Annotated in this window: 47 protein-coding genes and 1 tRNA gene (1 of these 48 running past the window's edge); 22 read left to right on the top strand and 26 right to left on the bottom strand. The window is 40.6% G+C overall.

Translation table 11 applies throughout. The annotated features are described in order from the left end of the window. The 4 genes from leuC to leuB form a co-directional block, all read left to right on the top strand. Nucleotides 1–657 carry the 3' end of a 3-isopropylmalate dehydratase large subunit gene (leuC, locus tag ABXZ32_RS06510; RefSeq protein ID WP_354617863.1) on the top strand. It extends 756 nt beyond the left edge of the window, so 657 of the gene's 1,413 nt are visible here — the last part of the coding sequence; the start codon falls outside the window, past its left edge; it ends in the stop codon at nt 655–657. Nucleotides 658–704: 47 nt separating this feature from the next. Further along, complete coding sequence (leuD, locus tag ABXZ32_RS06505) at nt 705–1,301, top strand: 3-isopropylmalate dehydratase small subunit (protein ID WP_354617862.1); 597 nt, start codon at nt 705–707, stop codon at nt 1,299–1,301. Between the two features lie 93 nt (nt 1,302–1,394). Further along, nucleotides 1,395–2,912, top strand: a complete 1,518-nt coding sequence (locus tag ABXZ32_RS06500) for an alpha-isopropylmalate synthase regulatory domain-containing protein (protein WP_354617861.1) — start codon at nt 1,395–1,397, stop codon at nt 2,910–2,912. A 47-nt stretch (nt 2,913–2,959) separates the two neighbouring features. Further along, nucleotides 2,960–4,015 (top strand): 3-isopropylmalate dehydrogenase, encoded by a 1,056-nt coding sequence (gene leuB / locus ABXZ32_RS06495; protein WP_354617860.1) that lies wholly within the window; start codon nt 2,960–2,962, stop codon nt 4,013–4,015. A 123-nt stretch (nt 4,016–4,138) separates the two neighbouring features. Here the strand turns inward: leuB and ABXZ32_RS06490 are convergent, their stop codons facing one another. The 8 genes from ABXZ32_RS06490 to ilvD all read right to left on the bottom strand — a co-directional run bounded on the left by ABXZ32_RS06490 (nt 4,139) and on the right by ilvD (nt 16,926). Then, on the bottom strand, nt 4,139–5,344 hold the full coding sequence (locus ABXZ32_RS06490; protein ID WP_354617859.1) for an MFS transporter: 1,206 nt from the start codon (nt 5,342–5,344) through the stop codon (nt 4,139–4,141). A 342-nt stretch (nt 5,345–5,686) separates the two neighbouring features. Beyond that, the gene (locus ABXZ32_RS06485; RefSeq protein WP_354617858.1) at nt 5,687–8,059 is read right to left on the bottom strand and encodes an alpha-L-rhamnosidase-related protein; all 2,373 of its coding nucleotides are present in this window, start codon (nt 8,057–8,059) and stop codon (nt 5,687–5,689) included. A gap of 69 nt (nt 8,060–8,128) precedes the next feature. Then, nucleotides 8,129–9,718, bottom strand: a complete 1,590-nt coding sequence (locus tag ABXZ32_RS06480) for an NADP-dependent glyceraldehyde-3-phosphate dehydrogenase (protein ID WP_354617857.1) — start codon at nt 9,716–9,718, stop codon at nt 8,129–8,131. Between the two features lie 165 nt (nt 9,719–9,883). Further along, on the bottom strand, nt 9,884–11,149 hold the full coding sequence (gene ilvA / locus ABXZ32_RS06475) for a threonine ammonia-lyase IlvA (protein ID WP_354617856.1): 1,266 nt from the start codon (nt 11,147–11,149) through the stop codon (nt 9,884–9,886). A 115-nt stretch (nt 11,150–11,264) separates the two neighbouring features. Then, nucleotides 11,265–12,740, bottom strand: a complete 1,476-nt coding sequence (ilvC, locus tag ABXZ32_RS06470; RefSeq protein ID WP_354617855.1) for a ketol-acid reductoisomerase — start codon at nt 12,738–12,740, stop codon at nt 11,265–11,267. Between the two features lie 49 nt (nt 12,741–12,789). Next, on the bottom strand, nt 12,790–13,323 hold the full coding sequence (gene ilvN / locus ABXZ32_RS06465) for an acetolactate synthase small subunit (RefSeq protein ID WP_354617854.1): 534 nt from the start codon (nt 13,321–13,323) through the stop codon (nt 12,790–12,792). Between the two features lie 58 nt (nt 13,324–13,381). Further along, entirely contained in the window at nt 13,382–15,115 is a 1,734-nt protein-coding gene (gene ilvB / locus ABXZ32_RS06460) for a biosynthetic-type acetolactate synthase large subunit (RefSeq protein WP_354617853.1), read from the bottom strand. A gap of 134 nt (nt 15,116–15,249) precedes the next feature. Next, nucleotides 15,250–16,926: a dihydroxy-acid dehydratase gene (gene ilvD, locus ABXZ32_RS06455; protein WP_354617852.1), complete on the bottom strand. Its 1,677-nt coding sequence runs from the start codon at nt 16,924–16,926 to the stop codon at nt 15,250–15,252. A 355-nt stretch (nt 16,927–17,281) separates the two neighbouring features. On the opposite strand from ilvD, the gene ABXZ32_RS06450 reads away from it, so the two are divergent. Further along, nucleotides 17,282–18,661 carry an aldehyde dehydrogenase gene (locus tag ABXZ32_RS06450; RefSeq protein WP_354617851.1) on the top strand — a complete coding sequence of 460 codons (1,380 nt, stop codon included), beginning with the start codon at nt 17,282–17,284 and terminating at the stop codon, nt 18,659–18,661. 110 nt (nt 18,662–18,771) lie between these two features. Here ABXZ32_RS06450 and ABXZ32_RS06445 read toward each other — a convergent pair whose 3' ends face one another. The 5 genes from ABXZ32_RS06445 to ABXZ32_RS06425 are packed head-to-tail and all read right to left on the bottom strand — an operon-like array spanning nt 18,772 to nt 23,350. Then, nucleotides 18,772–19,611, bottom strand: coding sequence for a 5-oxoprolinase subunit C family protein (locus ABXZ32_RS06445; protein WP_354617850.1), 840 nt, complete (start codon nt 19,609–19,611; stop codon nt 18,772–18,774). After that, on the bottom strand, nt 19,604–20,341 hold the full coding sequence (gene pxpB, locus ABXZ32_RS06440) for a 5-oxoprolinase subunit PxpB (RefSeq protein WP_354617849.1): 738 nt from the start codon (nt 20,339–20,341) through the stop codon (nt 19,604–19,606). The genes ABXZ32_RS06445 and pxpB overlap by 8 nt, the downstream gene beginning before the upstream one ends. Further along, nucleotides 20,338–21,075 (bottom strand): 5-oxoprolinase subunit PxpA, encoded by a 738-nt coding sequence (pxpA, locus tag ABXZ32_RS06435; RefSeq protein ID WP_354617848.1) that lies wholly within the window; start codon nt 21,073–21,075, stop codon nt 20,338–20,340. Before pxpA ends, pxpB begins: the two co-directional genes overlap by 4 nt. A gap of 6 nt (nt 21,076–21,081) precedes the next feature. Continuing rightward, nucleotides 21,082–22,275, bottom strand: a complete 1,194-nt coding sequence (locus ABXZ32_RS06430) for an Nramp family divalent metal transporter (protein ID WP_354617847.1) — start codon at nt 22,273–22,275, stop codon at nt 21,082–21,084. A gap of 1 nt (nt 22,276) precedes the next feature. Then, the gene (locus ABXZ32_RS06425) at nt 22,277–23,350 is read right to left on the bottom strand and encodes a DUF2891 domain-containing protein (protein WP_354617846.1); all 1,074 of its coding nucleotides are present in this window, start codon (nt 23,348–23,350) and stop codon (nt 22,277–22,279) included. A 311-nt stretch (nt 23,351–23,661) separates the two neighbouring features. On the opposite strand from ABXZ32_RS06425, the gene ABXZ32_RS06420 reads away from it, so the two are divergent. Together ABXZ32_RS06420 and ABXZ32_RS06415 are read left to right on the top strand one after the other, a co-directional pair. Continuing rightward, nucleotides 23,662–24,105, top strand: coding sequence for a hypothetical protein (locus ABXZ32_RS06420; RefSeq protein ID WP_354617845.1), 444 nt, complete (start codon nt 23,662–23,664; stop codon nt 24,103–24,105). A gap of 23 nt (nt 24,106–24,128) precedes the next feature. Beyond that, on the top strand, nt 24,129–24,668 hold the full coding sequence (locus tag ABXZ32_RS06415; protein ID WP_354617844.1) for a hypothetical protein: 540 nt from the start codon (nt 24,129–24,131) through the stop codon (nt 24,666–24,668). Between the two features lie 518 nt (nt 24,669–25,186). On the opposite strand, the gene ABXZ32_RS06410 is transcribed toward ABXZ32_RS06415, so the two are convergent. The 9 genes from ABXZ32_RS06410 to ABXZ32_RS06370 form a co-directional block, all read right to left on the bottom strand. Then, nucleotides 25,187–28,003, bottom strand: coding sequence for a M16 family metallopeptidase (locus ABXZ32_RS06410; RefSeq protein WP_408016944.1), 2,817 nt, complete (start codon nt 28,001–28,003; stop codon nt 25,187–25,189). A gap of 150 nt (nt 28,004–28,153) precedes the next feature. Beyond that, nucleotides 28,154–29,689, bottom strand: a complete 1,536-nt coding sequence (locus ABXZ32_RS06405; RefSeq protein ID WP_354617842.1) for a YifB family Mg chelatase-like AAA ATPase — start codon at nt 29,687–29,689, stop codon at nt 28,154–28,156. A 106-nt stretch (nt 29,690–29,795) separates the two neighbouring features. Next, a complete protein-coding gene (locus ABXZ32_RS06400) occupies nt 29,796–32,210 on the bottom strand; it encodes a penicillin acylase family protein (protein WP_354617841.1) in 2,415 nt (804 codons plus the stop codon). Between the two features lie 100 nt (nt 32,211–32,310). After that, nucleotides 32,311–34,200 (bottom strand): CocE/NonD family hydrolase, encoded by a 1,890-nt coding sequence (locus ABXZ32_RS06395; protein WP_408016812.1) that lies wholly within the window; start codon nt 34,198–34,200, stop codon nt 32,311–32,313. After that, complete coding sequence (locus tag ABXZ32_RS06390; protein WP_354617840.1) at nt 34,200–36,206, bottom strand: protein-disulfide reductase DsbD family protein; 2,007 nt, start codon at nt 36,204–36,206, stop codon at nt 34,200–34,202. Before ABXZ32_RS06390 ends, ABXZ32_RS06395 begins: the two co-directional genes overlap by 1 nt. Next, nucleotides 36,203–37,597 (bottom strand): tRNA lysidine(34) synthetase TilS, encoded by a 1,395-nt coding sequence (gene tilS, locus ABXZ32_RS06385; protein WP_354617839.1) that lies wholly within the window; start codon nt 37,595–37,597, stop codon nt 36,203–36,205. The genes ABXZ32_RS06390 and tilS overlap by 4 nt, the downstream gene beginning before the upstream one ends. Then, nucleotides 37,524–38,345, bottom strand: a complete 822-nt coding sequence (locus ABXZ32_RS06380) for an alpha/beta hydrolase (RefSeq protein WP_354617838.1) — start codon at nt 38,343–38,345, stop codon at nt 37,524–37,526. Before ABXZ32_RS06380 ends, tilS begins: the two co-directional genes overlap by 74 nt. 62 nt (nt 38,346–38,407) lie before the next feature. Further along, nucleotides 38,408–39,706 (bottom strand): anthranilate synthase component I family protein, encoded by a 1,299-nt coding sequence (locus ABXZ32_RS06375; protein WP_354617837.1) that lies wholly within the window; start codon nt 39,704–39,706, stop codon nt 38,408–38,410. 7 nt (nt 39,707–39,713) lie between these two features. Next, on the bottom strand, nt 39,714–40,247 hold the full coding sequence (locus ABXZ32_RS06370) for an NADPH-dependent FMN reductase (protein ID WP_354617836.1): 534 nt from the start codon (nt 40,245–40,247) through the stop codon (nt 39,714–39,716). A gap of 129 nt (nt 40,248–40,376) precedes the next feature. Between ABXZ32_RS06370 and ABXZ32_RS06365 the strand changes: the two genes are divergently transcribed. Both ABXZ32_RS06365 and ABXZ32_RS06360 read left to right on the top strand, forming a co-directional pair. Continuing rightward, on the top strand, nt 40,377–41,573 hold the full coding sequence (locus tag ABXZ32_RS06365; protein WP_354617835.1) for a heparan-alpha-glucosaminide N-acetyltransferase domain-containing protein: 1,197 nt from the start codon (nt 40,377–40,379) through the stop codon (nt 41,571–41,573). Nucleotides 41,574–41,630: 57 nt separating this feature from the next. After that, on the top strand, nt 41,631–41,864 hold the full coding sequence (locus ABXZ32_RS06360; RefSeq protein ID WP_354617834.1) for a CDGSH iron-sulfur domain-containing protein: 234 nt from the start codon (nt 41,631–41,633) through the stop codon (nt 41,862–41,864). A 54-nt stretch (nt 41,865–41,918) separates the two neighbouring features. On the opposite strand, the gene lpdA is transcribed toward ABXZ32_RS06360, so the two are convergent. Beyond that, entirely contained in the window at nt 41,919–43,325 is a 1,407-nt protein-coding gene (lpdA, locus tag ABXZ32_RS06355; RefSeq protein ID WP_354617833.1) for a dihydrolipoyl dehydrogenase, read from the bottom strand. A 93-nt stretch (nt 43,326–43,418) separates the two neighbouring features. Then, nucleotides 43,419–43,877 (bottom strand): Lrp/AsnC family transcriptional regulator, encoded by a 459-nt coding sequence (locus tag ABXZ32_RS06350; protein WP_354617832.1) that lies wholly within the window; start codon nt 43,875–43,877, stop codon nt 43,419–43,421. A 157-nt stretch (nt 43,878–44,034) separates the two neighbouring features. On the opposite strand from ABXZ32_RS06350, the gene ABXZ32_RS06345 reads away from it, so the two are divergent. The 11 genes from ABXZ32_RS06345 (at nt 44,035) to ribB (ending at nt 55,100) form a co-directional block, all read left to right on the top strand. After that, entirely contained in the window at nt 44,035–45,255 is a 1,221-nt protein-coding gene (locus tag ABXZ32_RS06345) for an aminotransferase class I/II-fold pyridoxal phosphate-dependent enzyme (protein WP_354617831.1), read from the top strand. A gap of 69 nt (nt 45,256–45,324) precedes the next feature. Then, nucleotides 45,325–46,818, top strand: a complete 1,494-nt coding sequence (gene nhaC, locus ABXZ32_RS06340; RefSeq protein WP_354617830.1) for a Na+/H+ antiporter NhaC — start codon at nt 45,325–45,327, stop codon at nt 46,816–46,818. 298 nt (nt 46,819–47,116) lie between these two features. Further along, on the top strand, nt 47,117–47,761 hold the full coding sequence (locus ABXZ32_RS06335) for a peroxiredoxin (protein WP_354617829.1): 645 nt from the start codon (nt 47,117–47,119) through the stop codon (nt 47,759–47,761). Between the two features lie 73 nt (nt 47,762–47,834). Continuing rightward, nucleotides 47,835–48,149: a thioredoxin family protein gene (locus ABXZ32_RS06330; protein ID WP_354617828.1), complete on the top strand. Its 315-nt coding sequence runs from the start codon at nt 47,835–47,837 to the stop codon at nt 48,147–48,149. Then, nucleotides 48,130–48,387, top strand: a complete 258-nt coding sequence (locus ABXZ32_RS06325; protein ID WP_354617827.1) for a DUF6952 family protein — start codon at nt 48,130–48,132, stop codon at nt 48,385–48,387. Before ABXZ32_RS06330 ends, ABXZ32_RS06325 begins: the two co-directional genes overlap by 20 nt. Nucleotides 48,388–48,504: 117 nt before the next feature. Further along, the gene (gene tpx, locus ABXZ32_RS06320) at nt 48,505–49,011 is read left to right on the top strand and encodes a thiol peroxidase (protein ID WP_354617826.1); all 507 of its coding nucleotides are present in this window, start codon (nt 48,505–48,507) and stop codon (nt 49,009–49,011) included. Then, on the top strand, nt 49,004–49,369 hold the full coding sequence (locus ABXZ32_RS06315) for a diacylglycerol kinase (protein WP_354617825.1): 366 nt from the start codon (nt 49,004–49,006) through the stop codon (nt 49,367–49,369). The genes tpx and ABXZ32_RS06315 overlap by 8 nt, the downstream gene beginning before the upstream one ends. A gap of 63 nt (nt 49,370–49,432) precedes the next feature. Then, nucleotides 49,433–51,811, top strand: coding sequence for an FtsK/SpoIIIE family DNA translocase (locus ABXZ32_RS06310; RefSeq protein ID WP_354617824.1), 2,379 nt, complete (start codon nt 49,433–49,435; stop codon nt 51,809–51,811). 7 nt (nt 51,812–51,818) lie between these two features. Beyond that, complete coding sequence (locus ABXZ32_RS06305) at nt 51,819–52,460, top strand: LolA family protein (protein WP_354617823.1); 642 nt, start codon at nt 51,819–51,821, stop codon at nt 52,458–52,460. A gap of 4 nt (nt 52,461–52,464) precedes the next feature. Then, nucleotides 52,465–53,958, top strand: a complete 1,494-nt coding sequence (locus ABXZ32_RS06300) for an LptF/LptG family permease (protein ID WP_354617822.1) — start codon at nt 52,465–52,467, stop codon at nt 53,956–53,958. Between the two features lie 11 nt (nt 53,959–53,969). Then, nucleotides 53,970–55,100, top strand: a complete 1,131-nt coding sequence (ribB, locus tag ABXZ32_RS06295; RefSeq protein ID WP_354617821.1) for a 3,4-dihydroxy-2-butanone-4-phosphate synthase — start codon at nt 53,970–53,972, stop codon at nt 55,098–55,100. Between the two features lie 22 nt (nt 55,101–55,122). Here the strand turns inward: ribB and ABXZ32_RS06290 are convergent, their stop codons facing one another. Then, nucleotides 55,123–56,316 carry a DegT/DnrJ/EryC1/StrS family aminotransferase gene (locus ABXZ32_RS06290; protein WP_354617820.1) on the bottom strand — a complete coding sequence of 398 codons (1,194 nt, stop codon included), beginning with the start codon at nt 56,314–56,316 and terminating at the stop codon, nt 55,123–55,125. Between the two features lie 69 nt (nt 56,317–56,385). Beyond that, nucleotides 56,386–57,021 carry an NAD(P)H-dependent oxidoreductase gene (locus ABXZ32_RS06285; protein WP_354617819.1) on the bottom strand — a complete coding sequence of 212 codons (636 nt, stop codon included), beginning with the start codon at nt 57,019–57,021 and terminating at the stop codon, nt 56,386–56,388. A 325-nt stretch (nt 57,022–57,346) separates the two neighbouring features. Here ABXZ32_RS06285 and ABXZ32_RS06280 point away from each other — a divergent pair. Together ABXZ32_RS06280 and ABXZ32_RS06275 are read left to right on the top strand one after the other, a co-directional pair. Next, nucleotides 57,347–57,431, top strand: a tRNA-Ser gene (locus ABXZ32_RS06280). Between the two features lie 25 nt (nt 57,432–57,456). Further along, on the top strand, nt 57,457–57,671 hold a 215-nt coding region (locus ABXZ32_RS06275; protein ID WP_354617818.1), incomplete at its 3' end, for a hypothetical protein.

Here is a 57,671-nt window from a genome sequence, read left to right as displayed (position 1 = left end):
AAGGCATGGGAGAAAGCCATGGCGTACTGGAAAACATTGAAAACCGATGAAGGTGCCACTTTTGATAAAGAAGTGACTTTTAATGGATCCGATATAGAGCCCATGATCACCTATGGTACCAATCCAGGAATGGGTATCGGTATTTCCCATGATATTCCAAATGCCGAAGCTGTGGAAGGTGGAGTTGCCACCTACAAAAAATCCTTGCAATATATGGCCTTTGGAGAGGGTGATTCCATGATTGGAAAACCTATAGATTTTGTTTTCTTGGGAAGTTGTACCAATGGAAGGATCGAAGATTTCAGGGCGTTTGCCTCTATTGTTAAAGGAAGAAAAAAAGCCCCTAACGTGACCGCTTGGTTGGTGCCTGGGTCCCATAAGGTAGAGTCAGCCATTAAAGAAGAAGGTATTTTGGATATCCTGAACGAGGCCGGATTTGAACTTCGTGAACCAGGCTGTTCCGCTTGCTTGGCCATGAACGACGATAAAGTACCTGCCGGTAAATACGCGGTGAGTACTTCCAATAGAAACTTTGAAGGGAGACAAGGTCCAGGTTCCAGAACATTATTGGCGAGTCCATTAGTCGCTGCAGCTGCTGCAGTAACGGGAAAGGTAACAGATCCAAGAGTGTTAATGGAGAAAGTAGAAACCGTCTAACCTGAACAAAAATTAGGACCACATCGGTCAACAAAAAATAACAAAAAATGGCATACGATAAATTCGAAATACTAAAAAGTAGTGCGGTTCCACTTCCTATTGAAAATGTGGATACCGATCAAATCATACCTGCCCGATTTTTAAAGGCTACGGAACGAGTTGGCTTTGGGGACAATCTATTTAGGGATTGGCGATATAATGTAGATGGCACCCCTAAGGAGGATTTTGTGCTAAATCAGTCCAAATACAGTGGTAAAATTTTAGTAGGTGGTAAAAACTTTGGCTCTGGTTCTTCCAGGGAACATGCAGCATGGTCCGTTTATGATTATGGATTCCGCTGTGTTGTATCCAGTTTCTTTGCGGATATTTTTAGAAATAACTGTTTGAACGTTGGAGTGCTTCCCGTTCAGGTAAGTGCAGAATTTTTGGAGAAAATATATGCTTCCATAGAGGCAGATCCTAAATCCGAACTGGAAATCAACCTAAAGGAGCAGACTATTACCATCCTATCGACAGGTGATCAAGAATCTTTTGATATCAATGTTTACAAGAAAGATAATATGCTGCACGGCTTTGATGACATTGATTATCTCCTGAATATGAAGGAAGATATTACCGCATTTTCACAGGACCTGCCATTATAATTCCAAATTAACAGCTATAAAGTACAGGCCCAATCAGGAAGAACACTAGTTTTTTTGATTGGGTCTTTAAAAAAATATTTGAGCTCACCTTAGATGAAAAAGAGAAAGATTGAAATAATGGATACCACCTTAAGGGATGGTGAACAGACTTCCGGAGTATCTTTTTCGGTCTCTGAAAAGCTTACGTTGGCAAAACTCTTACTGGAAGAGCTCCAGGTAGATCGTATTGAGGTGGCTTCTGCCAGGGTATCTGAAGGGGAACTTCAATCGGTTCAGCAAATCACCAAATGGGCCCTTGAAAAAGGCTATTTGGACAGAGTTGAAGTGTTGACGTTTGTTGATAATGGGGTCTCATTGAAATGGATGGAATCTGCAGGGGCTAAGGTTCAGAACCTACTGACCAAAGGATCTTTAAACCATTTGACCCATCAACTTAAAAAGACACCAGAACAGCACTTTGCAGAGATATCCGAAACCATAGCCAAGGGAAAGGAATTGGGTGTTGAAACCAATGTATATCTTGAGGATTGGAGCAATGGAATGCGAAATTCACCTGAATATGTTTTCCAATATTTGGAATTTATTTCCAAACAACCAGTAAAAAGGATCATGCTGCCCGATACCTTGGGGGTATTGACCCATTATGAAACTTATAGTTTTATATCACAGATCGTTCAAAAATATCCCGAATTACATTTTGACTTTCATGGTCATAATGATTATGACCTTAGCGTTGCCAATGTCATGGAAGCTATTAAAGCAGGCTGTCATGGATTGCACCTTACCGTCAATGGCATGGGCGAACGGGCAGGAAATGCACCAATGGCAAGTGTTGTGGCCGTCGTGAATGACTTTTTGCCTGAAATAGAAATATCCATTAAAGAACCATCGCTCTTTAAAGTAAGTAAATTGGTTTCGGCCTTCACAGGTTTCGGAATACCTGCCAATAAACCTATCGTAGGAGACAATGTTTTTACTCAAACTGCGGGAATACATGCCGATGGGGATAGTAAAAAGAACCTATATTTCAATGACCTACTCCCGGAACGTTTTGGCAGAAAACGTAAATACGCTTTGGGAAAAACTTCTGGAAAAGCCAATATCCAAAAGAATTTACAGGAATTAGGGCTGACCTTAAATGATGAGGAACTTAAAAAAGTAACCCAGCGGATCATAGAACTGGGGGACAAAAAAGAAAGAGTCACCAAAGAGGATTTGCCATACATTATTTCCGATGTTTTGGATAGTGGATCCCTACAACAGAAAGTGTTTGTAAAATCGTATGTCCTCACACATTCCAAGGGATTGCAGCCTTCCACATCTTTGGCCGTGGAGATTGAAGGAGAATCCTATGAGGAGCACGCCCAGGGAGACGGACAGTTCGATGCCTTTATGAATGCCCTGAGAAAGGTGTACCGTTCAAAAAAGATTAAACTTCCCAATTTGATAGATTATGCGGTAAGGATTCCTCCAGGAAGTAATTCCGATGCCCTTTGTGAAACCCTTATCACTTGGGAACAAGACAACAAAGAGTTTACGACACGAGGCTTGGATTCTGACCAGACCGTATCGGCCATAAAAGCCACAGAAAAAATGTTGAATATTATATAATGCCCTATGGCTTCCATAAGCGCATTAAAAACCATAAATACAATCAAATGAAATTAAATATCGCCCTTTTAGCAGGAGATGGAATTGGACCAGAGGTAATAGACCAGGCCGTAAAAGTATGTAATGCAGTTGCTGAGAAGTATAACCACGAAATTAATTGGACGCCAGCCCTTACAGGAGCCGCCGCCATTGACGCCGTAGGTGAACCATATCCAGATGATACCCATGAGATCTGTTTGGCTGCCGATGCGGTACTTTTTGGAGCTATAGGACACCCAAGGTTCGATAACGATCCTTCCGCCAAGGTACGTCCTGAACAAGGATTGCTTAAAATGCGCCAAAAATTGGGATTGTTTGCCAATGTAAGGCCCACCTTTACCTTTCCTTCCCTTATTGATAAGTCGCCCTTAAAAAGGGAACGTATAGAAGGCACGGATTTGATATTCTTAAGGGAATTGACCAGTGGGATCTATTTTGGGGAAAGAGGTAGATTGGACAATGGTGATACTGCCTTCGATACTTGTACCTATAAAAGACATGAGGTTCAACGCCTTGCAAAAAAGGGATTTGAATTGGCCATGACGCGTTCCAAAAAACTATGCTGCGTAGATAAGGCCAATGTATTGGAAACATCACGTCTATGGAGGGAAACCGTTCAAGCCATGGAAAAGGATTACCCAGAAGTGACCGTATCCTATGAATTTGTGGATGCCGTGGCTATGCGCCTGGTACAATGGCCCAACTCCTATGATGTTTTGATCACCGAAAACCTTTTTGGTGACATTCTTACCGATGAAGCCTCTGTAATATCAGGTTCTATGGGCTTAATGCCTTCAGCATCTGTGGGCACCAAGGCAAAATTATACGAACCAATACATGGATCCTACCCACAGGCGGCCGGGAAAGATATTGCCAATCCTTTGGCCACTGTATTATCTGCGGCTATGATGTTCGAAGATTTCAAGCTTACCGATGAGGCTCAGGCCATACGTGATGCTGTTAATAAATCTTTGGAACAAGGCTACGTGACAGAAGATCTTGCAGATGGGGGTAAATCTTTTAAAACCAGTGAAGTTGGGAATTGGCTAGCCAAAAACATCTAATAAATTAAGAATATACCAGTAAAGCAAAATCCAAGCTTTACCATAACTTAATCCAATAAAAAAATCCTCGTCACCATTGTATTGGTAACGAGGATTTTTAATTTCCATCTATAAATTGCTGTATTAGTTATTAAATGCAATTTTACGTTTCTCTTCTTTGATTCTCTTTTCTCTTTTGCTCCAAACAATGGCCACTGCAACCAAAATCCCGGAACCGGCCATTGCTGCACCTACAAAACTAGCAGAAGTATACCCGTAACCCATAGCTATGGGCAGTCCTGCCAAATAAGCTCCAGAGGCGTTGCCCATATTAAAAGCACTTTGGTTCATGGAGGAGCCCAACATTTCAGAACCTTTAGATGCCTTTATAATTGCCATTTGCAAAGGCGTGGCCACACTAAATGCAATGATCCCAATAAAGAATGTCAATGCCAAAATGGCGATAGGATTTTGTGCAACAAACGTATTCACGATCAATACGGTGACCATTAATGATAAACTGACAATAATGGCCTTCATGGGAGCCAATTTTTCGGTCAGTTTAGCCCCGAGGAAATTCCCCACAACCATCCCCAAGCCGGCAATGATCATGGCATAACCCACCATGCTTTCCGGGTAACCGGATACTTTGGTGATCAAGGGTGCAATATAACTGTACCAGGCAAAAAATCCTCCTGTTCCAATGGTAGTCAGTAGTATAAGGACCCAAAGTTCCGTACGTTTAAAAACTTTTACGTCCTTTTTAAATCCTCTTGTGGAGGACTTTGACAGCGTTGGCATCCAGAAATATACACTCAACATAGCCAAAACCCCAACCAATCCCACCAACAAAAAGGAAACACTCCAGTCAAAATGGTGTCCAAAATAGGTTCCAATAGGTACTCCTATCACATTGGCGATGGTAAGTCCGGCAAACATTGTAGCAATTGCAGAAGCAGTTTTTCCTGGTTTGGCCAGTTTCCCCGCTACTACGGCCCCTATCCCGAAAAAGGCGCCATGTGGTAATCCTGACAAAAATCTAGAAACCAACAACATAGCATAACTGTCTGAAAATGCGGATAATGTATTAAACACTGTAAACCAAAGCATTAAGACCAACAATACCTTATGTGCAGGCCATTTACCACCAATACTTGTAAATAGTGGGGCTCCTACCACAACGCCCAAGGCATAAGCTGCAATAAAATGGCCCGCTTGCGGAATTGTGATATTAAGGGCGTTTGCCACATCGGGTAAAATACCCATGATAACAAATTCTGTCATCCCTATACCGAAACCTCCAATTGCCAATGCGATCAAGGCTTTTTTATTAGATGTCTTTATATTCATAAATGTTATTTCTAAGGTTAAACATAAAGAGTATTAATTTTCTTCACTTTTAAAAAGAAAACCCCCAATTCTGTATTACAAAATTACAATGGTCCTTTTCGTTCCTCCTATGCATTCTTACCCGATTTATGTCACTAAATACCCATTGATCCCACCCTAAAACGCTAGGAAAAGATGTCATGCACCAGTAAAAATGGGAAATTGAAGTCGTGCGCTACCATTGGCCTATTGCTCTAAAGGCCATAATAAACACATTGGTAATCAAATAAATAGAATGGGAATTAAAAGAACTTGAAACACCTTGGACGAAGGAAACCTGCTTCCCTTACTTTTAATGTTTAGTTATTCATAGGAAATCAAAAGCTCAGTTGAAGCCTGCTTGGAACTAACTACAAACTGGTCGTCAACAGATTTGACGGGGGTGGGACTTTCCAGGATCATATACTGCTTATTACCCTTTCTAACAGGAAAAATAATATCTACCGTCCAATTCTTATTCTGCTGTAGGACTTTAAGTGACATCTGACCATTGGATTTTTTATAGAAGATAGAAATCTTATTGTCGGCTATTATCACATCTTCCAATGAGGCTTCCTCCCACGCTTCGGGCATTTGCAGTTCTATGGTTATCTTTTTTTGTGCCGCGTAGGGTTGAATTCCAAAAAATTGTTGGACAATGGGGATCGCGAAACCATATATATTCCATGCTTGGGCTATCATCCCATAATCTGGAGAAACCTCGTACATGCTACCGGGAAGGGCATAGCTAAAGGATCTCGACATTCTTTTTAGATAATTTAAGGCCTTATCCGGACGGCCATAATTATTTTCCGCTATGGCCTGTACACCAGTCGGTAATGTCATAACAGCGCCAGTATATGTAAAAACTTTACTTCCCTTGAAGGAACCTTCATCCGATCCGGCAGATTCATCACGATCGATGCCAGTGACAAATACTCCAAAGGGATTAACGTATTTTTCGGCTGTTTGCAGTGCCTCATTGGCCTTTTGCTCATCTGCAATTTTCATTTCCATTGGGGTGTTCACCACCCAGTTGTGGTGTAGGACAAATGGTCTAGGTGTTTTCGAAGGATATTTTAAAATGGATTCCCTAGTTTTCTTAAGTTCTTGAACTGCCCAAGGCTTGTTCAATGTATCTGCCCTTACAATAGCATCGTCAATCAACCGCAAGGCCTGTTGGTCCGTCCCTATAAAATCAGCATAGGAGTTAAAGGTCTCTGACCAAAATTCCTTATTTATTTTATCCTTTAAGGTGGATGCCATTTTTCCATAGGACTGCGCTAATGATTCATCCCCAAGCTCCAATGCTATTTTGGATGCATCTGCAAAAGCTCTTTGGGTATAGACTGCAACATCTATCATTTCACTGTCCATCCCATGTATTTCCATCATCCCAAAGCCATCGGGAAACAAATTTTTGTTGGTATCATTCTCTTCCATCAACCATTTCAATCCTTTTTTAATGGTAGGGAAGTATTTTTTTAAAAATTCAATATTCCCATTCCATAAATAGGTTTCCCAAATCAAGGAAGTGAACTGTGGTGTTTCATTGATATTACCCTTGTTGAAAACCGCACCATTGGTAGACATTTCATGGATGATCCTACCGTTACCATTAACCACATTGGACATGCTATCCAGGAGGCTGATTGTCTTTTCCACAACATCCGACTGTCCAATGGCCATATAGCCTTTCAGGGCATACTCACTGTCCACCCCAAACCACCAAGGATAATCTGGAATACCTGCGGTTATACCAGTACCAATTTCAGGTACTGTTCTTACTAGCCAATCCGAATTGTACTTCAGCCATTCGAAGGTTTGTTGTACATTTTTATCAGGAATTGTCAGTTTTGAATTACTGGCCAATTGTAGGTAACGATCTCTTTTCTTCGCCAAATCTTTATGGAGACTCCCCTTGATATCCCTATAATTTTCAATTGCGGCCTCTTTTGATTTGTAGGATCCGGCCACTGTGAACGTTATTATCCATTCCCCATGGCCAGAAATTCTGGCAGGATAGGTCAACGAGGCAGCTTTGCCTTTTCCAGCGTAAGTGTAATTTTCAGCCTTATGTTCTACAGAATTTTTATCAGCTCCAAAAACGACATTCCATGGATTATTTTCATCCTGAGCTATCCAAACGTCCAAATTGGAATCATAGTTTGCCTTATCCAAACCATCGACCATTTGAGTGCGCTCCCCTAGCCATGTAGGACTAAGATCCGTGTTACCCGTAAATTTAAGTTTTAGGTCCTGAGGTTGGTCAGAAGTATTTTTTACCACAAATTGAATACTGATCCCTTCCTTATCATCTGGCACAAACTGCCATCTATCTACTTCTATCCCCTTATTTGGAACCGAATACATATGTTTATTGGCAAAAGGGTAGTTTATGAAAGTATGGGCACTATCCAGAGCGTGGGCGTCATTACCCGAATAAAGTTCCACTTGAAAACCATCCATCAATTTTATGGGATGATTCCAAATACCGCCCATTTCCCCTTTGATGTGCCATCCAATTTCAGGAAAAGTACCATCTTGGTGGCCTACCATATAAACTCTGTTCCCAGCAGTTACAAAAGGTGAGTTTAGGTATGCTTTCTTGCCTTCTATATTTGTAGTATTGGTAAGTATCCCAGCAAAACTAGAATCTTTATTCTCCTTTTTACAGCCAACAAAAAACAGAAACATTAGAAAACAAACTGTTAAAGACCAAACATTTGTGCATTGCAATACCGATTTGTTTTCCATGATAGTTTATTAAAGTATATAGTCTGTACTTATAAAATTGGAAAGCTTGGAATCCAATAGTTTTTCGAGGATTTCATTATTCAGAGCATTGTCCTTACTCGCCACAAAAGTCCGTATGGAGAAGGAACGCAGTGCATCATGAACACTCAGAGTAGCCTGTGCAGAATCTTTACGCCCTGTAAATGGGTACACATCCGGTCCGCGCTGACAGGAGCTGTTCAAATTAACCCTGCATACCAAATTCACCAAGGTATCGATCAAGGGAGCCAAAGCATATACATCCTTCCCGAACAAACTTACCTGCTGTCCATAATTGGAGGCAGCCATATCATCCAATGGCTCTTCAATATCCTTAAATGAAAGTATGGGGATCACAGGTCCAAACTGTTCTTCCTGATACACCCTCATATCCTTGGTTACTGGATACAATACCGCTGGCCAAATATAGTTATCGTAATGCTTACCTCCTTTTTTGTTTAATATTTTTGCGCCTTTAGAAAGGGCATCGTCTATCAATTCTTGAATATAGGCTGGTTTTCCAGGTTCCGGTAAAGGAGTTAACTTAACACCATTCTCCCAAGGGTTACCAAACTTCAGGGCATCTACCCTTTCGGCAAATCGTTTATTGAACTCTTCCTGGATATCTTCATGCACATAGACCACTTTTAAGGCTGTACAACGTTGTCCATTGAACGATAAGGTTCCTGCTATACATTCATCTATTGTAAGGTCCAATTCGGCATCAGGGAGGATAATAGCCGGGTTTTTGGCCTCTAGGCCCAATACCAATCGCAATCTATTGCTTTTAGGATGTTGTTCTTGCAGTGCATTGGCAGATTTACTGTTCCCGATCAAGGCAAGTACATCTACTTTTCCTGTTTTCATAATCGGGCTTGCCACTGTTCTACCCCTACCAAAGATAATATTGACAACCCCTTTAGGAAAACTGGATCTAAACGCTTCCAATAAAGGAGTAATGAGCAAGACCCCGTGTTTGGCCGGTTTAAAAATAGTGGTGTTCCCCATGATGATGGCAGGAATTAACAGGGCGAAAGTTTCGTTCAGCGGATAATTATAGGGTCCCAGACAAAGAACCACTCCCAGTGGCCCCCTTCGGATATGGGCATATACCCCATCGTGCTTCTTAAACTTCGCGGCATCCCTGTCTAACTGCTTATAATCCTCAATGGTATCGTAAATGTAATCTACGGTACGATCGAACTCCTTTTCAGAATCTGGGAGCGATTTACCTATTTCCCACATCAGCAATTTCACTACCTCATTCCTTTTCGCCTCCATTTTCTTGACGAACTTCTCCATACACTCAATTCGATCACTGATCCTCATGGTAGGCCACGCACCTTGTCCTTGGTTATAGGCTTTCAGGGCACCCCCCAAGGCATCTAGGGCCGATTTTTCGTCCATATCCGGGATACTTCCCAATAAGGTAGGTTTATAGGCCTCGGTCGATGATATAGTGGAGAATACTTCAGTGGAATTCCCTTCCCATTTCCTTAGCTCCCCATCAACCAAATAGGTGTTGTGATGGATAACATTGGTGATTTCAAATTCAGCTGGTATGTTTGATTTTTTGCTCATAATTGCTAAAATTTTATATAAAAAAACAGGGAATAGTAACGCCTCTGCCTAACGAAGTTAATAAATTACATTTTTAAATTTCAGGATACAATCCAATACTTTCGACCGAAACACACCGAAAACGATTGAGGTTGTCCCATTTCACAAAAGGGCCTTGAATAGTATTTAAATTAAGTATTGAAAAAGGTCCGGTTTGTCATTGAGATACTCCCCAAAAAAGTTTTTATCCTTCATTCGTGAAATAAGGGGCTCCAAATCGTCTGGACTTTTCAATTCAATGCCTACAATTGCGGGGGCATTTTCTTTGCTGGATTTTTTGGAATACTCAAAATGGGTGATATCATCATCTGGACCCAATATTTCTGCTACAAATTGCTTTAAGGCCCCTGGTCTTTGAGGAAACCTCACAATAAAATAGTGCTTTAACTTTCCATATAATAGGGCCCTCTCCTTTATCTCGGCCGTACGGGTTATATCGTTATTGCTGCCACTGACGATACATATCACATTTTTGTCTTTTATCTCATCCTTAAAATAATCCAAGGCTGCAATTGTCAATGCCCCCGCAGGCTCCACTACAATGGCATCCCTATTGTAGAGGTCCAAAATGGTCTGGCATACTTTTCCCTCCGGGATGGTGATCATATCATGGAGATGGTCTTTGCATATTGCAAAAGTGTAGTCGCCTACGCGTTGTACGGCTGCTCCGTCCACAAATTTATCAATCTGTATCAACTCTGTATTGACTCCTTTTTCCATGGAAGTTTTCATGGAGGGTGCCCCTTCGGGCTCTACTCCAATGATCTTGGTATTTGGGGAAAGCGCATTGAAAACCCCAATCAATCCTGATGCCAAACCTCCCCCTCCGATAGCTACAAAAACATAATCGATAGGTAGATCGGTCTGGTCCAAAATCTCCAAGCCAACAGTCCCCTGCCCTTCTATCGTCTTAGGATCATCAAAAGGGTGTACAAAGGTCCTTCCTTTTTCTTGGCAGGCTTTCATTGCCGCTTTTGAGGAATCATCAAACGTATCCCCCACCAAGATGACGGTTACCCATTCTCCCCCAAACATTTTGGTTTGTTCCACTTTCTGTTTTGGGGTTACCGAAGGCATATAAACCGTGCCATGGATCCCCAAATAATTACAGGCAAAGGCCACGCCCTGAGCATGGTTACCGGCACTGGCACAAACTACTCCTTTGGCCAATTCTTCTTTTGAGAGTGAGCTTATTTTATTGAAGGCCCCTCTGATTTTGTAGGACCTTACCCTATGAAGATCCTCGCGCTTGAGCAAAATATTTGCTTCAAACTGCTTGGAATACCTGATACTTTGTGTCAAAGGGGTAACATCGGCCACTTGCCTAATCACTTTGGCAGCCCTTTTTATATCCTCAATTTTAGGAAAATATGTAGCTACGGTTTTTGCCATAATTTTTTGCTTTCCATAACCCTTGGATATGGATGAAATGAATCGCAGTCGGGTTATCTTAATATACGTATTAAGTTCCCGACTGCGAATTGGTGTACAACTAATTTAATCTAACTTAAACGATACGCTTCATCGCTGTCATGGAGGCACGCAAACGGTTACCTACCACTTCAACAGGATGGTTTCTCAAAGCCTTGTTCACTGCAATCAATTTTGCATTATCCACTCCATTGCCCTTACCTTCTCCATAATTCTTACCAATTACATCGGTATCAATCTTTGCCATAAAATCTTTCAACAATGGCTTACAAGCATGGTCGAACAAATAGCAGCCATATTCTGCAGTATCAGAAATTACGCGGTTCATTTCAAACAATTTCTTCCTGGCTATGGTATTGGCTATCAGGGGAGTTTCATGTAACGACTCATAATACGCAGACTCAGCTATAATACCTGAGGCCGTCATTGCCTCAAATGCCAATTCTACACCTGCCCTAACCATCGCAACCATCAATACGCCATGGTCATAAAAATCCTGCTCGGTAATTTTATCAGATCCAGCCGGAGTCTTTTCAAAAGCTGTTTCACCTGTTGCAGCCCTCCAAGTATGCAAATTTTTATCGTCGTTGGCCCAATCTTCCATCATGGTTTTGGAAAAATGTCCACTCATAATATCGTCCATATGCTTATTGAACAACGGACGCATAATTTCCTTTAGTTCTTCTGAAAGCTCAAAAGCCTTTATTTTTGCCGGGTTGGACAAGCGGTCCATCATATTGGTAATTCCACCATATTTTAAGCCCTCGGTAACAGTTTCCCAACCGTATTGTATCAATTTTGAGGCATACCCTTTATCTATGCCCTTTTCAACCATTTTATCGAAACATAAAATGGATCCTGTTTGCAACAACCCACATAAAATGGTTTGTTCCCCCATTAAATCCGATTTTACCTCGGCAACAAAAGAAGACTCCAAAACTCCTGCCTTATGTCCTCCTGTTGCTACAGCATAAGCTTTAGCTTGAGCCAAGCCTTTGCCTTCTGGATCATTGTTTGGATGTACCGCTATCAAGGTTGGCACTCCAAACCCTCTTTTGTACTCTTCACGAACTTCCGATCCCGGACACTTTGGCGCAACCATAATAACTGTAAGGTCCTCTCGAATCTGCATCCCTTCCTCCACGATATTAAAACCATGTGAATAAGATAATGTCGCTCCTTTTTTCATAAGGGGCATTACAGCAGAAACCACGCTGGTATGTTGCTTATCTGGGGTAAGGTTTATCACTACATCGGCAGTAGGCACCAATTCTTCATAAGTACCAACATTAAAGCCATTTTCTTTGGCATTTTTATACGATTGACGTTGTTCCTTGATGGCTGCTGCTCTAAGGGTATAGGAAATATCCATACCTGAGTCCCTCATATTCAAACCTTGGTTGAGACCTTGGGCCCCGCAACCTACAATTACAATCTTTTTACCTTTTAGGGCGGATACACCATCTGAAAATTCTGCAGCTTGCATAAACCTACATTTACCCAATTGGGTCAGCTGATCTCTTAAGGACAGTGTATTGAAATAATTTGCCATTTTCTGAATTCGTTTTAATCCCGATAACAATCGGGGTGCTATTTATTGATTATTTATTTGTTGTTTGAAATTCCTGTAATAAGGCAGAGATCTGCATTTCCGCTTTGGATACCGCAATTCTTCCCGAACGTACGAACTGCATAATGCCATAAGGTTTTAACTGGCTGTACATCTCGTTTACTTCTGAGCGCCTACCTGATTTTGCCACTACAAAAAAGTCCCTGGACACGGTTACGATCTGCGCATTGTTGTCTTTTATGATATTTTGTATCTGTCGCTCATCGAACAGTAAATTGGAGGCAATTTTGAATAAGGCTGACTCTTGATAGATGGTTTCCTCATCGGTGTGGTAAAATGCCCTAATGACTTCGATCTGCTTTTCGATCTGTCCCACAATTTTACGCACCCATTCTTCAGTAGTAAATACCACTATGGTGAATTTTGAAATGCCCTCAATTTCTGATTTTGAGACGTTTAACCCCTCAATATTGATGTGTCTCTTTAAAAAAATTCCAGATATCCTATTCAACAATCCAACATTGTTTTCTGAATATACCGATATGGTAAACCACTCTTTTTCCATGCTCTATTTCTTAATCCTTCAAATGAAATTCCTACATTATTTAGCTCGACCCCCTGCCCTATTTCAGTCTGATATCTGAAACCGAGGCACCTGTTGGAATCATAGGAAATACGTTATCCTCTTGTTCAACTTTAACTTCCAAGAAAAAGGCGTCTTTTGATGCCATCATTTCTGCAACCACAGCGGCCAGATCCTTGCGTTCTGTTACTCTTTTTGCTTGGATATCATATCCTTCAGCAATCTTTACAAAATCTGGATTGGTCATTACCGTTGATGCATATCTCTTTTCAAAAAAGAGTTCTTGCCATTGACGTACCATCCCCAAATGCTCGTTGTTCAGAACCACGATTTTAACAGGGGTTTTGTTTTGGAAAATAGTTCCCAATTCCTGAATTGTCATTTGATACCCTCCATCACCAATAATGGCAACCACTTCCCTATCCATTGCCCCCATTTTGGCGCCAATAGCCGCAGGTAGGGCAAAGCCCATAGTCCCTAGGCCTCCGGAGGTAATATTACTCTTCGATTGTTTGAATTTTGCGTATCTACAAGCTATCATTTGGTGCTGCCCTACATCTGTTACAATAACCGCCTTATGATTGGAGGCTATATTAATCTGTTCGATGACCTCACCCATGGTCAATCCTTCTTTTGTAGGATGGATATCCTTATTGATGACCGTATCAAATTCTATTTGATATTTATTCTTGAATTCCTGATGCCAAGATTCATGTGAGTTCTTCTTGATCAACGGTAATAATAGCTCTAAGCTTTCTTTTGCATTGCCCAAAACTCCTATATCGGCTCTTACGTTTTTATTTATTTCCGCTGGATCAATTTCGAAGTGAATAACTTTGGCCTGCTTGGCATAGGTTTGTAAATTACCCGTAACCCTATCATCGAAACGCATTCCTATTGCTATCAAAAGATCACATTCATTTGTTAGAACATTTGGGCCATAATTTCCATGCATGCCAACCATTCCCACATTCAGAGGGTGAGCTGTATCCATTGCGGAAAGTCCCAAAATAGTCCATGCTGCAGGAATTCCTGCCTTTTCTACCAATTCCTTCAATTGCTCCTCCGCTTCCCCTAAAATGATCCCTTGACCAAAAATGATATATGGTTTTTTTGCCTCGTTGATCATTTTGGCTGCAGCCTCTATGTCCTTCATTTTAGGCTTTGGAAACGGATTATAGCTCCTAACCGCTTTACAGGGTTCATAGCTAAAATCCAATTCATCAAACTGGGCATTTTTTGTAATATCGATTAGCACAGGTCCAGGGCGACCTGATTTAGCTATATAAAAAGCTTTCGCCAGTATTTCCGGGATTTCAGAAGCCTCGGTCACCTGATAATTCCATTTGGTCACCGGGGTCGAAATTCCAATGATATCGGTCTCTTGAAAAGCATCGGAACCCAATAAATGTCGTGCCACCTGTCCGGTGATACAGACCATAGGAGTAGAATCTATCTGAGCATCTGCCAAACCTGTCACCAAATTTGTGGCTCCTGGACCTGAGGTCGCCATGGCTACCCCAACTTTCCCAGAAACCCTCGCATATCCTTGCGCAGCATGGGTTGCCCCCTGCTCGTGACGGGTGAGTATATGGGTCAATTTATCCTGAAATTTATATAGTTCATCATAAACAGGCATAATGGCACCTCCTGGGTATCCGTAAATCAAATCCACTCCTTCTGCCAACAAACAATGAATTATGGCTTCAGCTCCGCTAATTTTAATGGTAGCCTTCTTTTGCATTGGCGTCTTTTTCTCTTTTACTGTTTCCATAGGCCTTATCCCATCCCTCTATTCAGTTGAGGGGTCAAGGGCATTTTTAATTAAACACTATTTTCTCAAATCCATTTTTCAGAACCCAACATCCCTTTCGATGCCCTACACTGCCTAATATAGGATTGATATTTTTAAAATTCGTCGGTAACACAACCTTGAGAGGCAGATGAAACCGTTTTTGCATATTTGTATAAACTTCCTTTACTCACTTTTAAAGGTGGTTGTTGCCATTTTGCCTTTCTGGCTTGGATCTCATCATCCGATAGGTCTACACTAATGCTGTTCTTTTCGGCATCAATGGTCACAATATCCCCATCTTCCAAAAGACCAATGGTTCCTCCGTCCTGAGCTTCAGGTGCCACATGACCCACGACAAAACCATGGGTGCCACCTGAAAATCTACCGTCCGTGATCAGAGCGACATCCTTTCCAAGACCAACGCCCATAATGGCCGCTGTAGGCTTCAACATCTCTGGCATTCCAGGTCCGCCTTTTGGTCCCTCGTAACGAATGACCACAACATTTCCTTTTTTGACCTCTCCCTTGCGTATGCCATCATTGGCCAAAAATTCCCCATCATATACTTTGGCCGGGCCGGAAAAATACAATCCTTCTTTCCCAGTTATTTTTGCTACGGATCCTTCTTCGGCAAGGTTACCGTACAATATTCTAATATGACCTGTTGCCTTTATGGGTTTATCCAAAGGCCTTACCACATCTTGACCTTCTGAAAGGCTTGGTACTTCTGCGAGATTCTCAGCTACTGTTTTCCCGGTGACGGTTAAACAATCGCCATGCAGCATGCCATTTTCCAACATAAACTTCATTACTGCCGGGGTACCACCTACCCTGTGTACATCTTCCATCAAATACTTTCCGCTAGGCTTCAGATCAGCCAAAAATGGTGTGGTATCACTGATTTTTTGGAAATCGTCCAACGTAAATTCAATATCTGCGGCCTTGGCTATTGCCAAAAAGTGGAGTACCGCATTTGTGGATCCCCCAAGAACAGTGACCAAACGGATCGCATTCTCGAAAGACTTCCTTGTAATAATATCACTGGGCTTAATATCCTTTTCCAATAAATTCTGTAGGGCCTTCCCTGAGTTGATACAATCATCCTTCTTCTCCTTTCCGGTTGCCGGGTTGGAAGAATTATAGGGCATGGCCATTCCCAATGCCTCTATGGCAGAGGCCATGGTATTTGCAGTATACATTCCACCACAGGCTCCAGCACCTGGACAGGCATTGTGGATGACACTTTTATAGTCTTCTTCATTCATGGTGCCTGCAACCTTTTCTCCCCAAGCTTCAAAAGCAGAAACCACATCTAGTTTTTTTCCATTTAAGCAGCCCGATGCGATAGTACCACCATAGACCAATACAGAAGGCCTATCGAGCCTTATCATGGCCATTAGTGCTCCTGGCATATTTTTATCACAGCCGACTACGGTTACCAAACCATCATAGTTCATAGCCTGTACTACAGTTTCCATGGAATCTGCAATTATATCTCTTGAAGGCAATGAATAACGCATTCCATAGGTTCCCATGGAAATACCATCACTTACGCCAATAGTATTGAATATTAAGCCAACAGCACCCCCTGCATTTACACCTTCTTTTACATGTTTAGACAAATCATTTAAATGCATGTTACAAGGATTCCCCTCATAACCTGTACTTCCAATTCCGATAAGTGGTTTTGCCAGGTCGGCATCGGTAAGACCGATGGCGTGTAACATGGCTTGGGCAGCAGGTTGGGTAGGATCTTGTGTTACGTTCTTACTATATTTGTTGAGCTCCATTAAACTTTATATTGCTATTCTTAAATTCTTTTGTAAATCTTCTATCATTCAAAGATAAATGTTTCATATACCCCAAACTTTTAACAAAGTTCCTCGGTTCAAATCCAACTCCCCTATTAAGAGGTTAATATTCTCATTATCAGAACATTAATATAGTAATTCGTATCATATCCAACAATTTCATTATACACATACTATTGTTGATTCCACAAAATAAGGCCATTACATTATATATAATGAATACATTGGAACACTACAGCCCTCTCTTTTCTGTTTGGAATTGATTTTTTTGATTAGCTTGTAATGCTATATTTACCCGTACAAGATAAGGCCCTAAGTTTTATTATATTTTGATATGAAGACTACAATTTCCAAAATCGTTCAAGCACAACGTAATTTTTTCCTAACTCAGGAATCCAAAGACCTTACGTTTAGAAAAGAAGCGCTGGAAAGACTACAAAAAGAGATTATAGAACGTGAAGATGCTATTTGCGATGCTATTTATGCTGATTTTAAAAAACCCCATTTTGAAACTCTGGCCACCGAAACGCAGTTTGTTTTGGCAGAATTAAAATTGGTCTTAAAAAATCTGAATTCTTGGGCACGACCGAAAAGTGTTTCCTCTTCGTGGCTGAACTTTCCCTCCACTGATAAAATATATAAAGAACCCTATGGCACCATCCTCATCATTGCTCCTTGGAACTACCCGTTTCAGTTAGCTCTTTTGCCATTGGTAGGAGCCGTAGCGGCAGGGAATACTGTGGTGATAAAGCCTTCCGAAGTAACCCCCAACACCTCAAAAATCATTCAGAATATCATAACCTCTGTTTTTGCAAAAGAACATGTAACGGTCATTGAAGGTGGCGTTGAGGCATCCCAAGAACTTTTAAAAGAAAGGTGGGATTACATATTTTTTACGGGAAGCACCCGGGTCGGACAAATTGTATATGAGAGTGCCGCCAAACATCTTACTCCCGTCACTTTGGAACTAGGGGGAAAAAATCCTTGTATTGTAGATGAGACCATTTCGTTGGACATTGCGGCGAAAAGAATATGTTGGGGAAAGTTTTTAAATGCCGGGCAAACTTGCATAGCCCCGGATTATATTTTGGTCCATAAAACCAAGAAAGAGGCCTTTATACAATCCTTAATCAAAATGATCAAGGCTGCATACGGTGAAAATTTAAAAAACTCTTCAGATTATGCCCGAACGGTAAGCGCTGCCCATTTCGATAATCTAAAGGATATGCTTGTTGGGGAATCTATTCTCTTTGGTGGTGAAACAGATTCAAAAGATAATTACATCTCCATTACTTTAGTGGATGAGCCTCACTTGGACAGCAAATTAATGTATGGAGAAATATTTGGACCTATCCTACCCATTCTCTCCTATGAAACTGAAGATGATATCCATAGGGTGGTAAATAAATACGGCAAGCCATTGGCTACCTATGTTTTTTCGAACAACAAGACCTTTCAGAATAAAATTATCCAAAAATATAGTTTTGGAGGAGGCGCAATAAATGATACGGTAATACAAGTGGCCAATAAGAAATTGCCGTTTGGTGGGGTTGGTGGCAGTGGTATTGGTGCCTACCATGGAAAAACCACTTTTGAACTCTTTTCACATCACAAACCCATTGTGCATAGGGCAACTTGGTTGGATGTTCCCTTTAGATATCCTCCTTATTCTTTGCCTATTAAATTTGCCAAAAAATTAAAAAATCTGCTGTAGAAGTACTTTTTAAAGACTTTATGATATTGATCATGTTCCTTTGGAGACAGGGAGATATAAATAAATTTATGCTGAAATCTGTTTTGGGTCTTCCACTACTGTTTTTTGAATTATATCAATTTAAAGGACAACTCATCCCCATACCGCTTTTGTGCAAGAATTGAAATTGCTTTTTCTGAAAGCTGTAAAATACGGGGGTACCCTCCAGTAGTCTGTCCATCTTTCATTAAAATGATCAATTTACCAGAAGGAGTCAGCTGTATTGTCCCTGGAAGGGTTGCTGAGGTCAGCATGGAAATAGCATGCCCTTCAATGGTTTCGTTTAGCTGATAGGCCATTCGGTTATTTTCTTTGGCTACGGTAAAATCGTCCCCAAACAAGGCGTTCTTTTGTTGCTCTGTCAACAACCTGTATTCTGGTCCTTCAAAAACCTCCAAAACCGTTTCTTTGAGTAAAGAATGTGGTTTAAATTCTTGTAATTTAGGGGTAAAGCTTTTGCATTCATCGTATGGTAACTGTTCATACTCCTTTATACGTGACGATATGGTCAGGGGTTTAAAGTAGGAACGGCTGCCCAAAACAATAGGTGTTTTAAAGCCGTCTTTTATTGCCAAATAGGACCTAAGACCGTGGTCCAGTTTCCCAAAGGAAACAATATCCCCAGCCTGAATCTTATGAACCTTGAAGTTTTTTATGGTTTGGCCATTTAGGCTCATGGTAAGCTCTGCACCCCCAGCTACGATGTAGGTGTCCAACTCAAATTCTACTGTTGGACCGGTCATGGTAATTTCCAATACTGCCGCCTTTTTATCATTCTCCAACAGCATATTGACTATGGCATAGGAAAACGAATCCATCACCCCACTAACGGGTACTCCTTTGTTCCTATAGTTGAACCTGCCCGTATCTTGTACGGTTGTAAAAAAACCAGACTTTATAACCTTAAGCATCCACCTTAGTTTTTTTCAATTTATAAATTCCCACTTCTCCTTGTAATTTTAGTAGGTCATGCTCTCCCTTGGTGATGGAATAAAATTTAATTTTATCTCCAACATTTACAAAACAAGGGTTTTCATTATCCTTATTGAATAAGGGAACTGGACAATTGCCAATGATATTCCAGCCTCCTGGTGATTCTTGTGGATAAATTCCTGTTTGTTTTCCGGCAAGTCCAACAGATCCCTGTTCAACTTTTAACCTAGGAGTTTCTCTTCTGACAATTTCCAGGGATTGGGGCAATCCTCCCAAATACATAAAACCTGGAAGAAAACCAATTCCATATACTGTGTATACATGTTTTGTATGTAAGGAAATGACTTCTTTTGGAGACATACCCAATTTTTCGGATACCTCCATTAAATCAACCGCGAAATCCCCTTCATAGCAAACTGGTAGTTCCCAAAGGTATTTTTCTATTACATAGTCACCAGATTTTTGGGAATACCACTCTTTTACTTCTTTGCTGAAGATCTTGTATTCTATTTTTCCAGTCCGATGAATAAGAGCCAGAGAATTATAGGCAGGGACCATTTCCCATTCTTTTTCATTAAGATGATTGGTTTTTAAATGGTGAATGAAACTGAGGATATCGTTCAAGATTTGCTCTTCAACAATATTGGGCCATTCAACGAGAACGGCAAAATCCCCAAAAGGGCGTATAGAAATTATAAAAGGGCTCACTTTTTTAAATAGATCTGTTGTTCGGGCAATTCCTCTGAAAGATACGCTAATATTTGTAATGCTGATGGGGTATCTCCATGAATACAATAGGTTTCTGCATTAATATTTTGCTCTGTCCCTTGAGAGGTTTTAACCTTTTGATTTTTAACCATTTTTGTAATGTGGTCCAAGACTTCTTTAGGATCATGGATAACGGCGTTTGGGGAATTTCTGGAAACCAAAGTGAGGTCTGGATTATAATTTCGGTCCCCAAATGCCTCCACCATTGTCTTAAAGTCACGCTTTAATGCTTCCTCATCCAAAACAGATCCATAGGGCACATATAGGTAGACCTTTTCCTTAAACTGTTCTACGGCTTCCAGGAAAACAGAGGCCAAAGCCCGGTCCTTGGCGATATCATTATATAATGCCCCATGTGCTTTTATATGATGCAAGTCCAACCCTTGTGTTTCCAAAATAGAAACTAAGGCAGTTACCTGGTCCTTAATAGAACTTTTTAATGTTTCATTAGGCATGGACAGGGATACTCGTCCAAAATTATCTTTGTCGGGATACGAGGGGTGGGCCCCAATTTTCACCTGGTGCTTTTTTGCCAAAACAACTATTTCTTTCATGATTTGCTCATCTCCAGCATGACCACCACACGCTATATTACATGAGGAAATAAAAGGAAATAGGTCTTCTTCGTTTCCTATTCCTTCCCCGACGTCACAATTGATATCTATAAATCTCATTTCCATTTAAAAAAGTCCAGCTACCTTCAAAATACTCTTCATTCCTAAAAGTATAACCAATAAAATTATAAAAATAGCAAGTACGTTTTGTGCAGTCGAATTTTTATAGGATCCCATGATGGCAACCTTATTGGCCACCCACAATAAAAAGATGGCAATTACAGGCAATAAAAGTCCATTGGTTACCTGTGCGAATTGTATAATTTCTATCGGGGTAATCCCAAAGGTCAATGAAAGGACGCCCAAAATTATTATGGCCATCCACACTAATTTAAATTTTAGGTCTTTTAAGCCGGCTTTCCAACCAAAACAGCTATTCACCACATAGGCTGCGGCCAAAGGTGCGGTAATTGCCGAAGTGATACCGGCAGCAAATAAGCCTATTCCCATAAAATACCTGGCCCCGTTGCCGTACAATGGCTCCAGACCTTTTGCCAAATCCAAAACGGAAGAAATATCGCCTTTGGGAATAGTGGTAGCTGCTATAATAATGGCCATGGATACCATTCCGCCCAAAGTAATGGATATAAAGGTATCCTTTCTGGCTGTTTTCAAATCTTCCTTGGTTTTCCATTTTTCACTGACCAGGGAAGCATGCAAAAATAGATTATAAGGAACTACGGTGGTCCCTACCAAGGCTATTACGGTAAAAATACTATTCTCCGGCATGGTGGGTACAAGCAAGCCCTTTAAGACCTCCAGAATATTGGGTTTGGTAATGATTGCTGTCAATAAAAAGGAAAGGCTCATCACGATCACCAAGGTGACCAATACCTTTTCCAACATTTTATAATTTCCCAAATACAGAAGCGAAAATGCAATTGCCCCTATGATAAAGGGATAGAAGGTAACGTATTCCCTCCCAAAAATAGCTTCTAGCCCCAAGGTGGCCCCACCTATGTTCCCGCCTTCGTAAGCGGTGTTTCCAATGACAATGGCACCCAATATTATCCCAATGACCAAATTACGGAACAATGGGATTTGTATTTGTTCTTTAATGACGTCCGCAAGGCCTTTTTGGGTAATAATGCCCAATCTGGCCGACATTTCCTGAAGTACAATGGTGGCTACCAAGGAAAGTAACATGGCCCATAACAAGGTAAAACCAAATTGTACTCCGGCCAACGTACAAGCTGTAACCGTACCCGGACCAATAAATGCTGCGGCCACCAAAACACCTGGACCTATTTTTTTAAACATATTACTTGGTTTTATTTAATGAGTACAGGGCAAATGTTCCCAACCAATGGGTACCCTCATAATTATCGTCTACTATGTTGGGAAGGGAATAGTTGATATGGGTATTTGCTATATTTTTTAAATGTTCATATTCAGGCAAGGTTTCAGCAATTCCATATAAACACCACGCCCTGCTAAAATTAAGTCCATCCAAATGCACCAGTTTCCCGTCGGTCCTATCTGCTACTTTCCCCGGTTCCAACATAAAATCAGGGTCTTTTAACTGAGGCATAAAAGTATCCAACCATTTCTTAAAGGCCTCCTTGGCATACACTTTACGCACCAAATTAATTTCCTCCAGGCAAGGGGAAAGGAAATCGAATCCACTTGGTTCCCACTCCATGGGACAACCCTTATCATTAGTGTAATAGCGATCTACAGCATCCTTGACCGACTTCATTAACAATACATCATTGACGGCAACTGCATAATCCCAGGCTAAGGAGAGGCCAAAAGCTGTATTGGAATGTTCACCTACTCTAATAGGATAATTTAATTTTGGCAAAAAGGATTCATAAGATGCTACAATGAATCTAGTAAGTGGCTCCAGGTTATACTCCAATTCTTTCGCCATGGGATCTTCCCAAGTATGTAATTCTTCCGCAAGTTTTAATACCCAGGCCCAACCATAGGTGCGTTCAAAAGAAATGTTCCCGGTCATCTCAAAATAGGCCATTTCTTGTGCTATGTTTTCTTGTGATAAGGATTCCGTCAGTTTTTCACGAATAATACCTGCCTTTCCAAGGTCGGGAAATTGCTTTAACAAGGAAACTAGGGACCAATGTCCGTGCACGGACGAATGCCAGTCAAAACATCCATAGAAAGCGGGATGTAAGGATTTTGGACTTCTCAAATGCGTGGAATCGTTCAAGGTTTGCCCAAGTTTATTTGGGTAGTCGACCTCCAAACAGTTTAAAGGCAGTTCTGCCAGCTTATTGGCCTCAGATAAAGTCAAAATAGGGGTCTTGGAAATAGGTGATTCCTGAAGTTTAGGCTTAGGTTCCTCTTTGCAACTTAGGAATAATGTGATAAACATTAGGCATACTATAAATTTACACTTCATGGGGAACAATTATTTTATAGAAAAACTAAATGTACATATAATACCTTGAATCTAAAATCGGGAAATAGGTGTATTTTTTTTAAACAGGACTTGGTTCTGGAGGTGATTCTCTCCAATTTATTGTATTTCTATTTGGTTCGCCAGTGTAAAAAACAGTGTTTAAAAGAACAATTACAGTGTAGTTCGTCTAAAAGTTTGCAGTTCGTCTAAAAGTTGGCATTACAAGATAATATTCCTAAAATATTACGGTTATAATAATCCCGAACCTTAATTGACCTACTTTAATGACTTGCTTACAATGTAAAAAAGAACTGAGTTATATAGACCATAAAAATTCCATGGACATCTTAGGAGTTGAACTTTGTGATAAGCACTTTGTTCAGTTAAAAAAGTTGATCCATAAAAATAATACCCCTGTGGAAGCCGTACAATTATATTATGGCCTTAAAAATGCAGGAGTGCATCCTATGTTGGAATGGTGGGATGGTAAAAAATCCGTAGATGTAGCTATCTCCAGGGTAAAACTGAATATAGAGATAGATACAGAATACAGTATGATGACCCATGAGCAGGCCATTAATGATTTGGAAGAAGCCATGCATTCATTTAAAAATGGATTTACAACCATACGTATTCCCCATGTTGTCATAAAATATTACTTGACTGAAACGGTGAACAACATCTTGGGTATTATGGAAGGATTAAAGGCCAATATTAAGGCAATATGAGTTAACTGATAAAACCAATAGTAATGGAGAGCGATAAAAAAATTCTGAGTATTCCCTTGAGAGTTTCCATGTGCTTTATACTAGTGGGATTCATTTTTAAAATGCTACATTGGCAATTGGCTTCAACCATACTTACCTTAGCTTTTGTAAGTATATTGGTTCTTTATGCATTACGATTTTGGAATAAACCCAAAAAAACCTTTCTCGCATACAATAAATTAATACTCATTTCTTTCTGGGCTATCAATGGACTGATCCAGATGTACCATTTGCCTTTTGCGCTTTATACGCAAATCATACTTGTGATTTCGCTGATCCTTTGGGCCATTTTGGAAGGAACAGCTTATTTTTCCAAAGAAAACAAAAGTAAAAAGTTGAATACAAGTCTTATCATTTGGAACTTGATCATGGTATTGGGCAGTATCGCCATCATGTCTGGTGGATTCTTTATGCTTCTAGAATGGGACTATGCCCTTGCACTTCTGACATTGGGGGTGTTTTTGATTACTATTTATGTCTTTAAAGATGTTTTTGCACAAGAGATAAGGGAAGAGAATTCATAATTGCATCCCACATAATTCACGTGACTTTTTAGCATTTCCTTTATAACAATCACTTTTCCATTCGTTTTGGCTTTCATAATAGTCATCTCTCGTCCTTACTTTGATGGTCTAGATAACGTCGTTTCTTTTTATTGAATTTTCTAAAACCAATTTCACCCCTTTCCAGCAATTTTCCGTTCCTATACCAATACTATATTTCTATTATTTAGAAACTTGCTCTTTAATATGAAGTATGCAAAATTCTATTATTCAACCACTTAACGAATATTTAATCCTTTAAAAGTGTAAGAATATTCTTCTTTTTTTAAAATCGTTTTCTTTATAAAGCCCTACTTATGAAGAAAAAAACTACTTTCTCATTCTTTCTATATGCCTTTTGCATCTTTTGTATTCTATGGTCCATCTATATCATATGTAGCTGTTAATCTTCATACCCCCTACCTAGTAGGATTTTGTTTGTTCAATAAAAAAAGGCACCCTTGGATGGGTGCCTTTTTGTTACATATCTATTTTGGTATTTACATTTTAATTTTTATCGGCTTTAATTCCTTTCCTTCCTTGTCTACTAGCAACACTTCGTCAAATCCCATTTTTTCGAACTGTTCAAATTGGGTGGCAGCATCACCTACCACCAAATATGCCATTTTAGACTCATCCAAATATTTATTCGCCAACTCTTTGTGTTGTTCCAACGTCATTCCTTTTACAATTTGTTCTTCGCCTTCAATATAATTTTTAGGCAAATTGTAATTGCTCATTTCCTGTAACATTCCCAATAAGGAATATTGGGTTTCAAAACGACGGGCGTTGGATTTGATCAAAGCATTTTTAGTGAATTCCAGATCCTCGGCCGTTATTCCATTTTTATATTTGGCAATCTCATTTTTAAAGATTTGAACCGACTCCCCAGTTGTATTGGTCCGCACACTGGACGAAGCTGTAAATGTTCCAGGCACTTTACCGCCATTGAACCCTGATCTGGCCCCATAAGTATACCCTTTTTCTTCTCGTAGAATCATGTTTACAGTTCCAGAAAAAGAACCTCCAAGTTTATAGTTCATCACCTCAGCAGGATAGTAATCCTTATCGGTTCTTGGGAGGGCCAAATAACCAATATTAATAACTGACTGCTTAGCATTGGGTATATCCACAAAATACAGAGACGCCTTGTCCCTTTGGTTAGGTATTGGGAATTCTGGGATATTTACATCTTTGGCAGCCCATTTTGCTTCCAGATCTTTAAGGTTCTCTAAGACTGTTGCCTTATCTATTTTCCCCACCACATTGAATTTACTAATGGATGGTGAAAAGTTTTGGGTATAGAACGCTTTCAAATCGTCTAGGGTAATAGCTTGTATAGAATTCTCGGTACCACTGATTGGGTAACCAAAAATATGGTCATCCCCATATAACAATTTATCGTACACCTTTTCCGCAACTGCATTCGGGTCGGCCTCATTCCTTTTAATACTATTAATGGTCTTGGTTTTAATTCTTGCAAATTCCTCCTGATCCCAACGAGGTTCCATAATTATTTCCTCAATGAGCTTCATTGTTTTTCCAAAATTCCGTGTTAAGGTATTACCCCTGATAACAATGGATTCCTTGGTGGTGTACATATAAATGGAGGCTCCCAATAATTCGATTTCCTCTTCCAATTGCTCCGGAGTTTTCGTGGCTGTACCCTCCATCATAATATCGGTCATTAAATTGGCCACTCCATTTTTGCTTTTGTCATCCAATAAATGTCCGCCCTCTATCACAATACTAAAGTTTACGGTAGGTATTTCATCCTGTTCAATACCATAAACATCTATCCCATTGCTTAATTCAGCAGTCCAGGTAGTGGGAATGGACAAGGCGGGAGCAGTTCCCTGATTTGGCTCAACGGAGCGATTAATCTTTGATGGTGTTTTTACAATTTCCTCTTTGCTGTCTTCAACTACCTTGGTCACATTCTCTTTAATCTCCTCCTCTACTACGGAAGCCTTAATAGAGTTTTCTGCAACCAACTCCATTTTTCCCTTTGGCACAAAACTGGTCATTACAAAAGGTTTGTCTTTGATATAGGTATTGAATACCCGAAGCACATCCTCTTTGGTTACCTTTTTAATGTTTTCTATATCCTGTTCTATAAACCCTGGATCACCGGCAAACACATTGTACTGAGCCAATTGGAATCCTTTCCCCAAGATGCTACTGATACCATTGTAAAATTGGGTTTCCAATCCGGCTTTGATACGCTCAATGTCCCTTTCTGAAACTCCTTCTTTTTCAAAAAGTGCAAAGGCTTCAAAAATTCCGGCTTCTACATCCTTCAGGCTCTTGTCATTATTGGCAGTGATACTTATTTGAAATTCCCCTGCCAGTTCCTGTGCATTATTATAGGCCGTAGTCCTAGAGGTTAGATCCTTTTCCTTTACCAAAATTTTATACAGGGGTGCTTTTTTTCCGTTACCTAGAATTTCTCCCAAGAAATCAAGGGCATAGGCATCTTCCGTATACTGCTGAGGTGTTGGCCAAACCATGTTAAGCTGAGGTGTTTTAGCAAAATTGTCCTCGTGGTACAAACGCTTGGTTTCAGATAGTGTTACAGGTTGTGGGGCCATAGGCACAACTTCCTGACGTCTTTTGATTTCTCCAAAATATTTTTCGATCAATGCTTTTGCTTCTTCAGTTTCAAAATCTCCTGACAAAACCAGGGTGGCATTATTGGGACCATAAAAACGGTCATAAAATTCCTTTACGTCCTCTACGGTCGCATTTTGGAGATCTGCAAGTTCCCCAATTACTTGCCAATTGTAGGGATGCCCTTCCGGATATAAATTTTTGTCCAATACCCAGCCCGTATGCCCATATGGGTTGTTATCCACTCGCTGTCTTTTTTCGTTCTGTACTACTTCCTGCTGGTTGGTAAAGGCCGTTTCTGTCACGGTATTGATCAAATAGCCCATTCGGTCGCTTTCCAGCCACATAATCATTTCCATAGCATTTTTTGGAACCACCTCATAATATACCGTACCATCTTTCCAGGTCCCCCCGTTGAGGGTTCCCCCGGCATCTTGTATTTTTTTGAAGAACTGGTCCTGGCCCACATTCTCCGATTCTTGGAACAACATATGCTCAAACAAATGCGCAAATCCCGTACGTCCCGTTTTTTCTCTATTGGAGCCAACCCCGTATTGGATGGCAAGGGATACTATAGGGTCACTTTTATCTTGATGGAGGACTACATCCAAACCATTGTCCAATTCGTATTTTTCAAAATCGATGGAAAGTCTTGCTGTTTCTTCAACTTTTTTCTCCGTCTTGCAAGAAGTCAAGACAAAACTCATGCCGAGAAATACCAATAAAATTGATTTTAGCTTCATTTTTGATGTCATAAGGTGATTTTTAATTTAGTAGTTCTTAAATATACAATTGTCGATTAATAAAGTTCGATAATTCCCTGTTAAATAGCAGTATACATTTATTTAGGGGACATTTTATCCCAGCCATCCTTCTCTGTCTAGACTTCTATATTGAATTGCTTCTCCAATATTTGCTCCAGTAATTTCCTGGGAATTGTCCAAATCTGCAATGGTCCTTGCCACCTTCAGAATCCTGTCATATGCCCTAGCAGAAAGGTTCAACCGTTCCATGGCATTTTTCAACAAGGTTTTTGAGGCATCGTCCAGTTTGCAATACTGCCTAATATGTTTGGTATTCATCTGTGCGTTGTAATGCACATGTTCCAAACTGTCAAATCTTAGTGTCTGTAATTCCCTTGCAGAGGTAACTCGCTTTCGAATCTCCACACTGCCCTCACCTTTACGCTCTTCCGATAACTTTGCAAAAGGTACCGGTGTCACTTCTATATGAATATCTATCCGATCCAACAAAGGCCCTGATACCTTGCTCAAATACCGCTGCATTTCTGCCGGTGAGGAGGTTACTGGGGCATCGGGATCATTAAAATAGCCACTAGGGCTAGGATTCATACTCGCTACCAGCATAAAACTACTGGGGTATGTCACCGTAAATCGTGCCCTAGAAATGGTGACTTCCCTATCCTCTAAGGGTTGGCGCATTACCTCTAGGACCCCTCGTTTAAATTCAGGAAGTTCATCCAAAAACAGTACTCCGTTATGGGAAAGTGAGATTTCCCCAGGTTGTGGATAGGCGCCCCCTCCTACCAATGCCACATCACTAATGGTATGATGGGGACTCCGAAAGGGACGTTGGTTCATTAAGCCCATATTCTTGATCTTTCCCACCACACTGTGAATTTTGGTGGTCTCCAGGGCTTCATGTAGGGTCATAGGTGGCAAGATGGAAGGCAAACGCTTGGCCAACATGGTCTTCCCTGCTCCAGGGGGACCAATAAGAATGATGTTATGACCTCCTGCAGCTGCTATTTCCATACAGCGCTTAATGCTTTCCTGCCCCTTTACATCTGAAAAATCAAATTCCGGAAAATCTAAGCTCTTATAAAACTCCTCCCTAGTATCTATAATGGTCTGCTCCAAAGGCGATTCACTGTCAAAATAGGCAATAACTTCCTTTATATTTTCTATGCCATATACTTCCAAACCGCTAACAATTGCAGCTTCGCGAGCATTTTCTTTTGGCAGGATAAACCCTTTAAACCCCTCTTCTTTGGCCTTAATGGCTATGGGCAATGCCCCTTTAATAGGTTGTAGGCTTCCATCTAAGGAGAGCTCTCCCATGATAATGTATTTCTCTATGTTTTCTGATTTAATTTGATTGGAGGCAGTTAAAATTCCCAAGGCAAGGGTAAGATCATAGGCCGAACCTTCTTTGCGCATATCGGCTGGAGCCATATTGATGGTGATCTTTTTACCTGGAATTTTATAACCATTGTTCTGTAAGGCAGCGGCAATTCTATAATTACTCTCCTTAATGGCATTATCGGGCAAACCAACCAAATGGTACCCTATGCCCTTGTCAACATTCACCTCAACAACAATAGTGGTGGCCTCCACCCCAAATACTGCGCTTCCGTAAACTTTTGACAACATAAAAAATAGACTTGTTTCTCCCTAAAAGTAATTAAAATTTTTAGGTATCAACTATTTTCGATGAATAGAAGTGTAATTTGTAGCTGTTCTTTCTAAAAAAATTACTTCAATTTTTACTTTCCTTGCGTTTAGTCGGTTGGAAAATCAGAAGGTTTTCAGATGTCTTTTTTATTTCCAATTCATTCATCATCATTTTACGAAATTCGCCATTGATGTACATCTCTGCCTGGTCTTCATAATGAGGACTAAACGGATTTCCTGATTGCCCAGTCGGAAGAATACTTCTGCTGTTTTCGATATCCGAAAAATCTACAATACGTCTGGTTGATGGTCCTGAACTTACCTTATAAAATCTACTGTTATCATAGGGAAACCCCATATTGTTTATTACTTCCCTAGCCCCGATTACTGGAAAAGGTCCCACATTAAAAAAACGCCGCAATAATGCTACCTGTCCGATCGGATGCCCATGTTCCAGTGTATGTACTTTGTCCCATGTCCATTGGATATTATCTTCACCTAAATCTTCTTTCAAAGATGCAATTGCCTCATCAAATGCCAGCCTTACTATGTCTGCTTTTGTTTCTACCTTGTCTTTGGTAAAAATATTATCCCACCAAACGGATGCCGTCTTGGCTGCCAATGGTGCTATGGACCGTTTAATCATATGAGTGGCCAATATCTGTTGGAACATCTCCTCCCCCAATTCGTCCTCTAGGGTGTTTCTAAGGAAGAAATAGACCCATCTGTTGTATATAGTGCCCTCCACACTTTTTAAGGGGTAGCTTCCATCCCAATGCCGCAATAGCTCCAAAACTTCAATTTTTTCTTGGGACAAGAGAGCTATATCCATGGTTTTGACAAGATCCATTACAATACCGGCATCTTCAGAAGAAGTAACATCCAGCATCATGTTTTGGGTGGCGGCCATATCCCAATCATTCCGTGGTTCCAATAATTTTACAATGCGTTTGGCTCTATTCTCCGGTAAGTAATAGCCAGGATATAACATTCCGGCTATGGAGTCTGGTTGGTTATTGGCAGAATACACATAGTTCCAAGGAGGGTTTATGGCTTGTGGATTTTCTTCAAAATCCAGATAACGCAAAATTTCCTGCTCACCAGAAGCTCCATCCATGATGAATTTAGTGTTGGTGCTATTAGGCAACTGGTACAACTTTGCCGTCGCCCACCAAGCCACATTGCCCTTGGCATCCCCATACATGATATTAAGGCCCGGTGCGTGAATATTGGGTAAAGCAGCCTGAAAGTCTTTTATATTCTTAGCATGACTCAGGCCATGAATGGCCTCAAGTACTTTATTCCCTCCTTGCGTGTATATCCATGACATAGCAATGGGGCGTTCTCCCTTGACCTGGTCCGCTATCCCATTTAATATAGGTCCGTGCTTGGATTTTTTAAATGTAAAGGTAATGTCTTCTCCGTCCTTTACCTTGATCGTTTTATTGAAGGTCTCATACTTTTCCCAACCTTCATTTGTTTTATATAAGGTACTGTCCGAAGGATGGGTTTCTTCGTAATAAAAGTCCACGTCATCATTTTCGAACATGGTAATCCCGTAGGCCAATGTTCTGTCATGTGCCAAAAGCGGGAATGGGATTCCGGCCATATGATATCCATATTTCTCATAGGTAGGTGTGCTTATGTGCGCCTCATACCAAACCGAAGGTTGTGCAAATCCAATATGCGGGTCATTTGCTAGGATCACTTTACCGTTTTTTGTCTTTTGGGGCGCTATAACCCAACTATTGCTCCCAATAAACTGTGGAAAGGGCAAATTCTTCAAGGAATTCTCCAACAAGGCTACTACCCTGTTCTGAATAGAATCTGAGGACTTGGCTTTAAAATTTTTTATCCATTCCGTATCGGCATCAACCCCAACCTCCAAATCCACCAAATAAGGCATCCCTAATTTGTCCTTGATATTGGTCAACAATGGGTCTGTTTTATGGGCCATGGCAAAACTAAAAGCCATATACCCAACTGTGTTATAGATATCTTTAATTTGGAAACTTTGTTTTTGGAGTCCTGTTAGGTAAAATTCCACAGGGGTCGGCCCTTTTTCTATAAACTGGTTTACCCCATCTAAATAGGCCTCTGCCAATTGATTCGCTTCGGAGTTTTTATCCAGGGCGGAAACAGCCCTTGCAGAGGCATCGCCTATCCCCAAGGAGAGAAAAAACTTGTCCGTCTCCACCATATCTTCTCCAAAGACCTCAGATAGGCCTCCGGTACCAATCCTTCTTAAAAGTTCCATTTGCCACAAACGATCTTGGGCATGCACATATCCCAAAGCCCTGATGGCATCTAGTTCATTGGAAGCATAAATATGGGGAATCCCATAGGTATCAAAATAAACGGAGACCGATTCAGAAATACCCTTAAGCTGCTTCTTCCCTTTGTAATCTGGTCTCAGTGTTTGGATAAAAATTATCAAGGCCAGGGCCAATACCCCCAAAACAAATAAGATAATTGCTAAAACATTTTTGGTTCTATTCACTTCCAATTTTTTATGGAATGAAAGATAGCCCTAATTTGAAGAAATAAAAAAGCTGCCAAATGGCAGCCTTTTTATTATTTGGTTTGAAATGATTATGTTCCTATTCCATAACCGTAAATTCTATCTGGGAGCTGTGGAATACCTTATGGGTCTGCTTCTTGAAATCCTCTGGCTTGGCATAAAATATATTTTTCACAAATGTCTGTGGATTAATATCTATATATGGAAACCAGGTGCTTTGAATCTGGATTTGGATCTTGTGCCCTTTTTTAAAGGTATGCATCACGTCCTGTAGCTTAATATTTACAGCCGTTTCCTTATTGGGCACAAATGCTTCCGGCTTTGAAAAATCGTTTCTATAACGTCCTCTAAGCACTTCGCTTCGAACCATTTGATGGTAGTTGCTCATTTTTAAATACTCCTGCGTTTCCTCGTAATCAGGATGGTCGGCAGGGTATACATCAATCAACTTAACTACCCAATCTGCATCTGTGCCAGTGGTGGCAACTTTCAATTTCGCCATAATATCCCCGGCCAAGGTCACGGGATTTTCCAAGGCATCGGTTTCAAAAACCAACACATCGGGCCTACGCGCAGCAAAACGCTGGTCATCTGTCATATACTTCCTAGGGGTGAATACAACCTTGATATCCTCTGTATAGGGAACCGGTTTTTTAGGGTCACTAAGGAATTCCTCGGCAGTATCCCCTTTTACTTCATTTTGTCCCAAATCTTGGTTTGGCTGCAGGTAATAGGATTCTTTTTTGGTATTTTTTGGTGGCCACGCATCAAACTGTTTCCAATCCTTGGTGCCAGTGTCGAACACATAGGCTTCTGGAAGTTCAGTTCCCTGCTCGCCTTCGCCTTTTAAGAAGTGATTGAAAAATTTACTTTCAATGTTTTCTTGAAAGAACTTGGAAATATCATCTCCAAAGTAGACATTCCCAATGGCTTGTCTTTTGTTGTTCTTTGCCCAATCTCCATGACTCCATGGACCCATTACGATGGTATTGTAATTGGAATTTTGTTTTTCTATGGTACTATAAGTGGTCAGTGGACCATATAGATCCTCGGCATCAAACCATCCACCAACAACCATTACGGCAGGCTTAATATTTTCTAAATGCTGAATGATCCCTCTCTTCTGCCAGAATTCATCGTAATCTGGATGCTCTTTCAATTGCTGCCAAAACACGTTGTCCTCTTTATAGTATTTATCCAAATTGGAAAGAGGTCCATTATCCAAAAAGAACTGGTACTGATCCTGTGTCCCAATCTCTGGATAGGTATACCATTCCTCTTTGGTAGGTGTATCCTTCATATAGCCAAATACGGAAGTAGCCCTCCAATAACTCAACAAATAGGCACCGTTATGGTGAAAATCATCAAAATAAAAATCGCCTATGGGCGCTTGAGGCGATACCGCCTTTAATGCCGGATGGGCATCCAGCAAGGAATAGGTAGAATAGAACCCGGGATACGAAATCCCCCATATCCCAACATTACCATTATTATTGGCAACGTTTTTTACCAACCAGTCAATCGAATCGTAGGTATCTGAGGCCTCATCCGTCTCTCCTTCTTTTTTATTGGGAATATAGGCCCGCATATTATCATAAACGCCCTCACTGTTCCATCTTCCCCTTACATCCTGATAGACCACAATATTCCCTTCCATCATCATTTTCACGTTGGGACCTATCTGTGTTTTAAATTCATCAGCTCCATAGGGCTTACAGCTATATGGGGTACGTTGAAAAAGGATAGGATATTTTTTAGAGGTGTCTTTGGGAGAATATATGGTGGTATGTAATTTGATTCCATCCCGCATAGTAATGGTCACTTCCTTTTTGGTATAATGGTCCTTGGCCTTATACGTTTCTAACGAGGCCGTTTTGGCGTCCCCCGGCATCTCTTTTTCCAGTACTTTGACATTTCTACAGGAAACGGCCATGAATATGGCAAAAAGAAGGATCAGATGTTTTCTCATTAGTTGATGGCTTTAGTTTGGTTAAACGGATTTTCTGGTTGTAAGGACCTGTAGTTTTTTAAACCGGTTTTCAACCAATTTAAATAGGTGTCCTTGTCTGTATATTGGATGGAAGAGTTAAGAACTTCCAAATCTGGTGTGAGCAATACATAATAGGGCTGGGAAGCCGCATTAAAGTTTAGGGTTTGGAAGGTACCCCATTTTTCACCTACTGTTTTAATGGTCTTCACCCTTCCGGATTCAAATTTAAAATCGAACTGCCCATCTTCAGGTAAGGGTTTCCGATCGTCTATGTAAAGGGAAATCAATACATAATCCTCTTTTAACAAAGGATAAATATCAGGTTCGCTCCATACGTTTTCTTCCATTTTACGACAGTTGACACAGGCCCACCCAGTAAAATCCAATAAAATAGGCTTATTGACTTCTTGGGCATAAGCCAATCCCTCATCAAAATCTTTAAAACAATTTATTCCCAAGGGACAATCGCTCTCCTGTTCAAAAACACTATAGAACTCTGGCGGAGGGAAGCCACTCAAAAGTTTTAGGTCGGTCACCTTGGCCAATCCCAAGATTAAATAAAGCGAAAATGCTCCACTCAAAAGGGCAACACCCAATCTGGTTTTGGATAATTTTTGTTTGGGACCATCATGTGGAAAACGGAACATTCCAAAAAGATATAAAGTCATCAGCAAAAATAATAGGATCCAAATTCCCAAAAATATTTCCCTTTTAAAAATCCCCCAATTCCCTACCAAATCGGCATTGGACAGGAATTTAAAGGCCAGTGCCAGTTCTAAAAAGCCAAGCACCACTTTTACCGTGGTCATCCATCCTCCCGATTTAGGAAGTGAATTCAACCATGCGGGAAATAGGGCAAAAAGGGCAAAAGGCAGGGCCAGAGCAACTCCAAAGCCCAACATACCTATAGTTAAATTAGTAGCAACATCCCCATCTGCCAGGGCCGTACTTCCCAATAACCCTCCAAGAATGGGGCCGGTACAGGAAAAGGATACAATAGCTAGGGTAACAGCCATGAAAAAGATACCAAAACCACCACCTACTTTAGAAGAGGCAGAATCCATCTTATTGGCCCATGAACTAGGAAGTGTCAATTCGTAATACCCAAAAAAGGAGAACGAAAAGAAGATGAAAATCAAAAAGAAAAATAGATTTAGCCAGACATTGGTAGCTATGGTATTCAAGATCTGCGAATCTACAGAATCAAACAAATGAAATGGTAAACTGAGAAGGAAATAGATCAGAACAATAAAGAAGCCATATAACAGGGCGTTGGTGATACCTTTAGCCTTGGGTTGTGATTGTTTGGTAAAAAAAGATACCGTCAATGGGATCATTGGAAATACACAAGGTGTCAACAAGGCTATGAGGCCTCCCAGAAATCCAAGTCCAAAAATCATCCATAGACTGGTTCCCATATCCATACCTTCTGAATCGCCATTCAATAAATTCTTGTTCTTAAGGTCCAGCACTAAGGCTTCACTGAGAGCCTGACTTCGTTGGTCCACCGTTTTTTCATTCACCACCACGGTCTTACCGCTCAGGGAAATATTAAAAACTTCATCCTTGGAAATACATACTTCCTTACAAATTTGATAGAATAAACCAACTTCCAATTGGTCTACACTGGGATCTATCAATTTGATACGCTGTGTGAACAGTGCTTTGTTTTTAAAGAAAATCTCGTCCACTCCAAAGATATCACTGTATTCCCTTACCGTTTTTCCTTCCTTGGGCTCCCCGATCAATTCATAGAGATCGCCAGCCTCTTCAAAGGTAAATTCACTTTGCAGTGGACCACCTTCCGGGGTAAACTGGGAGTAAATATGCCACCCTTCCATGATATCCCCTTTAATGACCAGATCATACTCGGTATCTGATATCTTTTTCACCTCATAGGACCAAACTACTGGATTATCCTCTGTTTGGGCAAAAACCGATGTAAGTGTTAGCAATACTATAATCCCGGTAATAAACTTCTTCATTCCTGTATACTGATTTTTAATATCATTTTTGTGCTGTCGGTAACCTTAAACCGATCATCCCCTCTTTTTCCCATGATCCAAACTACATTGTCATCGGAGCACAGCAGCCATTGTTTTTCCTTGGAAATCTGGTCCATTTTTATGTCCTTAAAAAACTTGGACACCTTTTTACTTCCACGCATGCCAAAAGGATAAAAATAGTCTCCTTTTCTCCATTTTCTTACCGTCAGGGGATACTTTAACGTTTCTTTATCTACATAAAGTATGGTATTGCCCGTCTCTTCGATTTTATCGACTATATCTAAAGACATTTTTAAAGGCTCCTCTAACCTTTTGTCTTCTTCGTTTATCGCATATTCCATCCCTGTGGAAATGGAGATTTCCTCTAGTAGCAAATATTCCCTATGCTTTAACAGTCTATGGGTTTTGGAACGAACCTCTTTGCCTCCCATTGCTGTCAACAAGGATAATACGTCATTCCATTCCATAAAACCGTACTCATTGAGCAACGCATATAAATATCCCTCTATAGGATTTAATTTCATTAATTCTGAAATGGAAATTTTAATGACCTCGTTGTCCCTATTAAAAAGCTGCTCTTTTATTTGGTTTATATGGTCTTCGGCAATTCCTGAGGTCTGCCTCAAAAAATGTTGTGTCTGCTTAAAGTTAGTAAGGAAAGTAGGATGCAATTCCTTAAGAAGAGGAACAATTTGATGTCTTATCTTATTCCTGAGATATTTGGTCTCTTGGTTGGAAAGATCCTCCCGCCATTCCAGGTTCCTTTCTTTGGCATAGGCCTCTAATTGAACCCTCGAATATTTCAACAAGGGTCTTGAAATACTTGCCGTTTTTTCGGGAATTCCAGTAAGTCCGTCTATGCCCGTTCCCCTGGAAAGGTTGATAAGAAAAGTTTCCAGGTTATCATCTGCATGATGTGCCGTAACCAAAGTCGACCAGCCTTTTTGCTCCATTAATCCTTGGAACCAATCATAGCGTAGCTCACGCGCAGCCATTTGAAGGGAAACTTTGTTTTTGTTCATGTAATTCACTGTATTAAAGATAATTACATAAAATTCTTTATCTAATTCTGCGGCCAATTTTTTTACAAAAGCCTCATCCCCATCACTGGCATCTCCCCTTAAGTTAAAATTACAATGGGCCAATGCAAAATCCAAGCCAGCACCATGGCATAAGTGGGTAAGAACCACGCTATCGAGGCCTCCACTGCAAGCCAATAAAAACTTCCCTTCCCGTAGGTGGGGAAAAGATGTATTGATATGATTATTGAATTCCTCTAGCACGCCGTAAATGTACTCAAAGTTGCAGCGCCAACCAATTATTGATGTGCCCCAGCATTTCTTTACTGCAAAGGTCCTTGTGCAATTCATGGTAGCCCCCTTCCAGGAGTTTAAGGGTAGTAGTGCTGGCATTTTCATGAAAGGCCACGGTTCCCCTATGATCGATTATTTGATCTCCAGTTCCATGCAACAACAAAGTATTTACCGTTAACAAATTGCTGTTTGCAATAGCCCATTCCCCAGCGTCCATAACGGGAAAAGAAAACATTGGACTCACCTTATCATGTACCATCGGATCATTCTTATATCGTTCAACCTCTTCTGGGATTCGTGAAATACCTTCGGGATCCAATCCTGAGGGTAGAGTAATAGACGGGTAGATACTCAGCATTGCCTTTCCCAAGATCATTTTCCACTTTGGAGGCTTAAATGCCAAACGAAGATAGGGACTTGTTGCAATGACGCCCTTAACGTGGTGTTTCCTTCTTAAAACGTAATTTAAAACCAGATTGCCCCCCATGCTATGTCCGTAAAGGAATAGGGGTTTGGCGGGATAAAGTGATTGTGCCCGTTCGATGACCAACGCCAAGATATCCAGTAAGGCCTCGTAATTTGGGCAGTGACCCCTTTTGCCCCCAGATTGTCCATGACCTATATTATCATAGGCTACCACCGCAAGTCCTGCATTCTCAAGCTGAGGGATCACTTCTGGCAAATACCGCCTGTAGTGCTCTCCAAATCCATGGCATAGTACAACTACCCCCAAGATCTCTTGGGGTTGGGTACACATCACAGCAATTTTATATTTTTGAAATGGAAGGAAGTATTCTTGGTGCATGGTAATTCGGGCTTGAATCTAAAAATAAACAAATATTTGGTAAGGCAACCTACCTATTTACACTAGCCTTCCAGGACCACCCGCATCGCCTTAGCCTTTAATAGACATTCCTCATACTCCTTTTCAGGGGATGCCTTTGCCGTAATGGCACTGCCCACTGAGAAGGAAACATATCTTTTGGAGGAATTGTACAGGATGCTTCTGATAATCACATTAAAATCAAAATCCCCTTCTGGTGTAAAATAACCTACAGCGCCACTGTAAAGGCCTCGTTTGGTGGCTTCCAATTCTTCTATGATTTTCATAGCCGAAACTTTTGGGGCGCCTGTCATACTGCCCATGGGAAAGGTTTCTTTGATAATATCCACCGGATTCTTCCGTGCGTCCACAGTGGCAGTAATAGTGGAAATCATTTGATGGACCTGTTCAAAAGAATATACCTTACAGAGCTCCTCAACTACTACACTCCCTTTTAGCGCACTTTTGGAGAGGTCGTTTCGCACCAGGTCCACAATCATTATATTTTCTGCCCTTTCTTTTGGGTCATTTTCCAAAAGGAGCTTCAATTGCTCATCTTCTTTTGGCTCCGAAGACCGTTTTGCAGTTCCCTTGATGGGCTGGGAAATAATTTTAGTTCCCTGTTTTTTAATATAGCGTTCGGGAGACGCGGATAGGGCAAATACATCTTTGAATTTTAAAAACGTAGCGAATGGGGGCTTGGAAATAGCATTCAGTTTTTGAAAGGTCAGCAAGGGATCAATACAAGTGTCCTCTAGATAAAATTCTTGACAAAAATTAGCCTCATAAATATCTCCCCTATAAATACGTGCCAAAAGCTGCTGTACTCTTTTAAAATAATCATCCTTAAAAATTCGCAGTTTTATGCGAATAGAAGTATCGGCCGGCGATTCGGAATTATTTAATAGGGATTGATTGGTAATGGCTTTGAAATCTTCCTCTATCTCATCAGCCACCATATTTAGATAACAAAAATTAACTTGGTCTCCCTGAAAACGTATGATGCGCTTGGGTTGAAAAAAATGCATATCTGCAAAGCCAAGGCCATCAAAATTTGATGAGGAGAGTTGTTCCACATCATTTTTCAGGTCATAGGACAAGTACCCGAAGAGCCAATCCTTGCTGCCATCCTGATATGTTTTTAGCTCCTCAAAAGCATTGTGATAATCGGTAACTATTGACGTTAGTGCATCGGCGGCCAAAAGCCCGTCAAAGGAGCTATATTCCCCTATATGGTCATTACTATCCAACCATACGACCTCATAGAACTGTTGCGCCCATTTTAATAAGGCTTCCTTAAATTTAGGGAGATCAGCTACTGTAAAATTGACTTCTGTACGCAAGAATTTGCTATAAGGTTTTTAAAAAATCTGCTAAGGCCACTTGGTGTCCAGCTTTCAATTCCCCATCTAAAATTCCCTTCTCGGGATCAAAATTATCATTGAAAGAAGGCAGGGAAAAAGTGGTCATAATTTCGCCTCCAAATCGGGGAAGTGTGTCTTTTACGTAGGTCAGAGAGGAAATAGCGCCTCTTCTTCCTGGGGATGTGGACATTAGAAATATTTTCTTGTCTTCCAAAAAGCGTTTGTCTACCCGTGACAACCAATCCATTAAATTTTTAAAATAGGCGGAGGGTCCGCTGTTGTGTTCATTGACAGAAATTATCAACCCATCAGCATTTTTAATATCTTTTTGTAAGGCCACAACATCCTCGGGATAACCATTGTTCTTCTCAGTATCCGCGCTGTACATGGGTACCGGAAAACTGGAAAGATCCATTACTTTAACCTCGTTTTGTTGTATTAAACCTGAAGTATATTTCACCAATTTAAAATTAATTGATGTGGATGAATTACTCCCTGCAAATGCCAAGATGGTAGCCATGGAATTTTTTTATTTACGAAAATACCCTAAAATAGGCACACGTGCGAGTTTTTTAGCTAATTTTGCACTCGGAAACATCCAAACACCCTGTTTAACAAGTATATAGGGTAATTGATATTCGTGACTTAAATGAAAAACAATAAGTACCGCTTATACTTTGTAGACGCCATGCGCGCATGGGCCATTCTTATGATGTTACAAGGACATTTTGTAGATGGACTTTTAGACAACGCTTACAGGGACAATTCCAATCTAGCCTTTTCCATTTGGCAATATTTTAGGGGAATTACCGCTCCGGTTTTCTTTACCGTATCCGGTTTTATCTTCACGTATTTATTGGTAAGGGGAGATCAACAGGGCTTTGATAACCCTAGGGTCAAGAAAGGAATAAAAAGAGGTCTTCAATTATTGTTGATTGGTTATATTCTTAGACTCAATCTTTTTGGATTGGTCAGAGGGGAAATCTATAGTTCTTTCTATCTGGTAGATGTTTTGCATTGTATTGGATTATCCATTTTGGGTATCATTGGGATCTATTTGTTTTCCAGTACAAAAAAGAAATTCGTGCTTCCATTGATCCTGTTTGCCACCACTATCGTTCTCTTTGTATTGGAGCCACAGTATAAAATCATGGATCATATATACTTGCCGGAGATGTTGGCGAATTATTTCACCAAAGCAAACGGTTCTGTATTCACTATTTTCCCATGGTTCGGATATGCTACCTTTGGGGCTTTCCTATCATTAATTTTCACCCGATTTAAGGACTATAAGCACCTATACCCAGTAGCGATAACTACCGCATTTGTCGCTGGATTAAGTCTTGTCTTTTATTCTTCGCCTTTTGTCAATTATTTGGCTCAGACCACCGGGCTTCAATTATTTGCAGACCTTTACAAAAACAACTACCTCTTTATCAGGCTAGGAAACGTACTTGTTGTATTTGGAGTATTCATGACCCTTAGAAGGTTTATGATGAACAGTACAGTTCTAAAAATTGGTTCCAGCACCCTATCAATATACATATCACACTTCGTTATTTTATATGGTAGTTTAACGGGATTAGGTTTTTATGCCTTCTTACATCATTCCCTCTCCCCTTACATTGTAGTACCGGGAGCACTTATTTTTATGGTTGCCTGTGTTTACACCGCCTTAAAATATGAGGACAACAAGGTTGCCATTAAAGCTAAGGCCGGGGAATTGGTACAACAGCTCTCTACCAATGCAGAACCTTGGATAGCCTTCTCCTTTAGATTGATCAAGGATACCTTGTTTAGATTAAGGGTAACCGTTATCAAGCTATTTAGATTGGCTAAAAATTAAGCATCCACTATTTACACTGGTTCACTTTCCATTACTTTTGCGCCCTAAATCATAATTATGAGCGAGAAGAAAGCTTACGCGCCTATAGCCGTAAAATTGGAAAAAGATAAAAGGTATGGCTGGTGTACCTGTAGCCATAGCAGCAATCAACCCTTTTGCGATGGTTCACACAAGGCACATAACGCAACCCCTTCTATGGGCTTTGCTGTGGAGGAAGAAAAAACAGCCTTTCTCTGTACTTGTAAACAGACCAAGAATCCACCCTATTGCGACGGATCACATAAGAACTAACAAAAAATCCCATCAAGTAACTTGATGGGATTTTTTAATTGGGTAATGTTTGTTTTAAATATGCAGTGCCCGGTCATCTGTAGCGGCCAAGGCAGCTTCTTTGACAGCTTCCGCATAGGTTGGATGTGCATGACTCATTCTAGAAATGTCTTCGGCAGAGGCTCTAAATTCCATCGCGGTGACCGCTTCTGCAATTAGATCCGCAACACGGGCTCCTATCATATGGACACCCAATACTTCATCCGTTTTTTTATCTGCAAGGATCTTAACAAATCCGTCTATATCCATACTAGCTCTAGCGCGACCTAAAGCCCTCATTGGAAATTGTCCCACCTTAAAGTCGATCCCAGCTTCTTTTAACTCCTCTTCCGTTTTACCTACAGCAGCCACTTCTGGCCAGGTATAAACAACACCAGGAATCAAATTATAATCGATGTGTGGTTTTTGTCCGGCCATAATCTCAGCTACCAAAGTCCCCTCTTCTTCTGCCTTATGGGCCAACATAGCTCCTCTGACCACATCTCCAATGGCATAGATATTGGAAACATTGGTCTGTAAATGATCGTTCACGGCTACTCTGCCCCTCTCATCCAATTTTACGCCGGCTGCATCCAAGTTCAATCCGGCAGTATATGGGCTACGCCCTACCGCTACCAAACAATAATCGGCCGTAAAAGTTACTTCTTCTCCTTTTTTGTCATCCGCCTTTACAATCACTTCGTCACCTTTCCTTTCGACGGATTTAACTTTGTGCGACGTATTAATCTTCATTTTCTGCTTTTTAAGAACTTTGGTCAGTTCTTTGGAAAGCGCTCCGTCCATTCCTGGGATAATGCGGTCCATAAATTCCACAACGGTCACTTCAGAACCCAATCTTTTATACACTTGTCCCAATTCAAGACCAATAACCCCACCGCCTATGACAATCATATGCTTCGGAATTTCCTTTAGTTTTAAAGCTTCTGTAGAGGTTATTACCCTTTCCTTATCTAATTTGATAAACGGTAAGGTAGATGGTTTAGATCCAGTTGCGATAATGATATTCTTAGCCTCTATGGTCTCTGACTTACCATCGCTTTTTTCGATGTTTATATGGGTGGCATCCTTAAAGCTCCCCATTCCTTCAAATACATCGATCTTGTTTTTATCCATCAAAAACTGTATCCCTTTGGTGGTTTGATCCACGACGGATTGTTTTCTAGAAATCATTTTCTCCAAGTTCACTCTTATCTCCCCAGGTATCTCAATACCATGCTCCTCAAAGTGCTTTACTGCATCTTCATAGTGATGGGATGAATCCAACAATGCCTTAGAAGGTATACAACCTACATTAAGACAAGTACCTCCCAAAGTAGAGTACTTTTCTATAATTGCTGTTTTCATTCCTAATTGTGCGCAACGTATCGCTGCAACATATCCTCCTGGGCCTGAACCAATAATGGCTACGTCGTATGAACTCATATATATCCTTGATTTTTTAAAACATCACAAAATTAGTATTAATTTCTGGTTTAGAAACCCTGTAGCTTCCAAACTTCTGTTATTAATGGGGTGCTAGATAGGAATTGCTGTGGTATGCTTAACTTCTGTAATGACAAAAGAGCTCTGGGTACTCCCTATATGATTGATGGCCGTAAGCTTAGCCACCATGAAGTCCCTATATGCCTCCATATCACTAACATGAATTTTTAAAATATAGTCGTAATCCCCGCTGATGTGATAGCACTCCACCACCTCCTGAAGCCTTAGAACTTCCCGCTCGAACTGGGTTACGAATTCTTTGGTGTGTTGTACCAATTTCACATGGCAGAGCACCACGAACGACTTGTTCACCTTTTTTTTATCCACCAGGGCCACATACTTTGTAATGCAACCTGTCTTTTCCAATCGCTTGATACGCTCGTAAACAGCTGTAACTGAAAGATTCAACTGGTTTGCATATTCCTTGGTGGTCTTTTTACTGTCTTGCTGTAAAAGACCCAATAATCTCACATCAATTTCGTCAAATTTCATCCTGATTCTTATTCATGATTTGGTTCGCTGATCCACAATAAACAACTTTAAAATCTAATAAATATGTTTTTACTAGATTTATTTTCTTATAAAACTAGTAAATATTGACAGTAAAACTAGTATTTCCTATTTTTAAACCATAAAAAACAAACTTATTATGGATTACAAGGCTTCAGACAGTATTCAGGATTTACAATATTTTGGTGAATTTGGCGGGGTTAACCCCTCAATTTCCGACTCATCAACCTACACATTTCTATCGGCCAAGACCATGTTTGATACCTTTGAAGGGAATACGGAAGGTTGTTATCTTTATAGCAGGCACTCCACCCCATCCAACCTATATTTAGGAGAGGCTTTAGCCGCCTTGGAAGGAACGGAAGCTGCAAATGTTACTGCCAGTGGAATGGGTGCCATTACAGCGGTGATTTTTCAACTTTGTGATACCGATGACCATATCGTTAGCAGCAGGACCATCTATGGTGGCACCTATGCCTTTATGAAGAATTTTCTAAAAAAATTCAAAATTGGAACTTCTTTTGTGGACATCACAAATCTAGAAGCGGTTGAAGCAGCCATCACCCCAAAAACAAAAATGATCTATTGTGAGGCGGTAAGCAACCCTTTATTGGAGATAGCGGACATCAAAGCCCTTTCCAAACTAGCAAAAAAATATAATCTTCCACTTGTTGTGGACAATACCTTTTCCCCACTGTCTATCGCCCCGGGCAAACTGGGCGCGGACATAGTAATACACAGTTTAACTAAGTTCATCAATGGAAGTAGCGATTGTGTTGCCGGGGTTGTATGTGGAACTTCTGATTTTTGCCTAAGCCTAAAAGATGTGAACAACGGCGCGGGAATGCTTTTGGGAAGTACCATGGATAGCTTAAGGGCCTCCTCCATTTTAAAAAATATGAGAACCCTTCATATCCGTATGAAAAAGCACAGTGAAAATGCCCTTTATCTGGCCGAAAACTTTGTTAAGGACGGATTAAGAGTGGTCTACCCAGGTTTAAAATCGCACCCAAGTTATCAGATAATGAAGGATCAGATGACCGAAGAATACGGCTTTGGAGGTATCATGACCTTGGATGTAGGTTCTTTGGATCAGGCAAATGCCCTTATGGAACTTATGCAAGCAAAGAATTTAGGATATTTGGCGGTTAGCCTTGGTTTTTACAAAACCCTTTTCAGCGCCCCTGGAACATCTACTTCTTCCGAGATCCCTATGGAAGAACAAGTGGAAATGGGACTATCAAATGGACTGATTCGTTTTTCCATTGGGTTGGACAATGATATCCACAGAACATATAAAACCATGAAAAACTGCATGTTAGAATTGGGAATCCTAAAAGAGGCAGAATTGAGCAAATAAGCAAAATTTAAAAGACTTGCAGAACAATTACCAAAATCGTAATATTACGAGGTAACTAACATACCTTTCATGCAGAGTCAAGATATTAATTCATCAAAACCAGAGGACGAAAATATAGTTGAGAATAAAGAATTAAACATTTGGGAAGCCTTGATTCCAGTTTTTGCACTGGTAGGTATGTTGGCTTACAATGTTTTTGTTTTTGGGGACGATGCCCTTAGTGGCTCCAACCAATTTATTCTACTCATGGGAGCAGCCGTTGCTGCAATTGTAGGTGTTTTTAATAAGGTCACCTATGACCAAATGTTGGCGGAAGTTGCGGAAAATGTAAAATCGACCACAGGGGCCCTAATCATTCTTTTGATGGTTGGGGCCCTTTCCGGTACCTGGCTGATCAGTGGTATTATACCGTCCATGATCTATTATGGCTTACAGGTTTTGAATCCAACCATATTTTTAGCGGCCTGTGTGATTATTTGTGCAGTTATTTCAATTGCTACAGGAAGCTCTTGGACCACATCGGCCACAGTTGGTATTGCGTTGATTGGAATAGGTGACACCCTTGGCATATCACTGGGAATGACTGCGGGAGCAATCCTTTCAGGGGCTTACTTTGGAGACAAAATGTCCCCTTTGAGCGATACTACAAATTTAGCACCTGCAATGGCCGGTGGAGAATTGTTCAGCCACATAAAATACATGTCCCTCACCACTATCCCTACCATCTCTGTTACCTTATTGGTTTTTATCATCATGGGGTTCTCCATTGATACCACGGGATCTGCCGACACACAAGCCATATTGGATTCCATAGACCACACCTTCAACATCAACGGATGGTTGTTTTTGGTGCCTGTTGCGGTGATACTACTGATATTAAAAAAAACCCCGCCACTTTTGGCCTTATTGATAGGTACCTTATTGGGAGGGGTGTTTGCCTTAATTTTTCAACCCGAAATAGTTATGGGAATAACCGGGGCGACTCAAATGACCTTTGAGACAGGCTATAAAGGCATCATGAACGCCATCACTGTCTCAACGAACATCGCCACCGAAAACGAAGCCCTTAATGATCTATTTTCATCAAAAGGAATGGCCGGAATGTTGGGCACTATTTGGTTGATTGTTTGCGCTATGGTCTTTGGAGGAATTATGGATGGTATTGGTGCCCTTGCCAGAATAAGTAGCGCCCTTTTAGGAATGGCAAAATCTACCTTTAGCCTCTTCGCAAGTACTGTGGCCAGTTGCCTGGCGCTGAACGTTACCGCTTCCGACCAGTATTTGGCCATTGTGGTTCCGGGTAAAATGTTTGCCAAGGCGTATAGGGACAAAGGTCTGGCCCCTGAGAACTTAAGTAGAACCTTGGAAGACTCTGGTACCGTAACCTCTGTGCTGATCCCTTGGAACACATGTGGAGCTTATCATAGCGGCGTATTGGGCGTTGGTGTTGGCGAATATTTCTTTTATGCCATCTTTAACTGGCTGAGCCCATTCATGACCTTGCTTTTTGCTGCTTTAAAAATAAAGATCAAACAATTGGCAACATCTGAAAACCCTGCATAGTTTTATACTGTAAAAAGAACTTAAAACCTTGAACGAAACACGGTCATAGGATTACAATCACAAATAACTGATTCTTTCCAAAATCTACAAAAACCAACTTCACAATGAGAGTGGGTGTATTTTGACAATACCCTAAAATACACTCCCCGAAAATGCCAAGTCGGTAAGATTTTTGGCTTTATCCCATCGGCATTTATATAAATTATTCTCCCATAGTATTTTCCAATTCCAATGACGCTTAGGCGCAATATTAAACTGTAATTTTGCAGTAAGAAATTAATATATAAACAAAGAAAATATGGCATTTGTAGGGAAAAAATTTCCGAATTTATCAGTGAACGCGATGAATGAATTGGGTGATACGTTTAAGATCAATGTTTTGGAAGAGGCAAAAAACAATAACAAAAAGGTATTGTTGTTTTGGTACCCAAAAGATTTCACATTTGTTTGCCCAACCGAATTGCACGCTTTCCAGGCTGCTTTAGGGGAATTTGAAAAAAGAAACACTTTAGTAATAGGCGCTTCCTGTGATACTGCAGAGGTTCACTTTGCATGGTTGAGCACTTCAAAAGACAACGGAGGTATCGAAGGAGTAACTTATCCTATCTTGGCAGACAGCAATAGAAACTTGGCGTCTACTTTGGGTATCCTGGATATCACCAACGAACAGTATGATGATGAAACAGGGGTTGTAACCGTAGATGGTGACAACGTAACGTACAGAGCTACTTATCTTATTGATGAGGAAGGAACTGTATTCCACGAAGGTATCAACCATATGCCATTGGGAAGAAACGTAAACGAATACTTGCGTTTGGTAGATGCATATACCCATGTTCAAGAAAAAGGTGAGGTTTGTCCAGCAAACTGGGAAGAAGGTAAAGATGCAATGTCCGCTAACAGAACCGGAGTTGCCAATTATCTTTCTACACACGCAAACTAAATAAGGCATTTGAGATTACAGGCATGGAGCTCTTGCTCCATGCTTTTTATCAACTTAAAAATTTGCAATAGTTATGATACTAGAATTGGAAAAAGACAATTTACAGGAGATCCTGGATAACAATACAAATGTTGTGGTTCAATATTCTGCAACCTGGTGTGGCAATTGCCGTATTATGAAACCTAAATTTAAAAAAGAGGCTTCCACAAATGAGAGTATCACATTTGTTATCGCTGATGCCGAGAAATTTCCAGAATCAAGAAAGCTTGCCAACGTTGATAATCTACCAACTTTTGCAGCCTTTACCAACGGGAAGTTAAAGAACCAGGTTCAAACGAATAAATACGATGTTTTAAAAGAACTTATCAGTGAAGTTACCTATAATTAAACATCTCACAACCTTCATTGAAGAGAACGATGAAGATTTTGTGATAGAGACCATTGAAACTTTGGAAGCTCTTACAGAAGTACCTTCCTTAAAAGACGAAGAGCTGGACGTGATTGGAGAGCTCATCTCCAATATGTACGGTGCCTTGGATGTTGCCAAAGCCATAAAAGAGGGCACACCCAAAAAAGATGCCTTGAACCAATTTATGCAGCGCGTACTTGGTGCAATAGACAAATAATGGCCAAAACATTACGGTTAAAGTCCTTCAATAATTTGAAGGACTTTTTTTGTGGTCAAAAGCTCTGATTCATGCATATATTTTATAATTTCACCACAAAATTCAAAACCGCTCCAAATGGCAATAGTTACTTTAAAAGGAAATACCATCAACACCCTTGGTGAACTTCCTACAATAGGATCATCAGCTCCTAATTTCAATTTGACAAAAACAGATTTATCACCTTCCACCCTTGCCAATTATATAGGAAAGAAAGTGGTTCTAAATATATTCCCAAGTATCGATACCGGTACATGTGCCCAATCGGTAAGACAATTCAACAAAGAGGCTTCCGAATTAAATAATACCGTGGTATTGTGTGTATCCAAAGACCTCCCATTTGCCCAAGCACGTTTTTGTGGTGCTGAGGGTATTGACAAGGTAGAAATGCTTTCTGATTTTAGGGAAGGTAGTTTTGGTAAATCTTATGGGTTGGAATTTACCGATGGCCCACTACAAAGTTTACATTCTAGAGCGGTTGTCGTGATAGATGAAAAGGGACAAGTTGTATACAATGAATTAGTACCTGAAATTGTGGATGAGCCTAATTACAAGGCTGCCCTAGAAGCCCTACTGCATGCCTAAAGAATCATTCCTAAAAAATAGAATTAATGGGGTGCGTTACGCCCTCAGAGGTGCCTTATTGCTGATCCAAACAGAGGCCAGTATCAAGGTGCAGGTCTTTATTGCCATGGTCATGACCGCTGCGGGATTCTATTTTGAAATTTCAAACACGGAGTGGATCTTACAGATCTTTGCCATTGCTTTGGTCCTAGGGGTAGAAGGCCTCAATACTGCTATTGAAAAATTAGCCGATTTTGTACAGCCGGAATTTGACCCTAAAATAGGATTAATAAAGGATATCTCCGCAGGAGCAGTAATGCTGGTGTCTGTTGCAGCAACCATAATAGGACTGATCATTTATTGTCCGAAAATTTTTTAAAACTAATGTAGATTCGGCTTCCGTACTAAATTCGTAATTTAGCCGCTAAGAATATAAGATTTAATGGCAAAAAAGGTAAAAAAGTCAAAGCCTACCGCTACTAAAAAAGGACGGTCACTGAAGTTGTCCAAAAAGAATAAAATAATATTGGGAAGCCTATTGATGCTTTTCAGTATAGCCTTGTTTTTCTCTTTTGTCTCCTTTTATTTTACCTGGCAGGCAGACCAAAGCCTCTTGAGTGAGTTCTCTGACCGTAACGAGGAAGCGAAGAACCTCCTGAATAAATTTGGGGCTGCCATCAGCCATTTTTTCGTTTATAAAGGTTTCGGCCTAGCCTCACTGATATTTACTTTCCTATTTTTTATTACCGGATTGCACCTATTTCTCAGCCTTGACAAAAAAGGGTTGGTACGGAAATGGATCTGGGGTCTGGTCTTTATTATCTGGATTTCCATTACCCTTGGGTTCTTTGCAGAAAAAAGACCATTATTAGGGGGGATCGTGGGCTATGAAATGAACGATTTCCTACAGGACTATACCGGAAAGATTGGCGTATTTCTTTTGTTATTGTTCGGGTTGACGATTATTCTGGTCCGCTTGTTTCAATTTACACCAGAAGACATCATCGTTTATTTCAAACAAAAAAGCAATTCCCTCGCGACCGACTTTAAAAGAAAGCCCGCAACCGTAACAGATGAGAGCAACATAGAGGAACTGCTACCTGAGGAGGAAGTGGCCCCTCAGATCATTGACACCTACACCCATAAAAAAGATATCCCACCACTGGAATTGGATGATAAAGATGATGGTTTCAAAATAGAAGTTGCCAAAAGTGAGGAGGTAGATGATATCGCCATGGAAGTGGAGAAGATCAAAGAAGAAGTGGAAGATACCGATCTTTTATCCAATAAATTGGTGGAGGATTTTGGAGAGTTTGACCCAACCCTGGAATTGGGCAACTACAAGTTTCCAACCATAGAATTATTGGACCAACACGGTGTTGGTGGTGGTATTACCATCAACCAGGAAGAGCTGGAGGAAAACAAGAATAAAATTGTGGAGACCCTGCGGAACTATAAGATAGGGATCGCGCAGATCAAAGCAACCATTGGTCCGACCGTGACCTTATATGAAATAGTACCGGAAGCTGGGGTACGTATTTCCAAAATCAAGAACCTAGAGGATGATATTGCCCTCTCCTTAGCGGCATTGGGAATCAGAATCATTGCCCCTATCCCTGGAAAAGGCACGATCGGTATTGAAGTTCCAAATAAAAATGCCACTATCGTATCTATGCGATCTGTGATTGCATCGCCAAAATTCCAGAAGGCAGAAATGGAATTGCCCATTGCCTTCGGTAAAACAATTAGCAACGAGACCTTTGTAGTGGATCTTGCTAAAATGCCCCATTTATTAATGGCGGGTGCCACAGGACAAGGTAAATCGGTAGGATTGAATGCCGTATTGACTTCCCTACTCTATAAAAAACACCCTGCAGAGGTAAAATTTGTATTGGTAGATCCGAAAAAGGTGGAATTGACCCTTTTCAATAAAATTGAAAGACACTACTTAGCAAAACTTCCAGATGTTGAGGAAGCAATCATTACGGATAACACAAAGGTCATCAACACCTTGAATTCCCTTTGTATTGAAATGGACGATCGTTACGAGCTGCTGAAGCTTGCCATGGTCCGAAATATTAAGGAGTACAACACCAAATTTAAGGCTAGAAAATTAAACCCTAATGATGGACATAAGTTTCTACCCTATATCGTGTTGGTCATAGACGAGTTCGCTGATCTTATCATGACCGCCGGGAAGGAAGTAGAGACCCCAATAGCCAGATTGGCACAATTGGCAAGGGCTATTGGAATACATTTAATCATTGCCACGCAGAGACCATCTGTGAATGTAATTACAGGGATCATCAAAGCCAACTTCCCTGCCCGTATTGCCTTTAGAGTAACCTCTAAAATTGATTCAAGGACTATCTTGGATGCCCAAGGTGCCGATCAACTTATTGGTAGAGGGGATATGTTGTTTACTCAAGGAAATGATGTCACCCGAATTCAGTGTGCCTTTGTGGACACTCCAGAGGTGGCCAAAATAACGGAATATATTGGATCGCAGCGTGCATATCCCGAGGCGCATCTCCTACCTGAATATGTAGGTGGAGATGATTCTGGCACGAGTCTTGATAATGACATATCCGAAAGAGATGCCATGTTCAGGGACGCCGCAGAAGTAATCGTGGTGGCACAGCAAGGTTCTGCATCATTGATACAGCGAAAACTTAAGCTCGGGTACAACCGTGCCGGCCGTATCATAGATCAATTAGAGGCTGCAGGAATTGTGGGCTCCTTTGAAGGTAGTAAGGCCAGACAGGTTTTGGTGCCTGACATGTATGCATTGGATCAACTATTAGAAAATGAAAAAAAATAACAACGTGATGAAAAAATTATTTGTATTGGCATTTGTATTGACCTCCACCTTTTCTATGGCACAGAGTGCTTCAAAGGCTAAGTCACTATTGGACGAAGTATACAACAAGGTGCAGAGCTATAAGAATATCCATGTGGAATTTAAGTATGCCCTTCAAAACACAGAAGCCAACATCAATCAGGAAACTAGAGGCGATGTCACCCTTCAGGGCGATAAATACCTATTCAATTATTTGGGATCACAACAATTGTTCGATGGCAAAAAAGTGTATACCATTGTCCCTGAAAATGAAGAGGTAACCATCGAAAACAAATCTGAGGATGTAAATACCGTAACCCCTTCAAAAATGCTTACTTTCTACAAGTCGGGTCATAATTACGAATGGGACGTGCTTCAAAACATACAAGGAAGAAAAATTCAGTTTGTAAAATTGACTCCAATTGATACCCATTCGGAAATCAAATCTATTTTGTTGGGAATTGATATTGAGACTAAACATATCTATAGACTTATTGAAACAGGTAAGAACGGTACAAAGACCACTATTACTGTTAATTCTTTTAAAACTGACCAGCCTTTATCAAAAACCTTATTTACTTTTGATGAAAGTAAGTACAAGAACGAAGGGTACTATATTATAAGAAATTAAAAAGTTGAGGATACTAGACCGCTACATCCTATCGAGGTTTGTCTTTAATTTCGTCAGTTCGTTTGTCATTTTGATGTTTATCTTCATATTTCAAACCATTTGGCTCTTTATTGATGATTTGGCCGGTAAAGGACTGGATATTGCCATTATTGGTAAGTTCCTTTTTTACCTCATGCCCAATCTTACGGAAAAAGTACTCCCCCTGACCGTGCTGCTTTCTTCCATTCTCACCTTTGGTAGTTTTGCGGAAAATTATGAATTTGCTGCCATGAAGGCCTCGGGAATATCCCTGCAAAGGGCCATGTTACCCCTTATAGTCTTGGTGGTATTCTTAGGTGGGGTGACCTTTTATTTTGCGAATAATATTATTCCCGCCTCTGAACAAAAAATTTACAACCTAAGAAAGAACATCGCTAAAGTAAAACCGGCAGTTGCAATCGCGGAAGGAGTCTTCAGTGATTTTGAAGGTACCGGGATGAATATTAAGGTCGATAAAAAATCTGGTGAAAATGACCGATTCCTGGAAAATGTCATCATCCATAAAAAATCCAGGACCAATATCAACAATACGGTCATCAAGGCCAAAACTGGGGAGCTGGTGAGCAGTGAAGATTCGGATATTTTACAACTGGTACTCAGGGACGGACATTACTATGAAGATATAAAAACAAGGTCCAGCAGCGATAATAAGAAACTCCCTTTTGCCAAATCAAATTTTGAGACCTACACCATGAACATGGACCTTTCCGAACTCAATAATGTGGATATGGAGGAAGAAAGGGATGTGAGCACGGATAAAATGAAAAACATATCCCGACTTACCAAGGATATTGATTCCTTGAGGGAAGACAATATTAAAACCGTTGAATCCTTTTCTAAGAGCATTGCGAATAGAATGGGAGCATTTATCCCTCTTGCCAATCCGATGGATACCACGGCTTACAAAAGGCCTATTGACAGTCTATTTGTGCCTCTGATGGCAGATCAATCCAAGGCACCGGAAATTCAAAAAGTGATGGACCTTTACGAGGAATGGCAACAGGCCCAGCTTATAAGCTCCGCCAAAAACTCCACCAATAACATCTTGACCTCTGTAGAAGGCAAAAAACAGGAAATAGAAGTAAAATATAAAATTTACAACCTACATATCCTTTCGTTGCATAAAAAATATGCCCTGGCACTGTCATGTATCATTCTCTTCTTTGTGGGGGCACCGTTGGGCGCCATCATAAGAAAAGGTGGGCTTGGACTGCCTATGGTTATCGCCATCATCTTGTTCCTAACCTATTATTTTATTGGGGTGTTTGCAGGAAACTATGCTAAAGAGGGGAATATTCATCCAATCCTTGGCGCCTGGCTATCCACCTTGATCATGATGCCATTGGGCGTATCCCTGACAAGAAGGGCAACGGCCGATAAAGGACTAATGAGTTTTGGAAATATTGCGGATTTTTTCAAACAGTCTTTCAAGAAAATTTTTACTACCGCAAAAAGTTAGAAATACTCATTATGGAACATAAGACACAGCTGAATACAATTGAAGAAGCTATTGAAGACATTAAAAACGGTAAGGTTATTATCGTGGTCGATGATGAAAATAGGGAAAATGAAGGGGATTTTTTAGCTGCTGCCGAACTGGTCACCCCAGAATTGGTCAATTTTATGGCCACCCATGGGAAAGGTTTGATCTGTGCCCCCCTCACTGAAGGGCGCTGCAAAGAACTGGGACTCCATAGGATGGTGAACAACAATACCGATCCTTTGGAAACTGCATTTACCGTATCCGTGGATTTAAGGGGGAACGGAGTCACCACTGGAATATCTGCCGCAGACCGTGCCAAGACTGTTATCGCCTTGACCAAAAATGAGACAAAACCCCATGACTTGGTTAGACCAGGCCATATTTTCCCACTGGTAGCTAAAGAAGGTGGTGTATTGAGAAGAACTGGACATACCGAAGCAGCCATTGATTTTGCACGTTTGGCCGGACTACAGCCCGCAGGAATCATTGTTGAAATTATGAATGAGGATGGGACCATGGCCCGATTGCCTCAATTATTGAAAGTAGCCAAGAAGTTCGACTTAAAGATTGTATCCATAGAGGCCTTGGTAGCCTACAGAATGGAGCATGACAGTCTAATTGAGAAAAAGGAGGACTTCAACATCACCACCCGATTTGGGGATTTCAGGTTGAGAGCCTATAAACAGACTACCAACAACCAAATCCATATAGCGCTTACCAAAGGTACATGGACCAAGGACGACAAAGTCCTTACCCGGATCAATTCCACCTTGGTGAACAATGATATTTTGGGGACATTGACCAATAACCCTGATAAGAAATTGGAGGATATGTTCAATGCCATCAATGCAGAAGGCAAAGGTGCCTTTGTCTTTATCAACCAGGAGTCGCAATCCCTCAACCTTTTAGGCCGACTTTCAGAGCTGAAAGAACTTCAGAAGAAAGGGATATTAAAAGCGCCAAAAATAGATATGGATGCCAAAGATTTTGGTGTTGGGGCCCAAATATTACATGACCTTAATATTGCCAAGATCAAACTAATGACCAATTCTGCCCAGACAAAGAGAGTGGGCATCGTAGGTTATGGTCTTACTATTGAGGAATATGTAGGATACTAAATCCTATTTCGAATAGATTCAATTACAGATTTTCACGAATGGTTTTGGCCATCGTTTCAGCGCGTTGATGCACCTCGTCTTTGGTCCAGCCTAACTTGATCAGACAAGAGATTGTTCTGCCCATCCAATGATCAGATTTAGAGAAATCTGCCTTGTCGTAATTAGGTAGTTGGTCGTAAACTTTTGACGGAAGGAAACTAAGTGTTTTTAAGTGCTTTAAGTGAGCCCATTTGCGGTGGTAGTGCCAGTTGTTGTCATACCAATAAAAACAAGCATCCACCCCTGCCTTGGACAAGGAGGCATGTACCTTTCTTGCCTGGTCTTCAGTGGGAAGAAAGAAACTGATAAAAGAATAATTTTCTACCCCATTTTCAGGTACTGTCCTAAAGGTAATTTCGGGAATAGTGCTCAGCTCCTTTTTAAGGATGTTGTAATTTTTCTCCTGTATGCCCAAAAAAGTATCTAGTTTCTTCAACTGTGCTACCCCAACAGCGGCGTGAAGTTCAGAAATACGATAGTTATACCCCAAAAAAGGATGGTCCTCTGCTCCCCTATCGCTTCCAATATGATCATGGCCATGATCGGAATAATGGTCGGCATTTTTATAATACGCATCGTCGTTGGTGATAAGGGCACCCCCTTCGCCACAGGTGATGGTCTTTACATAATCAAAAGAAAAGCAACCCAAATCCCCATAACTGCCCAAAGGTTTCCCTTCGTAGGTACCTCCAATGGCCTGACAGGCATCTTCCAACAATAACAGGTTATGTTTGTCACAAAGATCCTTTAAAGCCCTTAAATTGGCCATAGAGCCGCACATATGCACCGGCATAATAACCTTGGTCTTGCTGGTAATTGCTTTTTCCACCGCTTTAGGCTCTAAGGTCAGGGTGTCATCAATATCCACCAAGATAGGAACTGCTCCCAATGCCAGAACTGCCTCAAAACTAGCTACAAAGGTAAAGGTGGGCAAGATCACTTCATCTCCTGCTCCAACCCCCGCACTGGCCATTGCCACCGTTAGAGCCGCCGTACCACTGCTTACCAATTGGGCGTGGTTCACCTTCATTCTTTTTGCAAGGGCCTGTTCCAATTCCTTTGCTTTCCAATGGCCATTTCTTTTTCCATCAAAACCGTAACGCATTAAAACACCGGAATTGAGAACATCATTAACTTCATCTCTTTCCTTATCTCCAAAAAGTTCGAATCCTGGCATAAAATATAAATCGTAAAAAATTAGTTTAAATAAATAAGGGCATGTGAAAAGACTAAAGCATTTTTGGGCTTAAGATATATATATAATGCTATCCTTTAAAGGTCGCCTTACTTTTTTCATATCTGCAAACATATCATCTTGCGCCCTATACCCTACAGGGAGCACAAGAGCAGATGAAAGTCCATATTGCTCCAATTCCAATAATTCGTCATAGGCCTCAGGTGAAAATCCTTCCATGGGGCAGGAATCAATTTCTTCGAATGCACAGACCGTCAATAAATTGCCCAGGGCCAAATAAGCCTGATTGGTTGCCCAGTCTTTTACTTCTTTAATATCTTTTTTCGAAAATGAGCTTACCAGGGCGTCTTCAAAAGGGGTTATAATACTATCGCTGGTATTCCTGATATTTTTGACACGGTCGAAATATTTCACAATAAATTCCTTATCTACGACACGTTCTATGCAAATGATAAGTACGTGGGACGCTTGGGATACCTGTTGTTGTCCGTACGAACTGGCGACCAACTTTTCCTGTAGTTCCTTATTCTGAACAACTACCATTCGAATAGGTTGTAACCCGTATGAGGTAGCTGTTAAATTGAAAGCTTTTTTTAATCTTTCTATTTTATCGTTTGAAAGTATTTTTTCTGAATCAAACTTTTTTACGGCATAACGCCATTCCAAATTTTTAATACTGTCCTTCATTTTCCTTCCTATTAATGCGATAATTGAAAATCATGAATGTTGAAATATCGTTTTCAAATCTTTATAACTATCGGCAATTAATTTTACATGATTTTGGCGATGCAATCGCAAGTCTCAAAATTAGTCCTATTTTCTCAAAATATATTTTGAATCCTAGAAAAAGATCTGTTGTGTAACAAATATACAAAGGGATAAAGCTAAGTTTTGCTTTAAGGTACTTAAATCTTAGATCAGAATGAGGTAAATATTTACCCTTAAAAAAATTCAAAAAAATATTTAGGGAATACAAAAAAGGTTTCTATATTTGCACCCGCTAAGATATTCTGGAGAAATGGCAGAGTGGTCGAATGCGGCAGTCTTGAAAACTGTTGAGGGTCACACCTCCGGGGGTTCGAATCCCTCTTTCTCCGCAAAAGGAAACCCATAACGAAAGTTATGGGTTTTTTGTTTTCTATAGCCTCCGAAGTTTACTTCGAGGAGGTGGAAGGAAACAAAAAACCAACACGCGAAGCGGGTTATGGTTTCTATGCTTGCCCAGGATTACCTTTGGGGATGTACAATCCCGAGACTTCGGGAGCAGTGAATCCTTCATTTAAAGGAAACAAAAAACCAACACGCGAAGCGGGTTATGGTTTCTATGCTTGCCCAGG

The organism is Sediminicola luteus, from assembly GCF_040566555.1.
Taxonomy (GTDB): Bacteria; Bacteroidota; Bacteroidia; order Flavobacteriales; family Flavobacteriaceae; genus Sediminicola.
Note: the sequence above shows the minus strand (reverse complement) of the source record. Positions and strands in the feature narration are given on the sequence as shown.

Excerpts from the sequence above, each read along its gene's own strand:
- ABXZ32_RS06365 (WP_354617835.1), top strand. The coding sequence starts at position 40,377 with ATGAAAAACAATAAGTACCGCTTATACTTTGTAGACGCCATGCGCGCA.
- ABXZ32_RS06420 (WP_354617845.1), top strand. The coding sequence starts at position 23,662 with ATGACTTGCTTACAATGTAAAAAAGAACTGAGTTATATAGACCATAAA.
- ABXZ32_RS06360 (WP_354617834.1), top strand. The coding sequence starts at position 41,631 with ATGAGCGAGAAGAAAGCTTACGCGCCTATAGCCGTAAAATTGGAAAAA.
- ABXZ32_RS06500 (WP_354617861.1), top strand. The coding sequence starts at position 1,395 with ATGAAAAAGAGAAAGATTGAAATAATGGATACCACCTTAAGGGATGGT.
- ABXZ32_RS06390 (WP_354617840.1), bottom strand. The coding sequence starts at position 36,206 with ATGAAGAAGTTTATTACCGGGATTATAGTATTGCTAACACTTACATCG.
- ilvN (WP_354617854.1), bottom strand. The coding sequence starts at position 13,323 with ATGGAAAAAGAGTGGTTTACCATATCGGTATATTCAGAAAACAATGTT.
- ABXZ32_RS06345 (WP_354617831.1), top strand. The coding sequence starts at position 44,035 with ATGGATTACAAGGCTTCAGACAGTATTCAGGATTTACAATATTTTGGT.
- ABXZ32_RS06370 (WP_354617836.1), bottom strand. The coding sequence starts at position 40,247 with ATGGCTACCATCTTGGCATTTGCAGGGAGTAATTCATCCACATCAATT.
- leuB (WP_354617860.1), top strand. The coding sequence starts at position 2,960 with ATGAAATTAAATATCGCCCTTTTAGCAGGAGATGGAATTGGACCAGAG.
- ilvB (WP_354617853.1), bottom strand. The coding sequence starts at position 15,115 with ATGGAAACAGTAAAAGAGAAAAAGACGCCAATGCAAAAGAAGGCTACC.
- nhaC (WP_354617830.1), top strand. The coding sequence starts at position 45,325 with ATGCAGAGTCAAGATATTAATTCATCAAAACCAGAGGACGAAAATATA.
- lpdA (WP_354617833.1), bottom strand. The coding sequence starts at position 43,325 with ATGAGTTCATACGACGTAGCCATTATTGGTTCAGGCCCAGGAGGATAT.
- ABXZ32_RS06450 (WP_354617851.1), top strand. The coding sequence starts at position 17,282 with ATGAAGACTACAATTTCCAAAATCGTTCAAGCACAACGTAATTTTTTC.
- ABXZ32_RS06415 (WP_354617844.1), top strand. The coding sequence starts at position 24,129 with ATGGAGAGCGATAAAAAAATTCTGAGTATTCCCTTGAGAGTTTCCATG.
- ABXZ32_RS06490 (WP_354617859.1), bottom strand. The coding sequence starts at position 5,344 with ATGAATATAAAGACATCTAATAAAAAAGCCTTGATCGCATTGGCAATT.
- ilvD (WP_354617852.1), bottom strand. The coding sequence starts at position 16,926 with ATGGAGCTCAACAAATATAGTAAGAACGTAACACAAGATCCTACCCAA.
- ABXZ32_RS06405 (WP_354617842.1), bottom strand. The coding sequence starts at position 29,689 with ATGTTGTCAAAAGTTTACGGAAGCGCAGTATTTGGGGTGGAGGCCACC.
- ABXZ32_RS06445 (WP_354617850.1), bottom strand. The coding sequence starts at position 19,611 with ATGCTTAAGGTTATAAAGTCTGGTTTTTTTACAACCGTACAAGATACG.
- ABXZ32_RS06395 (WP_408016812.1), bottom strand. The coding sequence starts at position 34,200 with ATGAGAAAACATCTGATCCTTCTTTTTGCCATATTCATGGCCGTTTCC.
- ABXZ32_RS06305 (WP_354617823.1), top strand. The coding sequence starts at position 51,819 with ATGAAAAAATTATTTGTATTGGCATTTGTATTGACCTCCACCTTTTCT.
- tilS (WP_354617839.1), bottom strand. The coding sequence starts at position 37,597 with ATGAATTGCACAAGGACCTTTGCAGTAAAGAAATGCTGGGGCACATCA.
- ABXZ32_RS06380 (WP_354617838.1), bottom strand. The coding sequence starts at position 38,345 with ATGCACCAAGAATACTTCCTTCCATTTCAAAAATATAAAATTGCTGTG.
- ABXZ32_RS06430 (WP_354617847.1), bottom strand. The coding sequence starts at position 22,275 with ATGTTTAAAAAAATAGGTCCAGGTGTTTTGGTGGCCGCAGCATTTATT.
- ABXZ32_RS06290 (WP_354617820.1), bottom strand. The coding sequence starts at position 56,316 with ATGCCAGGATTCGAACTTTTTGGAGATAAGGAAAGAGATGAAGTTAAT.
- ABXZ32_RS06425 (WP_354617846.1), bottom strand. The coding sequence starts at position 23,350 with ATGTTTATCACATTATTCCTAAGTTGCAAAGAGGAACCTAAGCCTAAA.
- leuD (WP_354617862.1), top strand. The coding sequence starts at position 705 with ATGGCATACGATAAATTCGAAATACTAAAAAGTAGTGCGGTTCCACTT.
- ABXZ32_RS06480 (WP_354617857.1), bottom strand. The coding sequence starts at position 9,718 with ATGAGCAAAAAATCAAACATACCAGCTGAATTTGAAATCACCAATGTT.
- ABXZ32_RS06485 (WP_354617858.1), bottom strand. The coding sequence starts at position 8,059 with ATGTTTCTGTTTTTTGTTGGCTGTAAAAAGGAGAATAAAGATTCTAGT.
- ABXZ32_RS06285 (WP_354617819.1), bottom strand. The coding sequence starts at position 57,021 with ATGAAGGACAGTATTAAAAATTTGGAATGGCGTTATGCCGTAAAAAAG.
- ABXZ32_RS06410 (WP_408016944.1), bottom strand. The coding sequence starts at position 28,003 with ATGAGTTTTGTCTTGACTTCTTGCAAGACGGAGAAAAAAGTTGAAGAA.
- ribB (WP_354617821.1), top strand. The coding sequence starts at position 53,970 with ATGGAACATAAGACACAGCTGAATACAATTGAAGAAGCTATTGAAGAC.
- ABXZ32_RS06310 (WP_354617824.1), top strand. The coding sequence starts at position 49,433 with ATGGCAAAAAAGGTAAAAAAGTCAAAGCCTACCGCTACTAAAAAAGGA.
- ABXZ32_RS06315 (WP_354617825.1), top strand. The coding sequence starts at position 49,004 with ATGCCTAAAGAATCATTCCTAAAAAATAGAATTAATGGGGTGCGTTAC.
- ABXZ32_RS06335 (WP_354617829.1), top strand. The coding sequence starts at position 47,117 with ATGGCATTTGTAGGGAAAAAATTTCCGAATTTATCAGTGAACGCGATG.
- ilvA (WP_354617856.1), bottom strand. The coding sequence starts at position 11,149 with ATGGCAAAAACCGTAGCTACATATTTTCCTAAAATTGAGGATATAAAA.
- ilvC (WP_354617855.1), bottom strand. The coding sequence starts at position 12,740 with ATGGCAAATTATTTCAATACACTGTCCTTAAGAGATCAGCTGACCCAA.
- ABXZ32_RS06350 (WP_354617832.1), bottom strand. The coding sequence starts at position 43,877 with ATGAAATTTGACGAAATTGATGTGAGATTATTGGGTCTTTTACAGCAA.
- tpx (WP_354617826.1), top strand. The coding sequence starts at position 48,505 with ATGGCAATAGTTACTTTAAAAGGAAATACCATCAACACCCTTGGTGAA.
- ABXZ32_RS06330 (WP_354617828.1), top strand. The coding sequence starts at position 47,835 with ATGATACTAGAATTGGAAAAAGACAATTTACAGGAGATCCTGGATAAC.
- pxpA (WP_354617848.1), bottom strand. The coding sequence starts at position 21,075 with ATGAGATTTATAGATATCAATTGTGACGTCGGGGAAGGAATAGGAAAC.